Origin of the sequence: Kribbella sp. NPDC050241 (assembly GCF_044459685.1) — a bacterium.
Taxonomy (GTDB): Bacteria; Actinomycetota; Actinomycetes; order Propionibacteriales; family Kribbellaceae; genus Kribbella.
This window is the reverse complement of the sequence record NZ_JBITJE010000021.1, coordinates 1-55,632: the sequence shown is the minus strand read 5'-3', so window position 1 is coordinate 55,632 and position 55,632 is coordinate 1. Positions and strand designations below refer to the sequence as shown.

Genomic DNA, 55,632 nt, shown 5'->3' with positions numbered 1-55,632 from the left:
GCGGTACGACGACGCCGTTCTCGCCCTGGATCGGCTCCAGGATGACAGCCGCCGTCTCGTCGTCGACCGCTGCCGCCAACGCGTCGGCATCGCCGTACGGGACGAACTCCACGTCTCCGGGCAGCGGCGCGAACGCCTCGCGGTACGCCGGTTTCCACGTCACCGCGAGCGCGCCCATCGACCGTCCGTGGAACGCGCCGACGGTGGAGACGATCTTGGTCCGGCCGGTCCGCCGGGTGATCTTGAACGCCGCCTCGTTCGCCTCGGTGCCCGAGTTGGTGAAGAACACCTTGCCCGGAGCATCGAACAGACCGAGCAACTTCTCGGCCAGCGCGATCTGCGGCGCGGAGGCGAAGAAGTTCGAGACATGGCCGAGGGTCGCGAGCTGCGACGTCACCGCGGACACCACGAACGGGTGCGCGTGGCCGAGGCAGTTCACCGCGAGCCCACCGAGCAGGTCGAGGTACTTGTTGCCGTCGGCGTCCCACAGGTAGGCGCCTTCGCCCCGCACCAGCACGCGCTTCGGCGCGCCGAACGTGTTCATCAGCGCGCCCGTGTAGCGCTCGGTGAGCGCCGCCTGGGTGCCGTCGACAGTGAGCAGTTCGGTCATGACGGAATCACCTGGGTCCCACTTCCGGCGTCGGTGAAGATTTCCAGTAGCAGCGAGTGCGGCACCCGCCCGTCGATCACGGTCGCCCGGGAGACGCCCGACTCGACCGCGCGCAGGCAGGCCTCCATCTTGGGCACCATCCCGGAGGCGAGCCTGGGCAGCAGCTCGGCCAGTTCGGTGGTGTCGATCTGGGTGATGATCTCGTCGCTGTCCGGCCAGTTCCGGTACAACCCGGCCACGTCGGTCAGCACGACGAGCTTCTCGGCTCCGAGCGCGGAGGCCAGCGCGGCCGCCGCGGTGTCGGCGTTGACGTTGTGCGCCTGGCCGTCCTCGTCGGGCGCGATCGTCGACACCACCGGGATCCGGCCGGCGTCGATCAGGTCGATCACCGCCTCCGGCCGGACGTGGACCACGTCGCCGACCAGTCCGATGTCGACCGACTCGCCGTCGACCAGCGCGCTACGACGTTCCGCGGTGAACAGGCCGGCGTCCTCACCGGACATGCCGACCGCGAACGGGCCGTGCGCGTTGAGCAGCCCGACCAGCTCCCGGCCGACCTTGCCGACCAGGACCATGCCGACAACGTCCATCGCCTCGGGCGTGGTGACCCGCAGCCCGCCGCGGAACTCGCTGTCGATGCCGAGCCGGCTGAGCATGTCGCTGATCTGCGGCCCGCCGCCGTGGACGACGACGACCCGGACCCCGGCGTACCGGAGGAAGACGATGTCCTCCGCGAAGGCCCGCTTCAACTTGTCGTCGACCATCGCGTTGCCGCCGTACTTCACGACCACCGTCTTGCCGTGGAACTGCTTCAGCCAGGGCAACGCCTCGGTCAGCACCGCAGCCTTCTCCACCGCATCCGCGTGACTGGTGCTCATGAGGAGTACGCCGAGTTCTCTTCGACGTACGCGTGGGACAGGTCGGTGGTGAGCACCGTGGCAGAGGCTGGGCCGGCGTGCAGGTCGATCACTACGTCGATCTCCAAGCCGCTCAGGTCCGCTTCGGAACGGTCGACGCCCTTGCCGCCGGCAACGCAGATCGGCGCGCCGTTCAGCGTGATGTCGAGCAACGAAGGGTCGAACGCGGTCGGTGCGTTGCCGACCGCCATCGCGATCCGGCCCCAGTTCGGGTCGGAGGCGAAGAAGGCGGTCTTGCAGAGATTGTCCTCGGCAACGAGCTTGGCGGCGGCCAGCGCCTCGGCCTCGGTGGCGGCGTTCCGCACGGTGATGCTGACGTGCTTGGTGACGCCCTCCGCGTCGGCCTGCAACTGCTTCACCAGGTCGGCGGCGAGCGTTGTCAGCGCGGCCTCGAAGGCCTCCGGCGTGACGGTGACTCCGGACGCGCCCGAGCTCAGCAGCAACACCGTGTCGTTGGTCGACGTTCCCCCGTCGACGTCGAGCCGGTTGAAGGTCTTGCCGACCGCGTTCCGCAGCGCGTGGTCGAGGTGCGGCTGATCGAGTACGGCGTCGGTCGTGATCACGCTGAGCATGGTCGCCATGTTCGGCGCGCACATGCCGGCGCCCTTCGCGAACCCGCCGATGCTCCAACCGTCCGAGTGTTTCAGCACGGCCTGCTTCGGCACGTTGTCGGTCGTCATGACCGCCGTCGCCGCCGCCAGACTGTGCTCCGGCCCATCGCCAAGGGCGGCCACAGCCATGTCGATACCTGGGATGAGCGACGACATCGGCAGCCGCTCGCCGATCAGGCCGGTCGAGCAGACCCCGATCTCGGCCGCTCCGACCCCGAGCACCTCGGCCAGCTTCTCCGCCGTCCGGTGGGTGTCCTGGAAGCCCTCCGGTCCGGTGCAGGCGTTGGCGCCCCCGGAGTTCAGCACGACGGCTTTCAACTTACCGGCGGTGAGCACCTGCTGGGACCAGAGCACCGGCGCCGCCTTCACCTTGTTGGTGGTGAAGACACCGGCGGCGACGTCGTACGGTCCGTCGTTGACCACGACGGTGAGGTCGGGCGTGCCGGCCGGTTTGATCCCCGCGATCACCCCGGCCGCACGGAAGCCGGCCGGCGCGGTGACCCCGGCGCTCCGATCGACTTGGGTGGACGGGGTGACAGCAAGCGTCACGGTGCAACTCCGATGAGAGGAAGGGCCAGGGTCTCGTCGAGTCCGGTGGCCAGGTTCATGCACTGCACGGCGCCGCCGGCAGTGCCCTTGGTGAGGTTGTCCATCGCGGCCACGATCACGGCGCGGCCGGTGCGCTGGTCGAGCGTGACCTGCAGCTGCACGGTGTTGGCACCGAGAGTGGCCTGCGTCTGCGGCCATTGCCCCTCGGGGAGCAGGTGCACGAAGGGCTCGTTGCGGTAGGCATCCTCGTAGGCCTGCCGCAGCGTCGCGAGATCGGTGCCGTCGGCAACCGGCGCGCTGCAGGTGGCGAGGATGCCCCGCGACATCGGCACGAGCACGGGGGTGAACGAGACACTCACCGGCTGCTCGGCGTACGGCGTGAGGTTCTGCTCGATCTCCGGGGTGTGCCGGTGGACGCCGCCGACGCCGTACGCGGAGGCGGAGCCCATCACCTCGGCGCCGAGCAGATGCGGCTTCGGCGCCTTGCCCGCGCCGGAGGTCCCGCTGACCGCGACCACCACCAGCTGGCCGGGATCGACGAGGCCCTGCTGTACGGCGGGGAGCAGCGCGAGGGTGGAGACGGTGGGGTAACACCCCGGTACGGCGACCCGGTTCGACCCGCGGAGCTTGTCCCGTTGACCGGGGAGCTCCGGCAGTCCGTACGGCCACGAGCCGGCGTGCTCACCGCCGTAGAACTCGACCCACGCCTCGGCCTCGGTCAGCCGGAAGTCCGCGCCGCAGTCGATCACGGTGACGTCCTCGCCGAGTTGCTCGGCGATTCCGGCGGACTGTCCGTGCGGCAGGGCCAGGAACGCCACGTCGTGACCGGCCAGCGTCTCCGCCGTGGTCTCGACCAGGGTGCGCCCGGCCAGAGGCACGAGCTGGGGGTGGTGCGCGCCGAGCGCCGTACCGGCGTTTCCTCCGGCGGTGAGGGCTCCGATCTCCACCTCGGGGTGCCCGCTCAGCAACCGGAGCAGCTCACCTCCTGCATACCCACTGGCACCGGCGACCGCCACCTTCACGCTCATGTGAATGAGTATGCCATGCCTTGGAAAAATATCCAACCGATCCCGGTGCGCCGCCCTGTCCATCCTGGCCTGTGACACACGCCATGTCACGGCCGGGTGGGTCCCGCGTGTCCGGAAGGGGGACGACGACCTGAGGGAGGACGGGATGGCCCGGATCGAGCTGGAGCATCGCAAGACGTGGTTCGTGCGGATGGTCGAGTGGAGCAGCCGGAGGATGTACCGCAAGGTGCCGGATCCGGCGAAGGTGGCGCTGCACAACCGGCGGGTGCTGGTGTCGACGATGCTGCTGGAGGGGTCGGCCGCGCGATGGAAGAAGCTGGACCCGACACTCAAGGCGCTCGCGGTGATGATGCCGTCGGCGCAGATCGGCTGCAGCTGGTGCATGGACTTCGGCTACTGGGAGTTCCACCACCAGGGTGTCGACCCCGCGAAGCTGCGCGATGTGCCAGGGTGGCGGGACAGCGACGTCTACACGGATCTGGAGCGCGCGGTGATGGAGTACGCCGAGGCGATGACGGTGACCCCGCCAACGGTCACCGACGAGCAGGTCGAGCGCCTGCGCCAAGACCTGACCGACGAGCAACTGGTCGAGCTCACGGCACTGGTCTCACTGGAGAACTTCCGGTCCCGCAGCAACGCCGCACTCGGCCTGACCAGCCAGGGCTTCAAGGAGTTCTGCGAGCTGAGGCCGGCCACGTGACTGATGATCAGCCGGGTCGCGCCGACGAAGAACTCGCTCGCGAGTTCGACGAACACCGGGCGGTCCTGGTGGGAGCGGCGTACCGGGTCGTGGGCAGTGTCACCGACGCGGAGGACGTGGTCCAGGAGGCCTGGCTGCGGTGGGCCGCGATCGACCACGGCGACATCCGCGACCCGCGGGCGTACCTGATCCGCATCACCACGCGGCTTGCGCTGAACCGGCTGCGGGAGCAGAAGGCCCGGCGGGAGCAGTACGTCGGGCCTTGGCTGCCCGAGCCGATGTCGCCGGAGCTCGCGGCACCCGACGCGGATCCGGCAGCGGTCGTGGAGCTCGCGGACTCGGTCAGCATGGCGATGCTGGTCGTCCTCGAGACACTCTCGCCGCTCGAGCGTGCCACGTTCGTACTGCGCGAGGTGTTCGATCTCCCGTACGACGAGATCGCGGACACGCTCGGCCGGTCGGAGACCGCGGTCCGGCAACTCGCCCACCGGGCCCGGGAACACGTGCAAGCGCGGCGGCCGCGGCATCACGTCGACAAGGCGCGGCACAGCGAGCTGACGGTGCAGTTCATGGCGGCCGCCGGGACCGGCGATTTCGAGCAGGTCGTGTCGCTGCTGGCGCCCGATGCGGTCCTGATCAGCGACGGCGGCGGCAAGAAGAAGGCGGCCCTCCGGCCGATCCACGGCGCGGCGAAGATCGTTCGCTGGCTGTTCGCGGTGATCGCGGAGAACCCCACCTTCGAGATCCGGATGGGGACGCTGAACGGCGAGACCGCGGCCATCGCCTACGACGGCGACGAGCCGGACACCGTCGCCTTCTTCGAGATGACCGACGGCCTGATCACCGAGATGTACCTGGTCCGCAACCCCGACAAACTCACCGCGGTCCCACCCCGCCACACCCTCGATGCGCAGTCGTAGAGTATCTGCAACTGAGTCGCATCTGGAGGTGGAGTGAAGTACGTGGAGGTCGAGCCGGACGAGGCTCTGGACCCGGCGCTGCGGGCGGATCTGCTGGACACCTGGATCACGGCCACGGACGCCGGTGGCGCGGTCGGCTTCACTGCGCCGGCGCCGGTCGAACAGGTGGCGGAGACGCTGGACGACGCGCTCGGCCGGGTCGCGGCCGGCCTGGACGTGCTCGGCGTCCTGCACAACGGGGAGCGGTACGTCGGGATGGGGCTGCTGGTGACGCGGGGCAGCGCCCTCCAACCGCACTGGCGCACGATGCTGCGCGTGATGGTCCATCCCCAGCACCAGGGCAACGGTGCCGGCCGCCTGTTGATGGAAGGGCTGCGCGGCTCGGCCGTCGATCTCGGTCTGGAGCAGCTCCAGCTGACGATCCGCGACGGCCTGGGCCTGGAGAAGTTCTACGAGCCGCTCGGCTACCACGTCGTCGGCCGGCATCCGCGCGCGATCCTGGTCGCTCCCGGCGAGTACCGCGACGAGATCATGTTCGTCCAGGACCTCTGATCCAGGTGTCCAACCACCGAGTCGTGGCGATCGGTCACGAATCGGCCGATGACTGAACCACAATCCACGACTCGGCGTACCCACCAAGGGCTAGCGGCGGGAGCGGACGAGGGCGAGGAGGGTGGCGCCCAGGGCGGTGAGGAGGGTGCCCAGGGTGACGAGGATGGCCGGCGGGCCGCCGGTGGCGGGGAGCTGGGTGTTGTTGAGGGGTTGAGGGTCGGCCGTGGGTGGCGCTCCCAGGGTGACCTTGACCGGGGCGGTGACTGCGGCACCGGTTGCGTCGGTGCGCTGGTACGACACCTTCGCGGTTCCCGTGAAGCCGGCTGCGGGCGTGAGGCTGATGGTGCCGTCCGGAGCGACGGTCCAGGTGCCGGATGCGTCGGTGACCCGCTTCGTGCAGGTGGCCGAGCCGGTGCGCAGGCAGACCGTGCTGGAGTTGAACGCGCCGTCGTCGTTGAGCAGTGGGTTGACCGCGACCGGGTTGCCCGGCGTACCGGTGGCCATGTCCGCAGTTGCCTTCGCGAGGATCGGCGCTGCCACGGTGACGTCGACCAGAGCCGTGTTCGACGTACCGTTCGCGTCGGTGACCCAGTAGGCGACGGATCGCGTCGTACCGATGAAGCCCTTCGCCGGGGTGAACGTGATCGTGCCGTCCGCGGCCACCACGAAACCACCCTCGTCCGGAACGGTCACCGCCTTCTTGTCCTTACCGTCCGCCGGATCACGCAGTACGACGGAGGCCGGCGCGAGGGGCGCGGACGGGTCACCGGGCTTGTCGTTGCCGAGCACCTGGATGACGACGGCCTGGCCGAAGCCGGTCCGGGCGCTGTCGTCGACGGTGACCGGACGCACCGGCACCACTGTCACCGTGATCGTCGCGCGCGCCGAGTTCCGGTTGCTGTCCTTCACCTCGTACGCCGCCGGCCGCGCCGTACCCGTGAACGTCGCCACCGGACTGAAGGTCACCTTGCCCTTGGCAACCGACCACTCACCTTGCCCGGCGACCGTCACATCGTCGGCCAACGCGCCGGCCGGACCGACCAACAACAACGTCGCCGGATCCAAGGTCGCATCCGGTCCCGGCTTGTCGTTCGCCAGCGGGTCGACCGTCACCGCCACATGCTGCTTGGTCCGCGCCGCATCAGGCGTCGCCACCGGCCGAGCCTGGACCGCGATCGTCAGGGCGGCCACGCTGATCGTGCCGTTGCTGTCGGCCACCTGATACCCGACCGGCGTCGTCGTACCGGCGAAGCCATCCACCGGCGCGAACCGGACCCCACCCGAGGGCTGGACAGTGAACAGACCTTGCCCCGGCACCTCCAGCAAGGTCACGGCATCGCCGGTCGCCGGATCGAGCAACCGCACGTCGGCGACCGCGAGCGGTGCCGAAGCGTCGCCTGGCTTGTCGTTGTCCAGCACCGCGACGGTCACGGCAGTCTCGAAGGGAGTCGACGCCTTGTCGTCCGCCGCGACGGGCACCACCGGCGTCACCGTCACGGCGACGGTCGCGGTCGCCGAGTTCCGGCTCGTGTCAGCGACCCGGTAGACGATCGAGACGACACCGCGGTACGCCGGCGCCGGATCAACCGTGAGCTTCCCGGTCACCGCATGCACTGCGAACGCGGCCTGTCCGGCGATCGTCGCCGTCCGCCCCCAGCGTCCCGTGCTCGCGTCGTACACCTGGACGGAGGTCTTCTCCAGCTGAGCAGCCGTACCCGGCTTGTCGTTGCTCAGCGGATCGACGGTCATCTTCACGTTCTGCTTCGTGGCTGCCGTGTCCGCGACCGCCTCCGGCCCCATGCCGACCGTGAGGAACAGCAGCCCCTCGGCGGTCGACCCGTTGTCGTCGGTGATGCGGTACGTCGCCGGGGTCGTCACCCCCTGGTAGTCCTTGACCGGAGTGAACGTGATCGACCCATCATCCGCAGCGGTGTAGCTGCCCTCGCTAGGCTGGGTGATGGTCTTGCGATACCCACCGGCCGGGTCCTTCAGCACCAGGCTCGTCCGAACCAGCGGCGCGGACGGGTCGCCCGCCTTGTCGTTGGCCAGCACGTCGACCGTGATCGCGTGGTTGTACGGCGTGATGCCCGAATCGTCCACGGTGACAGGCCAGATCGGGGTGACTGTCATCGTCAGCGTCGACGCGGAGAAGTTCCCGTTCGAGTCAGCGACCCGGTAGTTGATCGCCAGCGCCTTGCCGCGGAAGGCCGGCAGCGGGTCGAACACCACAGCCCCACTCTGCTGCACGGTGTACGTGCCCTGATTGGCGACCGCGACCTTCTTGAGGTACCCCGCCGTCCGAGCAGCCGGGTCCAGCAGGCCGACCGACGCCGGATCGAGCTTGGCGTCACTGCCCGGGCTGTCGTTGGACAGTAGGTTCACGGTCAGGGTGACGTCCTGCAGCGTGGATGCGGTGTCGGCGACGGCGACCGGTGGCAGACCGGCGGTGATCCACAGCTTCGCGGTCGCCGGGGTTCCGTTGCTATCGGCCACTTGATAGGTCAGCGGCGTGCCCGGTCCGCGGAACGTCGCGCCCGGATCGAAGGTCACCACTCCCCCGGCCGCCGTGTAGACACCCTCGTTCGGGATCGCGACCTTCGCCTTCAACGAGCCATCCGCCGGATCGGTGAGCAGAAGAGTCCCCGGAACCAGCGGCGCGGTCGCGTCACCCGGCTCGTCGTTCGCCAGCACGTTGACCGTGACGGTCTTATCGTACGGCGTTGTCGCCGCATCGTCGGCCGCGATCGGAGTGACGGGAGTGATCGTCACCGTGATGGTCGACTTGGTGGCCTGACCGAACCAGTCCGTGACGCGATAGGTCAGCGTGGTCGCCGTACCGGTGAAGCCTGGCAGCGGATCCACGGTGACGGTGCCGTCGGGATTGACCTGGTAGCCGGCCTGACCAGGGATCTTCACCAGCTTCTTGAGTGAGCCGTCGGCCGGATCGAGGAGGGCCAGACTCAGCGGGTCGAGGCCAGTGCCCTGTCCGGCGGTGTCGTTCGCGAGCAGGTCGAGGCTCAGCCGAATGTTCTGCTTGCCGGTTGCGGTGTCGGGCTTCGCGGTCGGTGCGGCCGGCTTCGCGATCGTGACGGTGAGCGTCGCGGTGGCCAGCGTGCCGTTCACGTCCGAGACGCGGTAGGTGATCGGCCTCGCGACTCCGGTGTACGTGGGCAGCGGGTCGACCTCGATCCTCCCATCCGGCTCGACCGTGAACGTCGCCTCGCCGGCGACGACCACCGTCGTCTTCGGCTGATGGGTCTTCGGGTCGAGCAGCCGGACACTGCTCGGGACCAACGGGACCGCTGGGTTGCCCGCGGTGTCATTCGCCAGCACAGCGACCGAGGTAGTGGTGTCGTACGCCGTACTCGCGGTGTCGTCGGAGGCATCGGGCTGGACCTTGGTCACCCGGACCGCGAGGATCGTCGTTCCGAGCGCGCCGTTGCCATCGGCAACCTGGTAGGTCACCGGCGTCGCCGCGCCGCTGAACGTCCGGACCGGCTCGAACAGGATCCGGCCGTCCGGTTTCGTAGTGTATTTACCCTGGCCCGGGACGACGACCGACGTCCTCGGCTCGGAGCGCGTCGGCGCGATCAACCGCACGCTGCCCGGCACCAGCGCCGACCCGGTCGGGCCAGGCTTGTCGTTGTCCAGGACGGGAACGAGTACCGACGCGCCCTGCAGGATCGTGACCGCGTCCGGATTCGCGACCGGCGGACCGGGTGCGTCGACCGAGACCGTCAGCGACGCCCGCGCCGCGGTGCCGTTCTTGTCCAGCACCTGGTACGTCAACGCCGTACCAACCCCGTGGAAGGCGCGCACCGGACGGAACGTGACCTTGCCGTCGGCCACCAAGTACGTCGCCTGCCGCGCGATGGTCACCTGGTCGACGAGCTTGTGGCTGACCGGGTCGACGAGTCGCAGGCTGGCGGGATCGAGCGGTGCATCCGGAGAGCCGGGCAGGTCGTTGTCGAGCACCGGTACGACGGCATCCGCGTCGAACGGCGTGGACACGGAGTCGCCGTTGGCCGTGGGATTGACTGGGGTGACCGTGACGACGAGCGTGGACTCGGCGGTCTGCTTGGTGGTGTCGGTGACGCGGTAGCCGATCGACGTACCGACACCGGTGAACTGCGGCTTCGGCACGAAGTCCACGGCGCCGCTGGGCTTGACGGCGTACTCACCCTCTCCGGGGATGACCACCGTCGTCTTGAACGTCGCGTCGGCCGGGTCACGGAGTACGACGGAGCCGGCGACGAGGGTGACGCCAGGGGCGGCGTGGTCGTTGGCGAGGGGCTTCAGCGCGATGCTGACGTTCTGCGGGGTGGTCGCGGTGTCGGGCGTGGCGACCGGACCGGCGGGCAGCGCGACGGTGACGGTCAGCGTCGCGGTCGCCGTACTGCCGTTGCTGTCGGCAACCCGGTAGGTGACCGGCTTGGCCTTGCCCACGAAGCCCGGGACCGGGTCGACGTCGATCGTGCCGTCGGACCTGGCGACGTACTTGGCCTGGCCGACGACGTTCACCATCTCGACGCACTTGTTGCCGTCGACGAGGCAGAGGGAGCCCGGCTTGAGCGGTGCGTCCGGGTCGCCGGGCTTGTCGTTGCCGAGCACATCGACGATCCGTCCGGTGTTGAACTCGGTCGCCGCGGTGTCGTCGAGCAGGATCGGCGGAGGCGGTGGCGCGATGGTGATCGGGTGGTCCTCGACCTCACCGGCGTCGGCGGCACCGGTCGGTTTCTCCACCTGCGGGTCGTTGTAACCGATGCGCACCCGCGCGTACGACGCTCCGGCCTTGGGACGGGCGAGCTTGGTCCAGTTGAGGGTGGCCGCGCTCTGACCGGAGGCGAAGGTGGTACATGCTCGCTCTGCGGGTTGGAAGGAGCCGTTGCGGTCGAGGTCGATCCACGCGCAGACCCGGCCCGACTTGGACGCGCCGCTGAGGGCGACGGTCGCGGAGTAGGCCGTCGCGTTCGTGCGGAGCGGCTTGAACGTGACGCCGTCGTCAGCCTGATCCGGCGCCCGAGGACCGGTGGTGCCGTTGGCAACGGTCGCGTTGTCCTCGGTTGCGTCCTTGCCGAGGTGTACGTCGCTGAGCACCGACCAGGCAGCGCTGTACGACTCGGGGGCGTCGCCGAAGTCCTCGCCGGTGGACGCGAGCACGGAGAACGCATCGCCGGAAGCCGGGGTGTTGAACGCCGGGAGCTTCGGGTGCTTGGTGAAGATCGCGGTCACGTCGAAGCTGAGCTTGGTGGCGACGCCGTTGATCCGGACGGAACCGCAGGCGGCGCTTGCGGTGGCGTCGGGGCCGCCGGCGCCGGTCTTGGTGTTGCTGCAGTTCGGTCCGGCGTCATGGTTCGCGGCGGTGATCGTGTCGCTGGTGACGGCGAGATTGTTGCCCTGGCCGACCTTCGTGAGGCTGAGGCCGGCGGTGGTGAGCTTGAGCACCGAGTGCAGCTCGGATTGTGCGGCGGGTTTGTCGCTCACGGTCTGCGTGACCGCGCCGCCGATCCCGGCCAGATGGAGCACCAGGTTGCGTACCGGCTGCGAGAACGCGATCGTCACCGTGCCGCGGTCGCCACAACCTCCGGTGGACGCGCAGGTCCCGGTCTTCACCACGAGATCCTCAGCCGGGGTCGTGCGCGCTATCGGCGGCGCGTACGTGGTCGGCCCGGTCCCCCGCACGCCCGCCGTCGTCGCATCCACCAACTCCGTCTGGCCAGTCACGGTGATTGTCTGCTTGAGTCCCGACCCAGGCATCACCGCGGTCGCCGAGTCCCCCTGCACGAAAGGCGCCGAAGGCACCTCATAGGCGGTTGCGTCCACGCACGGCAGGGCGAGCAGGCCCAACACCAACAGAATGGATGCGCCCGGTCGCGTCGCCCGCATGTGCAGCCCTCCCGAGCAATCACGTTTCCGCATGCTTCGGCCGCGGGGCGGGCGGGCCAGCGTAGAGGTAACGGCCTACGCTGGCCCAATGTTACGGGCTAATCACTCTCCGAGGTCGTAGATCCGGACCTTGCCGATGCTGTGTCGCAACGTGGCCAGCCGGTCGAGCTCGGTGGACACGGTCCCGTCGCGGGCGTCGACGTACAGCCAGCGGACGTCGTACTCGTCGCGGAGCCGACGGAGGCGGTCCGGTGTCGGCGTGGCGAGGGCCTCGGTGGTGAGCGTGACTCGCTCGGGCCAGGGCGACAGCTGTTCGGTGTACCGGCGGCCGCCGACGCCCTGCTCGGCCATCGCCTGGTTCGTGTACGCCCAGCCCTCCATCACGGTCCGGCGACCAGCGATCCCACTGACCAGATAACCGCGGGCATCACACCCAGGCGTCTGCGGTCCGGCCGGACGACACCAGGTGTTCGTGGCAACGACATCGGTCGGCGCGGAGTTCTTCTCGAGCCACAACGCCGCCGACGCCTCGTCCCGATACACCCACCAGTGAGGCGCCCGGTGCGTCTGCGACTTCTCGCTGTCCCCATGCGCCGCGCTCTGCAGGAACGAACTGATCGGCGAGATCGCCAGCAACATCAGTACGACGAGCAGCCCACCACCCGCCTGCCGGAAGAACAGTCGCCACACCAGCAGCAGCACGACCGTCAACGCGAGTACGACGAGCAGCACGCGCGTGCTCAGCCACAGTTGACGGCCCGGCGAGGCGGCCGGCACACCCCTCGCCCACACCAGCAGACCAGCACAGACCACCGACACGATGAACGCCGTGACCGCCACCGGGATCGGCCGTTGGGCCGCACGCACACTGACGGCCGCGAACCAGCCGGCTGCCGCGAGGCTGAACGGCGCGCTCGTGTAGATGAAGTAGGACTCGCTCACGGACGGGTGGTCGATCAGGAGGTACCCCGCCCAGCCGGCGATCATCGCTCCCAGTAGGAACCACGCGACCGGATCCCGCCGGCCGGCGACGCCGAAACCGGCCCATGCCATCGCCTGAAGAGTGAGCAGTACGGCGAGCAGCAAGGTCAGCGTCCCGATCACCGCACCATGCGCCAGCGCGGGCAGGATCAGACCGCCCTCCCCGGGTGGCGTCGTATCACCGGTCGCGGCCGTGTAGACGGGTAGCGACTTCAGAACCGCAAGGAACTGCAGACTCGAACCTTTGGTGCTCCCCGCAACCGTCAGCAACGTCCCGGCAGCGACCGCCACGAGCACGACACCGGCGACGATGATCCGCCGCGGCACTCGCCGGGTCGTCACGAGCAGGAACACCGCGGCCAGCCCGACGCCCGCGACCAGGAGCGGCAACACCGTAGGCTTCGACCCACCGCCGACGATCGCGACGCCGATCACGACCACCCACAACCAGCCCCCGGCGTTCCTGAACAACAGCTCGATCAGCAACACCGCCGCGGTCACACAGGCGACCAGTCCGAACGTCTGCGAGGGACTCAGGAAGCTGACCGGCGGCGCCAGATTCACACTCGTGTCGAAGAACAAGTACAACTGCGGCGCGGCCAGGGCGATGGCCGCGAGCAGGCCGGTCCACCAGGTGCGACTCACGGTCCGCGCCAGCGTCGCGCACACGAGCAGTACGACGACCAGCCACGGCAGCAGCCACAACCGGAACAGCACGATCATCGGCGTCAGCCGGGTAATGTCCACGGCCCCGGCCATGTCGGCGTCCGCGAACCAGTGGTACTCCAGCCGCTCCCCCACCACCTGCGGCAACTCCGGCGGGACCGACCGGGTCAACTCGTTCACCAGTGACAGGTGGTAGAGCAGGTCCGGGTAGTACGCCGACCCGTCCGGCGGCATCGCGTGGTACGCCAGCACGCCGACGGTGGTAGCGCCGACCATGACCGTCGCCGACACGGCCAGTGCCCAGGTCCACGCGACCGGCAGTGGTTTCGGGTCGGCGATACGCCAGCACTCGCGCAGGCGTCGTACCGAGGCGAAGGCGATCAGTACCAGCAAGGGCCAGATGATGAGCCAGCGCTGCCAGCCGAGTGCGGTGAACAGAGCCCAGCCGATCAGCTGCCAGGTCGCACCGACGACGGAGCCGAGGCCGAGGTCCTCCGCCCAGTTGCCTGTACTACGCCAGGCCGCGCGCAGGAGGAGAGTGCCCGGGAGCGCGACCGCCAGCGCGAAGTAGACGGCGTACTTGACGATGGGGCCTGGACCGACGTCGACCGAGAGCAGCCCGATGACCGCGACCAGGAACGGCAGCAGCCAGGGGAGGGACCGCTTCATCGGTGGTGTACCGGTTCCTGATGTCCTTGGTCTTCGAGGCTGTCGTAGCCGACGAGGAACTGCGGCCGGCGCTGGCTGGACTGGAACAGACGGGCGACGTACTCGCCGAGCAGGCCGAGGCAGAGCAGTTGGACCGCGCCGATCACGCTCACCGCGAGCACGGTCGACGTCCACCCGGGGATGCCGCGGCCGGTGAGCTTGATGACGAGCGAGCCGACGACGAACATCACCGACAGCAGGCCACCGAGCAGCCCGAGCCAGGTCGCCAGCCGCAGCGGAGCCGCGGAGAACGCGGTCACGCTGTCGAACGCGAGCCGGAGCATCTTGGTCAGGTTGTACTTCGTCGTCCCGGCGGCCCGCTCGGCGCGGACATAGCGCACCTCGGCGCTCGGGAAGCCGAGCCACGGGATGACCAGGCGGAACACGCGGCCGTCCTCGGGCAGCGCGTTCACCGCGTCGACCACCCGCCGCGACACCAGCCGGAAGTCGGCCGCATCGAACGGGATGTCCTTGCCGACCAGCCGGCACATCAGCCGGTAGTAGAGCCGCGCCGTCGTCCGCTTCGGCCACGAGTCACTCGACCGGTCCGAGCGAACGCCGTACACGACGTCGACGTCCTGCTCGCGCGCCGCGGCGAGGAACTCGGGGATCACCTCCGGCGGGTCCTGCAGGTCGGCGTCGATCGTGACGACGTACCGACCGCGGGCGCGCCGGAAGCCGGCCGATTGCGCGGCCTGATGACCGCTGTTGCGGAGCAGCCGTACGACGCGCAGTTGCGGCCAGTCCTTGGCTGCCTCGAGGAGGAGCGCGGCGGTCCGGTCCCGGCTGCCGTCGTCGACGACCAGCAGCTCGTAGCTGATCCCGAGTCCGTCCAGCAGCGGGTGCATCCGCTCGAAGAAAATCGGCAGCACTTCTTCCTCGTCGTACATCGGTACGACGACGGAGAGCTCAGGGTCCCGCATGGTCTGCAGACCTTCCAGTTCGAACGGCCGAAGGGATGACCTTACTCATGACGCGATCAGGGCGGCGGCGAGATGGCGACCCCGCCGGCCCGCCGCGGATCGCCGACCGCGACCAGCCCGTCGGCCGGATCCCAGAACGCGGCCGCGACACCGCCGAAGTACATCGAGTGCGGCGGCATCGGCCGGGTCGGCAGCGAGGTCGTGCCGGACACCGGGAGGTCGTCCTCGTAGTCGACCACCACGTCCTGCCGGACCCGCACGTGCAGCCGCGGATGCTCGACCGCGTCGGCCAGCGGCAGGCCGCCGTGCGTGTAGAGCGCGTACACCTGCGCCAGCGCGGTCGGGATCCGGTCCGATCCGGGTGAGCTGATCGCGAGCACCGCACCGTCGCTGTCGCGGCGGGCCACGCTCGGCGCCATGTTGGAGGTCAGCCGTGTCCCGGGCGCCAGGCTGTGCGGTCCGCCATGCAGCAGCTCCTGCTCACCGAGCGCGTTGTTCAGCCAGATACCGGTGCCCGGGGTCAGTACGCCCGATCCGTAGCCGGACGAGACCGTGATCGCGCAGGCATCGCCTTCGTCGTCGACCACCGAGACGGTCGCCGTACTGGGTGAGCTCAGTGCACGCAGGTCACCAGCCGCGGCGAGGTCCAGCAGCTTCTTGCTCTCCAGCTGCCGCAGGTCCTCCCCGTCGAGCTCTGCGAGCCGTTGCCCGAGTACGGCGTGCTGCACCTCGACGAGCCGCTCGAGCTCGGACTGGTTCCAGCTGCCGTCCGCGGGTACGCCGTCCAGCAGCGCGAGCATCGCGGCGACTGCGACTCCCCCGACGGCCGGCGGCGGGTTGGTCGCCAGCCGCCACCCGTTCTGCCGGACCATCAGCGCTGGACGTACGACGGCCTCGTACGCCGCCAGGTCCTCGGCGGTCAGGATGCCGTCGTTCTCGGCCATGTCGTGGATCAGCAGCTGGGCGAGCTCACCGGTGTACATGGTCTCGGCGCCGTCGCGGGCGATCAGTTCGAGCGCTTCGGCCAGCTCGGGGATCACCAACGTGGTGCCGGCCTTGATCACCGAACCGTCTTCCTCGTGCACGACCCGATGGCTCGGGTGGTGCCAGCCGAAGATGATCTCGTGGGTGAAGCCGAGGTAGTAGCCCGAGGTCCGGCTCAGCGGGAACCCGTCGCGGGCGACATCGATCGCGGGCTGGACGACCTCACGCCAGGGCGCCTTGCCGGAGCGCCGATGGGCCAGGTCGAGTGCCTTCATCCCGCCGGGGGTTGCGACCGACCCGTGGCCGACGGTGGTCGTCGTCCCGCCGCCGTAGTCGGTGGTGACGTCCCAGACGCCCTGGCCGAACCGCTCGGCGGGCAGACCGCGGCCGGGCATCTCCACCCAGCCGTCGATGGTGACGGCATCGCCGCCGGCGACCTGCAGGGTGACGAAGCCGCCCGAGGCCGGCGAGACCACGCCGATCTCGTTCACCATCGTCACCAGGGTGGCCGCGATCGCGGCATCCACCGCGTTGCCACCTTCGGCTGCGACCCGGACCCCTGCCTCGGCCGCCGCCAGGTTGGGCGCGGCGACCGCCACCCGCGGGTGCCCCCGCCCGGCCATATGACTAGCCGACCCGCTGGACGGCGCCGAAGCGATCGACGACGACCTGGACCGCGGCCTGCCGCGCGTCGGCCACCTCGTTCTCCTTCAGCGTCCGGTCCGCCGCCCGGAAGCGCAGCGCGAACGCGAGCGACTTCTTGCCCTCGCCGATCTGCTCGCCGGTGTACAGGTCGAACAGCCGGACCGACTCCAGCAACTCGCCGGCGCCCTCGACCAGCGCCGCCTCGACCTCCGCCGCGGCCACGTCGGCCGGGACGATCAGCGCCACGTCCTCCTTGGCCACCGGGTACGACGAGAACGGATGCGCCGCGATCGACGACGGGCCGGCCGTGATCAGGGCCTCGAGGTCGAGCTCGACCGCACTCGACCGCGCGGGCAGCCCGAATGCCTGGCACACCTTCGGATGCAGCTCACCGGCATGACCGACGACCTTGCCATCGACGGAGAACTCCGCGCACCGGCCCGGGTGCCACGGTGCCTGCTCGCCGTTGCGCACCTTCGGCTCGACACCGACGGCCGCTGCGATGGTCCGGGCGAGCTGCACGGCGTCGGCCCAGCCCACCGGCTGACCCTTCCCCCACCAACCCGTCGGCGTCCGCGAACCGGTCAGCACGACACCGACGTGCAGCGGCTGGTCCGGGAGCGCGTCGTTCAGGGTCTGGATCTCGGCGTCGCTCGGGCGATGCTCGACCGGCAGCAGCGGCGCCGGCTTCGACTCGCGCTTCGGCAGGAACACCAGACCGGTCTGGAAGACGGCCAGGTCGGTGGCGCCACGGCCGACGTTGCGCTCGGCGGTCCGCAGCAGCGTCGCCAGCAGCATGGTCTGCATCGACGGCTCTTCGTCGGATATCGGGTTGACCAGCTTGACCGTCGTACGACGTGGGTCGTCGGCGGGCAGACCCATCGCGTCGAAGTCCGCCGCACCGGTGAACGGGTAGGACACGACCTCGGTGAGGCCGGCACCGACCAGCGCGGTGGCGACCCGGCGGCGACGGCGCTGCGCCACAGTCAGGCCCTGACCGCCCGGAGCGGGCGGCAGGATCGACGGGACGTTGTCGTAGCCGAACAGGCGGATGACTTCCTCGGCGAAGTCGTTCGGATCATGCAGATCCGGGCGCCACGACGGCGGCGTCACACTCAACAAGTCGTCCCCGGCCTTCTCGATCGCCGGGGCGTGCACTCCCGCCGCAAGCGGAGCCGGCACGGCATCTGCAGGGGCCGGCTCGACAGTGCAGCCGACCGAGCGCAGGTGGCGCAGGGTTTCCTCGATGGTGATCGGGGCTCCGGCCACCCGGGCCGAGTGGTCGGCGCGGATGGTGGTCGGCTCCGGGAGTGCGTGCGTGTCGACGACGGTCTCGTCGGCCTCGATCGTGCCGCCGGCCAGGTCGGCGAGCAGATCGGCGACGCGCTGGGCGGCGTACCGCGGCAGCAGCGGATCGACCTCGCGCTCGAACCGGCGGGACGCCTCGGACGACAGCTTGTGCCGTCGCGACGCGCGGGCGATCACGATCGGGTGGAAGTGCGCGGCCTCGATCACCACATCGGTGGTGGCGTCGGAGATCTCGGTGGACGCACCACCCATCACCCCGGCGACGCCGATCGGGCCGGAGTCGTCGGTGATCAGCAGGTCCTCGGCGTCCAGCTCACGGGTCTGGTCGTCCAGCGTCATCAGCTTCTCGCCGGCGGTCGCCCGGCGTACGACGATCTCGCCGCTCAGCCGGGCCTTGTCGTAGCCGTGGATCGGCTGACCGAGCTCGAGCATCACGTAGTTGGTGATGTCGACGCCGATCGAGATCGGCCGCATCCCGGACGCGAGCAGCCGCTTCTGCATCCAGCGCGGCGACAGCGCCGTCGGGTCGATACCGGTCACCGTGCGAGCGACGAACACGCTGCACGCCTCGGCGTCGTCCACCCGCACCGGGTAGCCGCCCTGTCCCGAGCCGGTCAGCGTGAGACCGGCCGGATCCTTGAGCTCCACGCCGTACGCCGTGGCCGCCTCGCGCGCGACGCCACGGATGGACAGGCAGTAGCCCCGGTCCGGCGTGACCGCGATGTCGAGTACGTCGTCGCGCAGGGCCAGCAACTCGATCGCGTCGTCACCCGGCACGGCCTCACCCGGCTCCAGGACGACGATGCCGTGCGTGCCGTCGTCACCGAGACCGAGCTCCGAGCTGGAGCAGATCATGCCGCTGGAGACATGGCCGTACGTCTTCCGCGCGGAGATCGCGAACCCGCCCGGCAGCACCGCACCCGGCAGTACGACGACCACCAGGTCGCCGACCTCGAAGTTGTTCGCACCGCAGACGACCCACTGTGGCTCGTCCTTGCCGATGTCGAGCGAGCACCAGCGGATCGTCTTGCCGTTCTTCTGCGGCTCGTCCTCGTACGTCAGCACCTTGCCGACGACCAGTGGCCCGGTCAGGTCCGACTCCTCGACGGTCTCGACCTCGAGGCCGGCCCGGATCAGCTTCTCCCCGACCTCCCGGCCGGTGACCTCGGCCGGGAGGTCGACGTACTCACGAAGCCATGACAGTGGGACCCGCATCAGATCTCCATCCCGAACTGGCGGCTGAACCGCACGTCGCCCTCGACCATGTCCCGCATGTCCTCGACCCCGTTGCGGAACATCAGCGTCCGCTCCAGGCCCATCCCGAACGCGAAACCGGAGTACCGGTCGGTGTCGATGCCGCAGGCCTGCAGGACGCGCGGGTTCACCACGCCGCAGCCGCCCCACTCGATCCAGCCCTCGCTGCCACAGGTGCGGCACGGGCGGTCCGGGTTGCCGACGGACGCGCCGCGGCAGACGAAGCACTTCAGGTCCACCTCGGCCGACGGCTCGGTGAACGGGAAGAAGTTCGGCCGCAGCCGGGCCTCCAGTCCCTCGCCGAACATCGAGACGACGAAGTGGTCGAGCGTGCCCTTCAGGTGCGCGAGCGTGATGCCCTCGTCCACCACCAGGCCCTCGACCTGGTAGAAGACCGGCGTGTGCGTCGCGTCCAGCTCGTCGGTGCGGAACACGCGGCCCGGGCAGATCACGTAGATCGGCGGCTTGCGGGTCAGCATCGACCGAGCCTGCACCGGGGACGTGTGGGTCCGCAGCACCTTGCCCGATCCGGCCGGCTCGACGAAGAAGGTGTCCTGCATCTGCCGGGCCGGGTGGTCGGGCTGGAAGTTCAGTGCGTCGAAGTTCAGCCACTCGGCCTCGACCTCGGGGCCTTCGGCGACGTCCCAGCCGAGCGACGTGAACACGTCGGCGACCTGCTCCGAGATCAGCGACAACGGGTGCCGGGCGCCGAGCTCCGGGGTGTGCCAGGGCAGCGTCGCGTCGACCCGCTCGGTGGCGAGCATCCGCTCCTCGTGCTCGGCCTCCAGTACGGCGAGCCGGCCGGCGAAGGCCTCGTTGATCGCCTTCCGGGCCGCACCGATCCGCTGCCCGGCCTCCTTGCGGGCCTGCGGCGGCAGCGCGCCGATCTCCCGGTTGGCGAGCGCGATCGGCGACTTCTCTCCGAGATGCGTGCCCTTCGCGTCCTGCAGGGCGGCCAGATCGGCCGCCTCGGTAAAGGCCTTCAGCGCCTCGTCGCGAGTCCGCTCCACCTCTTCGGCGTGCAACGGCGTCACTTCGACCGGGTCGTAATCAGTGTTGGGACCGGACATGGCTCGCTCTCGATTCGGAACTTCTGCGGATTGCAGTCTAGGAACCTTGACCCGCCAAGCGTGAATCGGCTGTCCATCCAGCGGCGACCCGCCCCGGCGCTGGAGCGCCGGGGCGGGGTATCGGGATCAGGACGGTGTGTCCGCGGTCGCTGCCGGCACCGGCTCCTCAGGCGCGTTGTCACTCCGGCGCTTGGGCAGAGCAAGCAACGCGACGACGGCACCGGCCAGGGCGCCGATCCAGCCGACAGTCATCGAGATCGACATGGCCTTGGTGAAGGCGGTGCGTGCGGCGTCCAGGAAGTCCGGGCCGAGCGCGATCGTGTCCGCGATCGACGTTCGGGCCTGCTCCGGGACCGAGTCCGGGAGGGACGACGAGTAGGCGGCCGCCAGGACACTGCCCAGTACGGCGACCGACAGCGCGGCACCGGTCTGCTGGACCGTGTCGTTCATGGCCGAACCGACGCCGCGGTGATCCGCCGGGACCGCCGACATCAGCAGCGTGTACGCCGCGGGTCCTGCCAGGCCACCGCCGACACCCATGACCAGCAGCCCGACGATCAGCAGACCGTAACCGGTCGAGTCGGACACCTGGGTGAGGATGCCGAAGCTCCCGGCGATGACCGCCAGACCGATCACGATCAGCGTCCGGTCCGCCAGCTTCTTGCCCAGGGTCGCCCCGAGACCGTTGAACACCGTGGCCGCAACGGCGTACGGGATCAGCGCGAGGCCGGCCTTCAGTGGGGAGTAGCCGAGGACGAATTGCAGGTACTGCGTCAGCGCGAGCAGCAGTCCGCCGGCGGTGAAGGACAACAGCACGATCGAGAAGCTCGTGCCACTGAAGTTGCGGTCCCGGAAGAGCGCGAGCGGCACCATCGGGTGCTCACTTCGCTTCTCCCACAGCGCGAACCCGGCCAGACCGATCACACCGACCGCCAGCCCACCCAGCACCTTCGCCGAGCCGATCCCGTCGGCCGGGATCGAGATGATCGCCCAGACGACGGCGGCCATGCCGATGATCGACAGCACCGCACCGGCCGGGTCGACGTCCCGGGCCGGTCCGCGCGACTCGGGGATCAGAGCGACGGTGCCGATGATCGCCAGGATCGCGATCGGCACGTTCAGCAGGAAGATCGAGCCCCACCAGAAGTGGTTCAGCAGCACGCCGCCGACCGTCGGACCGGCGACCACACCGACCATCGCGACCATCGACCAGCCGGCCATCGCCTTGCGCTGCTCCTGCGGCGGGAACACCGTGAACAGCAGCGACAGCGTGCTCGGCATCAACAGCGCCCCGCCGACACCCATCAGCCCGCGGCAGGCGATCAGCTGCCACGGCGTCTCGGCCAGCGTGGCCAGGACCGACGCCGCGCCGAACAGTGCGAGGCCGAGCAGCAGCATCTTCCGCCGGCCGAACCGGTCGGACAGGCTGCCCGCGGTCAGCAGCAGGCCGGCGAACGCCAGGATGTAGGCGTCGATCACCCATTGGATGTCCGCCGGTGTCGCCTCGAGATCCCGCATCAGCGAGGGGATCGCCAGGTTGAGCACGGTGTTGTCGACGACGAGCACCAGCAGGCACAAGCAGAGGATCATCAGGATCCACCAACGTCGCGGATGACCGGTCGCGGTGGACTCGAACGGTGTACTAGTCACTCGCACACTGTACGACAAGCTCGTACGGTGTGCGAGTCCTGCGTAGGATGGCCACATGAAGGAGCCGATCTGGACCCGGGAACGCAAGGCACCGCCGCGCGAGACGCTCAGCCGGGAGCAGATCGTGAAGACCGCCATGGCGATCCTGGACTCCGAAGGCGTGACCGGGCTGAGCATGCGCAAGCTGGCCGCGAGGCTCGATGCCGGCGCGACCAGCCTGTACTGGCACGTGCCGACCAAGGACGACCTGGTCGACCTGCTCATCGACGAGGTGTGGGGCGAGATCGACGTCCCCGAGCCGGAGCTGGCCGGGTGGCGGAGCGGGGCGCTGCTGTTCGGGCACAGCCTGCGGTCCGCGGTGCTGCGGCACCCGTGGCTGCCCGAGGTGATGTACACCCGGCCGAGCCTCGGCCCGAACGCGATGTCGCTCGGGTCCCGCGGCCTGGTGCTGTTCGAGGCGGGCGGCTTCGCCGACCACGAGATCGACCTGGCGATGAGCAGCGTGATGTCGTACGTCCTCGGCACGGTCAACGCCGAGGTCGCCACCCGAGAGATGGTCCGCAAGTCCGGCAGGTCCGAGGAGACCTGGGTCAGCGAGATGCTGGAACAGGCCCAGACGGTGGCCAGTGAGTATCCGGAGATGCAGAAGTCGGTCCGCCGGCGGACCTCGCTCGGTCTCGACTCCAGCCTCACCGAGAACTTCGTCTTCGGCCTCGACGCTCTCCTCGACGGCCTCGCGACCCGCGTTACGAAGTAGCGGTACGCCGCTGGGCGCGGGCCGAGGCGTAGAGGCAGACGGCCGCGGCGGTGGCGAGGTTGAGCGACTCGGCCCGGCCGTAGATCGGGACCTTCACCGAGCGGTCGACGATCGCGTCGAACCCGTCGGGTAGTCCGTGCGCCTCGTTGCCGAACAGCCAGACGGTGGGCTTGGCGAGCGTGCCGTCGTCGATACAGCTGTCCAGGTCGCTGGCGCCGTACCCGTCGGCTGCCAGCACTTGCAGGCCGTGATCGCGCCAGGCTTTGACGGCTTCGTGGATGTCGACGTCGGTGGTGATCGGCACGTGGAAGATGCTGCCGACGCTGGCCCGGACCGCCTTCGGGTTGTGCGGGTCGACGGACTCCGACGACAGTACGACGGCATCCGCTCCGGCTGCGTCCGCCGTACGGATCAAGGTGCCGACGTTGCCGGGGTCACGGACCTGGACGCCGGCCGCGACCAGCTTCGTGGTGGGTCCCAGCTCCAACTGGACGTTCACCAGCGAGCAGACGGCGACCACGCCTTGCGAGGTGACCGTCTCGCTGAGGGCTTCGATGGCGGCCCGGTTGACCTCGAACCACGCGACGCCCGCGGCGCCGGCCAGGTCGCGCAGATCGCGATGCCGGGTGGCGACGTCCGGTTCGGCGTACACCTCGAGGACGAGTTCGCGGTGCTCGAGCGCCTCGCGGACTGCCTGCGGGCCCTCCACCAGGAACCGGCCGGACTTGCGCCGGAACGCACGTGTGGCGAGCCGCCGGGCCTGCTTGATCCGCACGGACTGTGCGGTCAGCAGACCAGGGCTCGCCACTCGAGTGCTACTTGAGAAGGGTGGTGGATCAGGCCGCGGCGTCGCTCTTCGGCGCGTTCACGTCGGCCGGCAGGGCGGCCTTGGCCACCTGCACCAGCGCGGAGAACGCGGCCGGGTCGTTGACGGCCAGGTCGGCGAGGATCTTGCGGTCCACCTCGACCTCGGCCAGCCGCAGGCCCTGGATGAACCGGTTGTAGGTCAGGTCCTCGGCCCGGACCGCGGCGTTGATCCGCTGGATCCACAGCTTGCGGAAGTCGCCCTTGCGCGCCTTGCGGTCACGGTAGGCGTAGACGAGCGAGTGGGTGACCTGCTCCTTGGCCTTGCGGTACAGCCGCGAGCGCTGGCCGCGGTAACCGCTGGCCTGCTCGAGTACGACCCGGCGCTTCTTGTGGGCGTTGACTGCCCGCTTCACGCGTGCCATGAGGTGTTACTCCTTGTATTTCTGCGCCGGAGACGGACTGGGCCCACTCGGCGGGGATGTTCGGGGGGAAGGGCGGTGCTCAGATGCCGAGGAGCTTCTTGGCCTTCTTCGCGTACGACGGTGCGACCTCGACGGTGCCGCTCAGACGGCGCTTGCGCTTGGACGACTTCGCCTCGGCGAGGTGGCGGATACCGGTCTGCTCGCGGCGGATCTTGCCTGAGCCCGTGACCCGGACACGCTTCTTCATCCCCGAGTGGGTCTTCATCTTCGGCATGGCTGTTCTGCTCCTGATTTTCTTTCGTTGACTCGATCTTCGGTGGACGGTGCTCCGGCAGTCCCGACGGGCGGCCGGAGCGTCTCGTCACTCCGGGTCGAGGTTGTCTGCCGGACCCTTCGGCTTCTTCGTGGAACCGGCGGCGCGCTCGGCCTCGTGGGCCTGAACCTGCTCGGCACGCTCGGCGCGCTCCGCTTCGTGCTCGGCGTCACGCTCGGCCTGCTTCTTCGCCTTGTCGGCTTCCACGTCCACGCGCGCCTCGGACTTCTTCTTGTGCGGTCCGAGCACCATGATCATGTTCCGGCCGTCCTGGCGCGGCGAGGACTCGACGAAGCCGAGCTCGCTCACGTCCTCGGCCAGCCGCTGCAGCAGCCGGAAGCCGAGCTCGGGACGGGACTGCTCACGTCCGCGGAACATGATGGTGATCTTGACCTTGTCCCCGGCACGCAGGAACCGGACGACGTGACCCTTCTTGGTCTCGTAGTCGTGCGGGTCGATCTTCGGCCGCAGCTTCATCTCTTTGATGACCGTGTTGGTCTGGTTCCGGCGGGACTCGCGCGCCTTCTGCGCGGTCTCGTACTTGTACTTGCCGAAATCCATCAGCTTGCAGACCGGAGGCCGGGCGGTCGCAGCGACCTCGACCAGGTCGAGGTCTGCCTCCTGTGCCAGCCGAAGTGCGTCCTCGATCCGGACGATGCCTACCTGCTCACCGTTCGGTCCGACCAGTCGCACCTCGGGAACGCGGATGCGCTCGTTGACGCGCAGTTCAATGGTGATGGGTCCTCCTGGGTTGTGCTCGTTTGTGTGCCACCTCGTGATCGCGCCGGGAGCCCGGGAACGACAAAGGGCCCTCGTGCGATCACACGAAGGCCCAATTCCCAGATCGACGACGCCCCAACCCCTCCGGGTGGTACGCCGTACGATTGCTTCGATTCTCCGGATGTCCTCCAGAATCTCTCAGCGTGACCGGGACCCGCCGACTGTTCATCGACTGGGTGGGAGGTGGCCCTCCGCTTAGACTTGAACCTCTGGATCGCCCCGAGTATTCCGCTCAGGGGTCACCATCGGACCAGGTCGGTCGCCGTGTAAGAGTAGCAGCATGACCGACTCAGGTGCCACTTCGCAGTCCGGCCCCACGCCCGACCCGCTGTCGACGGTATCGCGCGACATCGCCGACGTACCCAGCGTGGAGATCATCTCGACCGCTGCCCTCCACCTGATGAGCGCCGCCGCCGTCAACCTCGGCCTCGCCGAAGACCTCCCCGACCACAAGGACCTCGACGAGGCCCGTTCCCTCATCGACGCCCTGGCCGGCCTCCTCGACGCCTCGGCCCCCAGCCTCGGCCACCACCACGCCGCCCCCCTCCGCGACGGCCTCCGCTCCCTGCAACTCGCCTTCAAAGAAGCCAGCTCGATCCCCGACGCCCCCGGCCAAGGCCCCGGCGAGAAGTACACCGGCGAGGTCCGCCCCACCGCCGCCCGGCGCTGACCGCCGGGGCCCGAACCCCAGGGCCATCACAATCCCCACCGCCGCGACCACCCCCGCGGCACACCGCTCTGAACCGCGCATTGTGATGGCCCCCAGATCCGCGAGGCGGCATCCGCTCAGACACGCGTGCCGATGCTCAATGTCAGGCGTTCTGCTCGTCGCGCCAGGCGATCCAGCGGCGGGTGGTGTCGAGGTCGTAGTCGGGCCCGCTGGTGGAGACCGTGAACAGGCTGACGCCGAGCTCACGGAGGGGCGGGCCGACCTGCCACGGGTCGCCGCCGACATGGACGGACCGCTCGATCGTCGATGGGTCGCGGCCGATCTCGGCGCAGTACCGGTCGAGCAGACCGAGCTTTCGCACCAGGTCCTCGCCCTCGGCGAAGGTGTTCCAGATGTCGGCGTGCCGGGCCACAACGCGAAGCATCTTCTGCTCGCCACCACCGGCGATCAGGATCGGCATCCGGCCGATCGGCGGCGGGTTGAGCGCGGCGAGACGCTTCTCGATCCGCGGCAGGGCCTCGGCGAGTCCGGCCACCCGGCGCCCGGGGGACGGGAACTCGTACCCGTACTCGAGGAACTCGCGTTCCTTGAAGCCGGCACCGATCCCGACCACGACCCGCCCACCACTGATGTGGTCGACGGTCCTGGCCATGTCCGCCAGCAGGTCGGGATTGCGGTAGGCGTTGCAGCTGACCAGAACCCCGAGGCCGATCCGGGAGGTCTGCTCGGCCCACGCGGCGAGAATTGTCCAGCCTTCGAAGTGCTTGCCCTCGGCCACCTTGCCCAGCGGGAAGAAGTGGTCCCAGGTGAACAGGATGTCCGCGCCCAGGTCCTCGACCTCGGCGGCGGCCCGGCGGATCGCGCCGTACTCGGCGCGCTGCGGTGCCACCTGGGCACCGATACGGACTGGTCTCATGGAAGTACTCCCTCAGATGCGCTACGTCCCGCCGACTTTCTACACGAGATCCGTACGCCGGAGCCGCCGCCGTACGGATCTCGTGCACAACGTGACCAATTGAGCCTTGCGAGCCCGGGCGACCAGGGTCAGCCCTTGACGGCGCCTTCTTCGACGCCCTTGAAGAAGAAGCGTTGGAGGGTTGCGAAGACGATCACGATCGGGATGAAGGCGATCATCGTGCCCGCGGCGATGAGGCGGGGGTTGTTGCTGAAGGTGCCGGACAGGTACTGCAGTCCGACGGTCAGGGTGTACTTGTCCGGGTCGGTGAGCACGATCAGCGGCCAGAGGAAGTCGTCCCACGCACCGATGAACGCGAAGATCGCCACCACGCTGATGGTTCCGCGCACCGACGGCAGCCCGATGTAGACGAACCGCTGCCACGCGTTCGCGCCGTCCACGATCGCGGCGTGATCGACCTCGATCGGCAGCGACCGGAACGCGTTGTACATCAGCAGCACGTTCAGCGCGCCGATCATGCCGGGCAGCGCGACGCCGAACAGCGTGTTCGCCAGCCCGAACTCCCGCACCGTCACGTACTGCGAGATGATCGTGACCTCACCCGGCAGTACGAGCGTGGCCAGGAACAGCCCGAGCACCAGCTTGCGGCCGCGGAACTGCAGCCGGGACAACGCGAAGCCGGCCAGCGACGCACCGAGGACGTTGCCGCCGACCACGAGTACGGCGACGACCAGCGAGTTCCGGGCGTAGTCCCAGACCGGGATCGTGTCGGTCACGGCCTTGTAGTGGTCGAACGTCGGCTGGGCCGGCAGCAGCTTCGGGATCCGGGTGTAGATGTCCTCCCCGGATCCCTTCAGCGACGTGGACAGCTGCCACAGGAACGGCCCGATCGTGATCAGCAGCACGAACACGAGCAGCAGGTACCGGACCACCTTCTCCCGTGGCGAGACGGTGTTGAACCCGAAGGACCCGCGACGGCGGCCGGCCGGAGGACCCGAAGACTCCTTGACCACAGGCCGCACCGGATCAGTCACTGTGGTCATGCGTCCGCTCCTCGACGGTTCAGGCGGGCCAGCACCAGCATCGGTACGACGGTGACGAAGAACAGCACGATCGACAGCGCCGACGCGTACCCGAGGTTGCCCTCGAAGCCTTGGCTGTACTGCTGGATCAGCATCACGACCGAGTTGTCCCGGCCACCCGGACCGCCCTTGCCACCACTGAGGATGAACAACTCCGAGAACACCCGCAGCGCCGACACCGAGATGAGGATCGAGATCAGGATCATCGTCCCGCGCACCCCCGGCACCGTCACATAGAAGAACCGGCGGACCGGCCCCGCTCCGTCGACCGCGGCCGCCTCGTGCAGCTCGCGCCCGACGTTCCCGAGGGCTGCCAGGTAGATGATCATGTAGTACCCGAGCCCCTTCCAGATCGTCAGGCTGATTGCGCTGAGCAACAACAGCCACTGGTCGGACAGGAACGGCAACGGACCGGAGATGACCCCGAGCTTCTCGGCCAGTCCGTTGACCAGACCACGATCGTCCAGGATCCACTGCCAGATCAGCGCCACCACCACGGCCGAGGCCACCACCGGCGTGTAGAAAGCAGTCCGGAAGAACGTGATCCCGGGCAGCTTCTTCTCCACCAGTACGGCGAGCAGCAGCGGGAAGACGGTCAGGAACGGCAGGCACACCACCATGTAGATGACGCTGTTCAGCAACGCCCAACGCAGTTGCTCGTCGTGCAACAGGGTCTCGAAGTTCTTCAGCCCGACGAAGGTGCCGCCGCCGATCGGCCTGGCGTTGGTGAACGACAGGATGACGGTGTTGATCGACGGCCACAGGTTGAACACCAGCAACCACGCGAGTGCTGGAATCACCAGCACCCACGGGGTGAACCAACGGTTGTACCGCATTACTGCGTCAGAAGCTGGTTGGCCTTCGCCACCGCCGCGTCGAGGGCCGCCTGCGACGACATCTTGCCGGCGATCGCGAGCGAGATCTGCTGACCGATGAAGTCGTTGGTCGCGCCGCTGATCACCGGCGGCTGCAGCACCTTCGCCTTGGCCAGCGACTCGAACGCGAGCACCTTGGCGTCGCTCTCCGGCGTACCGTCACTCTTCGAGAAGTACGGGTCGGACGCGGACGCCTTGGTCGACGGGAAGATGTTCACGATCTTGGCGAACGCGGCCTGGTTCTCGGCGTTGGTGACGAAGCGGGCCAGCGCGATCGCGGCCGCCTGGTTCTTGGTCTTGGCCGACACCGACAGGCCCTGCACGTACAGCGGCGGAGTGTCCAGCGCGGGCGATGGGACGACCTTGCCCTTCAGCGACGGGTTGTCCTTCTGGAAGTCCTGGATCGCGTTGCCGCCGCCGGTGGTCCAGGCGACCTTGCCCTGGGTGAAGAGCTTGGAGTTGCCGAGGTACTCCTGGGTCAGGATGTCGCGGGGCAGGTAGCCGGCCTTATAGGCGTCGCGGTACTTGTCCAGCAGCGCGGCGGCCTCCGGGGTGTTGAAGACGAACTTCGTGCCGTCGTCGGACAGGATCTTCACGCCGGCGTTGGTGAAGTCACCGATGCCGGGCAGCCGGCTCATCAGGTACTCCTTGCCGCCGGTCTTGTCGTGCATCACCTTGGCGGCCGCGAGCAGTTCGTCGAAGGTCTTCGGCGGGTTCTTCACATCGAGCCCGGCCGCGGCGAACTTGGTCGCGTTCCAGTAGTCGATGTCGGTGTTCAGGTACCACGGGTAGCCGAACGTGCCGTCCATGCCCTGGTACTGGTACGCCTGGACGCCGCCCTCGACGTACTCGTCCTTGATCTTCGGGTCGGCGGCCGCGACGTCGAGCAGCATGTTCTGCTTGGCCAGCGAGAGCGCGAAGTCCGGCGGGAGGTTGGTGACGTCCGGCAACTGACCGGCCGACGCCTGGCTCAGCACCTTCTTGTCGTAGCCGTCGCCCGGCTGGTCCAGCCAGGTCACCTTGGTGCCCGGGTACTTCGCCTCGAACGCCTTGATCACACCTTCGACGTACGACGTGAACTTCGGCTTCAGGGCCCAGGTCTGGAAACTCACTTCGCCGGTCACCTGGGCATTGGCGTCGACGGTCGGTTTGGCGCCGCTACTGCCGGAGTCGCCGGACGAGCCGAGGCCACAACCGGCCAGAGTGAGAGCCGCGGCGGCAAGAGCTGCCACCGGAGCCAGACGACCTCTACGCATGGATTCTCCTGGGTTTGATAAACCGGTATAGCTCCTGCACTATCCGGGATCGTAGAATCCGCTGTCAAGGGTGAGGGAGGTACCACGTGGCCAGACCGACGATCGCCGACATCGCGATCCGCGCGGGTGTGTCCAAGGGGGCGGTGTCGTTCGCGCTGAACGGGCGGCCGGGGGTCAGCGACGCGACCCGGGAGCGGATCCTGAAGATCGCCGAACAGATGAGCTGGCGGCCGCACAGCGCGGCGCGGGCGCTCGGCGCGTCCCGGGTCGACTCGGTCGGGATGGTGATCGCCCGGCCGGCCCGCACGCTCGGCGTGGAGCCGTTCTTCGCGCACCTGCTGTCCGGCGTGCAGTCCGGCCTGTCCGCGGAGTCGATCTCGCTGCAGTTGCTGATCGTCGAGGACACCGCGACCGAGATCGAGGTGTACCGCCGGTGGTCCTCGGAGCACCGGGTCGACGGCGTGATCCTGGTCGACCTGAAGGTCAAGGACCCGCGGATCGACGAGCTGAAGGCGCTCGAGCTGCCGGCCGTGGTGATCGGCGGACGCGGCGGCAAGGGCGCGCTCGCCTCGGTCTGGGCCGACGACCGGGACGCGATGCTGTCGATCGTGGAGTACCTGGCCGCCCTCGGTCATCGCCGGATCGCCCACGTCGCCGGTACGCCGCTCTTCCAGCACACCGTGCGCCGGATCAAGGCCGTCCGGGACGCGGCGCCCCGGCTCGGCCTGGTCGATGCGCCGTCGCTGACCACGGACTTCAGTGACGCCGAAGGCGCGGCGACGACCCGCAAGCTGCTGTCCCAGGCGAGCCGGCCGACCGCGATCGTCTACGACAGCGACGTGATGGCGGTGGCCGGCCTCGGGGTGGCGATGGAGATGGGCGTCTCGGTGCCCGGCGACCTGTCCATCGTGGCCTTCGACGATTCGATCCTGACCCAGTTGATGCATCCCGCCCTGACCGCGCTGTCCCGCGACACCTTCGAGTTCGGCCGGCAGGCGGCCGAGGTACTGCTCGAGGTCATCGCGGATCCCACCCGGATCATCAACCGCCGCACCGCCGACCCGGTCCTCACCGTCCGCGAGTCCACCGCTCCCCCGGCGTAAACTTGGCGCAACAGCCTAAACCGATTTAGCATCCTCGGCATGCTCTCGGATCCCGTCACGCCCCGGTTCGGCGCGAACCACGTTCCGTCGGCCGGGTGGTTCTACAGCTGGCTCGACTACGACGGCGACGCGGTACGGCGGGACTTCGCGGATCTGGCCGGGATCGGGCTGGACCATGTCCGGGTGTTCCCGGTCTGGCCGTGGATCCAGCCGAACCGGGCGATCATCCGTGAGCAGGCGATCGAGGATCTCCTGGACACGATCGACGCCGCCGCCGAGCACGGGCTGACCGCGGCGGTCGACCTGATCCAGGGCCACCTGTCCAGCTTCGACTTCCTCCCGTCATGGGTCCTGACCTGGCACAGGACCAGCCTGTTCTCCGATCCCGCGGTCCGCGACGGCCTGACGACGTACGTCGACACCGTCGCCCGCGCGGTCGCGACCCGGCCGAACGTCTTCGCGATCACGCTCGGGAACGAGGTCAACAATCTCTGGCCGGACAGCGCGACCACAGCGGAGACCTCGACCGGCTGGGCGCAGGACCTGCTGACCACGCTGAAGAAGGCGGCACCCGACGTACTCGCGCTGCACTCGGTCTTCGACGACGCCTGGTACAAGGCCGACCACCCGTTCCACCCCGTTGATGTCGTGGAGCTGGGTGACCTGAGCACTGTCCACTCGTGGGTTTTCAACGGGGTCTCACGAGTGGACGGTCCCCTCGGGCCGGCCACACTCAGCCACGCGGACTACCTGGTCGAGTTGGCCGCGGCGACCTCGCTCGATCCGCGACGACCCGTGTGGCTGCAGGAGATCGGCGTACCCGGGCCGGACATCCCCGTGGACCTTCAGGCCGAGTTCACCCGGCGGACGGTCGAACTGGTCATCCAGAACCCGGCGCTGTGGGGCGTGACCTGGTGGTCCTCACACGACATCGACCGCAGGCTGCTCGACTTCCCGGACCGCGAGTACGACCTGGGTCTGTTCAGCGTCGACCACCAGCGGAAGCCGGCCGCACAGGCCCTGGCGGACCTGATCGCCGAGGTACGGGCGAACGGCGTACGGGCGCAACCGGCGACGAACACGCTCACCGCACCGGCCAACCTGCGCACGGAGCCGCACCGTCGTCCGGAAGTTGCCCCCGGCAGCGAGTTCCACCGGCAGTGGGTCGCCGCGCGCGCCGACGGTCCGATCCGGATCGCCCTGCCTTAGGACTCGCGGTTGATCAGGACCTCGATCCCGTCCAGGATCCGGGTCAGCCCGAACTCCAGGTCGTCGTCGAGGCCGTCCTCGTACTCCTGATTGGTGTAGAGCGCGGTCAGCATCGGGTAGCCACCCTCCATCAGCCGCGGGACCAGGAACTCGCCGACCTGCTCGGCCTGGACGGGCGTGTCCACGGCAGCCCCGAGCTGCCGGGCCAGAACGCCGTAGTTGCGGGCGAATCCGTCCAGGAGCATCAAGCAGCCGAGCATGTCGTGCTGACTGAGTCCAGTGCCGTCGAGGGCTTGGAGCATCGCCTCCATCCAGCGCATGACGTTCGGCGTCACGGGCGCGCCGCGGATCGGGATGTCGAGCAGCCAGGGGCGTTCGGCGTACAGCTCGACCTGCGCGGTGACCCACGCGGTCGCGGCCTCCCGCCAGCCGGACGGCAGCTGGGGCGGCGGGCCGACAGCCTTGTCCTGGACCAGCACGATCAGCTCGTCCTTCGACCGCACGTAGCGGTACATCGCGTTCGTACTGACGCCGAGCCGGGCCGCGATCCGCTGTAGCGACACCGCCTCGAACCCGTGACTGTCGCCGAACTCGATCCCGGTCGCCACGATCTGCTCGACCGACAACGCCGGCTTCGGCCCGCGCCGCTGCACCGGCTGCACGCCCCAGGACAGGGCGAGCCCCGGCGGCAACTCCCCGCGGTCCTCGGTCATGCCCTCCATCTTCGCGCATCACGGCCCCGGCCCAGAGGGGTGCTAGCACCACCCCTGAAACGGGTCCTGAGCACCGGGCGGACAAAACTGTTCAACCCATACGCTGTTTGACGTCCAGACAACCCCGTCAGGACAACCCTCGAAAGGAATCCTCCGATGAACACCATGCTCGAACCGCTGCTGCTGCCGGACCAGGTCGACCTGAGCGACAACGACCGCCGTACGGCCGTCGCCAAGCTCGACCGAGCCGTCCGGAAGGGCACCTTGACCCCGCCGCAGGCCGGCGACCGGCAGGACCTGTTGCTCGAGGCCCGCACTCGCGGCGACCTCCACCAGGTCTTCGACGGCATCGCCGACGCGCTCCCGCCCCGCGGTCTCACCGTCGCGCTGCGAGCGGTCAGCGCCGTCTGGCTGCTCACCTGCGTCGTACAGTTCGTGATCTGGGTCGTACTGGCGGCCTTCGGTCACTTCGACTGGCCGTGGTGGCTGTGGTCGGACATCGGCCTTGGCCTGGTCGTCGCCGTCGCGTGGTGGACCAACGAGTCCTACTACCGCAAGACCGATGTGCTGGTCACCCGATGAGCGCCCCGGTCCAGCTCACCGATGTCCGCAAGGTGTACGGCACCGGTCCCGGCGCGGTCACCGCGCTGGGCGGTGTCACCTACGGCTTCGAGGCCGGCACCTTCACCGCGGTGATGGGCCCGTCCGGCTCCGGCAAGAGCACGCTGCTGCACTGCGCCGCCGGCCTCGACGCTCCGACGTCCGGCGATGTACATCTGACCGGACGATCCTTGCGCGGCCTGGACGAGACCGCCCTTACCGAGCTGCGGCGCGAGCACGTGGCCTTCGTCTTCCAGTCCTTCAACCTGATGCCGGCCCTCACCGTCCGGCAGAACGTCGTACTGCCGCTCATGCTGGCCGGGAAGTCGCCGGACGAGGCATGGGTGTCCGAGGTGATCCGGCGGGTCGGACTCGGTGACCGCACCCGGCACCGGCCGAGCGAGCTGTCCGGTGGTCAGCAGCAGCGAGTCGCGATCGCCAGAGCACTGGCCGGACGCGCCGCGATCACATTCGCGGACGAGCCGACCGGCGCGCTGGACACGGTCACCGCACTCGACGTCCTCGCACTGCTCCGCGACCAGGCCCGCACACTCGGGCAGACCGTCGTGATGGTCACCCACGACCCGGTCGCGGCGTCGTACGCCGACCGTGTCGTCTTCCTGGTCGACGGTCGGATCGTCTCGGAGACGTCCACCCCACCGCAGAGGCCGTCGCCGCGGAGCTCGCCCAGCTCAGCGCCAGCCGCTACTCACCGTCGGAGACCTGAATCATGATCCGCCTCGCCATCACCACCCTGCGGTACCGGACCGCTGCCTTCCTCGCCATCCTCGTCGCCGTCTTGCTCGGCGGTGCCCTGCTCAGCGCGGCCGGCGGCCTGCTCGAGACCGGCCTCCGGCTCAACGCACCGCCCCAGCGCCTCGCCGCCGCGCCCGTCGTCGTCACCGGCGACCCGGCGTACCACCCGCCCAACGGTTCCGGCTCGGCCGCGTTCCCCGAGCGCCACCGCGTCGACGCCGACCTGGCGGACAAGCTCGCCGGTACGCCGGGAGTCGCGCAGGCGATCGCGGATCGCTCGTTCCCGGCCGTGATCACTCCCGGCGCGGATGCACTCACCGGACATGGTTGGGCGTCCGCGGCCCTGACGCCGTACCAACTGACCGCGGGTCAGGCGCCGCACACGGGTCAGGTCGTGCTCGATCAACGCCTGGCCGGCACGTCCAAGCCCGGCGACCGGATCAGCGTGACCGTCAACGGCCGGCCACAGACCTTCACCCTGGCCGGAATCGCGGCCGCTCAACGTCAGGTCGACGTACCGTCGGTGTTCTTCGCCGATGCGGACGCGGCCCAACTGGCCCCTGGAGTCGACGCGATCGGTGTGTTCCCTGCGGATGGGACCTCGGCGCGTGATCTGGCCAAGCGCCTCGAACTCCCCGACGGCGTACGAGCGTATGCCGGAGACGACCGGGGCGTCGCGGAGTACAGCGGGATCGCGACCAGTCTTCCGCTGATCATCATGTCCGGCGTCTTCGGTGGGATGGTGGCCGTGGTGATGGCACTCGTGATCTCGGCCACGATCGGGCTGTCGGTCCGGCAACGCCGGCGCGAACTCGCACTGCTGCGGGCCAGCGGCGCAACGCCGCGGCAGGTCGGCAAGATGGTGATCGCCGAGACGATGGTGGTCGGGGTGATCGGTCTGGTCCTCGGACTGCTCTGCGGCCGGTTCGCCGGTGACTGGATCTTCGGGATGCTGGCCGATGGCGGGATCGTGCCGTCGCAACTGCGGTTCGACCAAGGCCCGCTGCCGTTCGCGGGTGCGGCTCTGCTGACCTTCGCCGTACTGCGGATCACGGTCGGCTTCGCCGCCGGACGCGCAGCTCGGATCCGGCCGATCCAGGCGCTGGCAGAGGCCGCCGTACCGGAGGTCGCACTGGGACGCGTCCGGTTGATCATCGGCGCGGTGTTCGCGGGAGCGACGGTGTCGATCGCGATGTCCACGCTCTTCATGAGTCCCACCAACGCTGCGGCGATCGGCGGGCCGGCGGGTCTGACCGGATCCATCGCGGTCGCGATCCTTGCACCACTGGTGATCCAGCGGGCACTCGTGCCACGGCTCACCGCGCTGATCGAGAAGCGCGGGACCAGCGGAGTTCTCGCGGTGATCAACCTGCGGGTCCGGGCCGTCCAGTTCGCCGCGATCCTGATCCCGATCACGATCGCCACGACCATTGCTCTCGGCAACATCTACGCGCAGACCACCCAGCAGAAGGCGGCCGTCGAGGCGTACACGGACAACCTGGCCGCGGATGTCGTCGTGACCAGCACGTCCGGTGGGATCCCCGCCTCGCTGACCGACAGTGCGCGGTCCCTGCCCGGTGTCACCGCGGTGTCCGAACTGGTCCGCAGCAAGGGCTGGATCGAGGAGCCGTACGACACCTCGCACACCAGTGATGCCTGGCCGCTGCTCGGCCTGAGCGGACCGGTCTACAAGGGAGAGGTCACGAAGGGTTCGCTCGACGACCTGACCGGCGACACCGTGGCGCTGCCGCCCGGTACGGCGAAGAAGCTGAAGGTCGACGTGGGATCGGAGATCGGGGTGCGCCTGGGCGACGACGCTCTGGTGAAGCTCAAGGTGGTCGCCCTCGCTAAGGGCCCGTCCGGCTACGAGTCGATCCTGCTGCCCGCCGCACTGCTGGCCTCGCACACCACGACCGGACTCCCCAGCCAGCTGCTCCTCAAGACTCACGACCAGGAGGCCACGATGAAGTCGATGGTCCTGTCGGAGTGGCCGGGATCGAGCGTCGGCGGCCGGGATCTGCTGGCCTCCGGGTACGACGCCGGCCTCGGGGTCGACGCCTGGATCGGGTACCTGCTGGCCGGGATCGCCGTCGCCTACACGGCGATCGCGTCGATCAACACGATCGCGGTCGCGGTCCTGGACCGCCGGCGGGAGTTCGGGCTGCAACGGCTGACCGGCTCGACCCGGCGGCAGGTGGGCCGGATGCTGACCCTCGAGGGTCTCGTGATCGCGGCACTCGGTCTCGTCCTCGGGCTCATCGCGGCGGCGTTCACCGTGCTACCGATCGCGGTCGCGACCCGCGGCTGGCCGATCCCGTCCGGTCCGGCCTGGATCCTGCTCGCCTGGGTGGCCGTGGTCCTCCTACTGGTGCTGCCGACCACCGCGATCACCGGCCGGATCGCGCTCAGGTCGAAGCCTATGGATGCGCTCAGCTCAGCCGTTGGCTGATTCGATCCATGCGAAGCCGCCGTCTTCCAGGCGTACCACCTGGAGGCCGGCGGCCAAGCGCCGTACGTCGTCGGTCTCGATCACTCCGGTCGCGGGACCGGCGATGTCGAGGACGATCGCGGCGGCCCCTTCCTGGATCGCCGCGGTCGCGACCAGTTGGGCCTGCGCGGGCATCGGCCGGGCGTCCGGGCTCCAGCGGGTCAGGCTCTCGGTGCCTGTGAAGGCGAGCAGTGCGTTGCGACCGTCCTGTCCCTGCAGCAGCGCAACCGCCATGTCCGAGGTCTTGTCGTGTGCCAGCCCGTTCTCGTCGTACTCGACCTCTCCGAGCATCGCCACCACGGGCACCAGCAGCCGTGCCCTGGTCAGCGCCGCCAGGGTCGCACCATGGTCACGCTCCGCGAGCGCACGAGCCAGCGCGGGGTCGGCCGACCCGTCGTCGTTGTCGAACCCGGTGAAGGCCAGTCGGCGTTTCGGAGGCTGCACCCCGTCATTGTCCCCGCCGGACCTCCACCACTCATCAACCGGGCCGGACCAGGGCCCGCGACGCCCATTTGAGCGTGCCGAGGGCGGTGGCACCGCAGTTGGTGAGTGCTGGGGGTCCGGAGCGGGGTTTCAGGGTGGTGTCAGGGCTCTTCCCCTCTTGGTTCCGCGCCGGACTGTGCGAGCCTGGGTATGTGCCTGACTTCAACGATCTGACGCTGCTGCCGTTCTGTGTGGGCCTGACCCTGCTCGGCCTGATCGGCTCGTGGACCGCCTGGCGGCGCCGCGGGGCGGCGGCCGGGACGCGTGGAGTGGCCTGGTCCCTGTTGCCGGTGTCGCTCTACCTGACCGGCCTGCTGGAGCTCGTCTGGGACGTGGTCCGGTCGACCGTCAGCTGGGTCACGCACCTGATCTTCTCCCCCACGGTGTGGTCCGGGGTCGCGCTGTTCGGCGTCTCGGTCGTGCTGTACGTCGTCTCCGGCGTGGCCAAGGGCCGGCGTGGCGACACAGTCAAGGCACCCAAGGCCGAGAAGAAGCCCGCCTCGCCCGCGGGTGAGCTGACCGCCACGGGTCCCGCACCCGCGTCGGCCGCTCCCGCCAAAGCTGCCAAGCCGGCCAAGGGGTCGAAGGCGAAGCAGCAGGAATCGTCGGAGTTCGACGAGATCGAGGACATCCTGAAGCGCCATGGAATCAACTGACCACCCCGTTGACCACGGGACCCCCCTGACCATCGACGCTCTGCTGGACAACGTCCAGGCCGCACCACCCCGGCTCGGCCGGACCCGGCTGATCGGCATCGACGGACCGGCCGGCTCCGGCAAGACCGGCCTCGCCGCGAAGATCCAGGCCCGGGCCGAGGCCCGCGGGCTGCGCACCGGCATCATCCACATGGACGACCTGTACGACGGCTGGACCGGAGCCGTCCGCGGGTTCGGCCTGCTCCGCGACCACGTACTGCAGCGGATCGCCGACGGCCGCGAGGGCCGGTACCGCCGCTACGACTGGGACCTCGGTGCGTACGCCGAACTCCACGTCGTACCGGTCACGGTCGAACTGCTCGTGGTCGAGGGCGTCACCTCGTGCGACCGCGACGCCGACCGCTGGCAGTCGCTGCGGTTGTGGGTCGAGACCTCGAACGAGGTCCGGCTGGACCGTGGCATCGCCCGTGACGGCGAGGCCCTGCGCGACCACTGGCTGGACTGGATGCGCTGGGAGCGCGATCATTTCGCCGACCAGGAGACCCGTTCCCGCGCGCACGTCATCGTCGACGGCGACCCGGCTGTCCCGCACGACCCGGCGCTGGAGATCATCCCGAAGTCGGTGGCACTCCCGCCGCACGACTCGGCGGCCTCCTGACCACGATCAGCCGGGCGCTGGGATGGTGGGTCCACTCACCCACGGGTGCTCGCTCGAGGTACTGCATCCGTAGCTCCGCCATGTAGTCGTCGCCGTGCGCCAGCGCGAGTGCGCGCAGCGGCCCGGCGCGGTGAACCGCATCGAAGTACGTCGCCGCGTCCGGGTGGGTCATCGGGTGGGAGACCATCTCGTCGCGCTCGATCTCCGCGCCGGCGAGCGCCGGGACGAGTTCGTCTTCCCAGGGACGTCCGGCGTTGTCTCCGACGACCGAGTCCAGGAGGGCGAACGGCCCGGTTTCCTCAGCGACATCGGGCCAGTAGACGACGCACAGGCGGCCGCCCGGGCGAAGTGCGTCGTACCACGAGGCGATAGCGGATCGCGGATCCGGCAGTTGCTGCAGGCCGAAGACCGAAACGACGGCTGCACAGAAGCCCAACCAGCGCGGATCGAGAGTCGCGGCGTCACCCTGGACGAGCTCGACGTCGGCGTCCGGCAGCCGGGCCGCGCGTTCGCGCGCCAGCCGCACCATCCCCGCCGACAGGTCGATGCCGACGATCCTCCGCCCGGGAAAGCGTGGGGCGAGCAGGTCGAGCTCGGGGAACGTGCCGCAGCACGGCACGAGGATCGGGCCGTCGGGTACGTCGCCCACCGCGTCGACCGCCGTCCTCACCCAAGGCGCGAAGCGCGGAACGAAGTACACCTCGTAGCCGGCGGCTGCCTCGTCCCAGCCCCGGGCGATCCTCGCGAGGCGGTCGGTCACGGCCCCTCCAGGCCGTCCCAGGACCAGCGCGGAATGCTCATGCCTTCGGCCACTTCGTCGGTGGAGTGGTGATACATCGTGTTCCAGGTCGCCCACGCGAAGTAGTCGTGCAGCACCCCGCGCAGGCGATCGTCCCCGGCGAGACCGGCATCGCGCAGCGCCTCGTCGAAGCAGTCGACCGCCCGGCGGTTCATCTCGTCGTGCTCGCCGTTCCCGCTGTGGATCCGGACCACCGACGTCTCGTCGCCGTAGATCCCGGAGTACGACGCCGGCCCGCCCAGCGCCTCGCTCCAGTACGCCGCCAGCCGCTCGGTGTGATCCGGGCGGAACCCGTGACTGAACGCGTGGCTCACGACCTCGTCCGCCATCACTCGCTCATGCCAAGCGTGCGCCAGCCGGAGAATTCCCTCTGTCCCACCCGCAGCCTCGAAGACCGTCGTCATGCCGATGAGTCTTGCACTGCCCGCCGACAGTCGTCGAGACGATCACGGATATGAGTCCGTTCGGGTTCCGACCCGGCCAGCTCGAGCGCTTGCCTGTACGCAATCATTGCCTCAGGCAACCGGTTGAGCCGGTGCAGGAGGTCGGCGCGGGCCAGCGCGTAGGGGTGGTACTTCTGCAAGCGTGGCGCGTCGGACAGCTCGTCGAGGAGGGCCAGACCTGCCTCGGCGCCGTCGCGCATCGCGACCGCGGCGGCGCGGTTGAGCGCGACCACCGGAGACGGGTCGATCGCGATCAGGACGTCGTACAGGGCGACGATCTGCGGCCAGTCCGTGCCGGCGAAGTCACCCGCCTCGTCGTGCAGGGCGGCGATTGCGGCCTGGACGGCGTACGGTCCGGCCGGGCCGCCGGTGAGCGCGGCAACCACCAACTCCCTGCCCTCGGCGATCATCTCGCGATCCCACCGGCTGCGGTCCTGGTCTTCGAGCAGGACGAGTTCGCCGGCGGGGTCGCTGCGCGCGTCCCGGCGGGCGTGGACCAGCAGCATGAGGGCGAGCAGGCCGGTGACCTCGCGCTCGGCCGGAAGCAGACGGTGCAGGATCCGGGCCAGCCGGATCGCCTCCTCGGCCAGGTCGAGCCGTTGCAGGAACGGGCCGGAGCTGGCGGCGTACCCCTCGGTGAAGACCGAGTAGATCACCTGCAGCACTCCGGGCAGCCGCTCCGGCAGTTCGTCCGGGCCTGGCACCCGGAACGGGATGCGGGCCTCGCGGATCTTCGTCTTCGCCCGGACGATCCGCTTCGCCATCGTCGCGGTCGGCACGAGGAACGCCCGCGCGACCTCCGGCGTACTCAGCCCGGCGAGGCAGCGCAGCGTCAGCGCACCGCGGTCCTCGGCAGCCAGGGCCGGATGCGCACAGGTGAAGAACAGCTCGAGCCGCTCATCCGGTAGCCCGCCATCCGCAGACGGGACCGGGTCGGCGCGGTCCGCCTCGACCTGCAGTACGGCGAGCTTGGCGGCGTACACCTGGTCGCGTCGCAACCGGTCGACCGCCTTGCGCCGCGCGGTGGTCATCAGCCAGCCGCCGGGGTTCGGCGGGACTCCGTCGACCGGCCACCGCACCAGCGCCGCTTCGATCGCCTCGGAGGTGACCTCCTCGGCCAGGTCGAGGTCGCCGAAGCGCCGGGCGAGCGCCGCCAGCAACCGGCCGCGCTCCTCCCGGAACACCTCCTCGACCTGGTCCATCCTCAGAACTCCGCGACCGGCCGCACCACGACAGATCCGCCGCCCCGCGACCCCGGACACTTCGCGGCCCAGTCCAGCGCCACGTCCAGATCCGGTACGTCGATCACGTAGAACCCACCGAGCACCTCACGGGTCTCGGCGTACGGCCCGTCGGTGACGGTGCGCTGGCCGTCGTTGGCGACCTGGACCCGGGTCGCGGTGACCAGATCGGCCAGCGACTCGGCGGCAACGACGACTCCGGCGTCCTGGATCTGTTTGTCGAACCGCATCCAGTCCTCGGGCTCGCAGCCGACCACTCCGCCGCTCACGTCGAGCTCACCGGCGTTGATCAAGAGCAGATACTTCACAGTGGAACCTCCTGTCAGCCTATGTACAGCATCTCTACGAACGGGCGCGCGACCTATGGACAGGACGCCCCGAGAATTTGTCAGGATGGGTCCATGACCACACAGGTATGTCCGTCCGGTGAGCAGTGGACGCTTCGATCCGGCGGGTACGCCGGCACCGTGGTGAGCGTGGGCGGTGGTCTCCGCGGGCTCACGTACGACGGCCGCCAGGTGGTGCTCGGGTACGGCGAGGACGAACCGGCGCACGCCGGGATCGGCCAGCACCTGTTCCCGTGGCCGAACCGGATCACGGACGGGAAGTACACCTTCCAGGGTGCCGATGAGCAGCTCTACCTGACCGAGCCGGCCCGGCAGAACGCGATCCACGGGCTCACCCGCTGGGCCAACTGGGAGCGCGTCGACGACGGCACCGATGAGGCGGTCGTGGAGGCCGGTCACCGGCTGCACGGCCAGCCCGGGTACCCGCACCAGCTCGATCTCCGCCTCGCCTACCGCCTGGCCGATGGACTCACCGTGACCGCCACCGCGACCAACATCGGCGCGAGCGACGCGCCGTACGGGTATGGAACGCATCCGTATCTGAGCGTCGGCCGGGCGATCGACGAATGCGTGCTCGAGTTCGCCGCGAACGACTGGCTCGAGGTGTCGCCGGAGCAGCTGACACCGATCGGGCTGTCACCGGTGCAGGGATCGCCGTACGACTTCCACACCGGGCGGGTGATCGGCGCGCTCGACATCGACAACGCCTTCACCGGGCTCGGCGGCGGCTCGTGGTCGGTGACGCTCACCGATCCGGGCACCGGCAACAAGTCCGTCCTGACCAGCGACACCCCGTGGCTGCAGCTCTACACCGGCGACGCGATCGGGCGTACGGCGCTCGCCGTCGAACCGATGACCTGCCCGCCGAACGCCTTCATCACCGGGCACGACCTGGTCGTGCTGAAGCCCGGTGAGTCGCACACGACTACGCTCCGGATATCGGTCTAGGCCCGGCGCCGTGCTGCCGGGCCACTGCCGCCAGCTCTTTGGCGGCCCGGCTCGCCCGTGGCCCCTCGGCCGCCTGCACCGCGAGGATGCCGATCCGGTTGCTGTCGGCATCGAACAGCTGGAGCCACGCGTCGCCCGGCCGGAACCGGAGCGCCGTCACCTCGGACCAGCGCAGCGTGTAGGACTTGAACACGTTGCGGATGTGCAGCCTGTCCGGGTACGCCGTCACCCGCAGCGTCGTCATCCGGTAGAGGATCCACAGCACCGCACCGAAGAACGCCAGCAACGTCAGCCGCTGGAACCAGCTGAACGACTCCCGGGCGTCACCCGGCAGCCGGACCCAGATCACACCGAACACCGCGATCAGAGACAGCCCCATCACGCCGGCCATGAGCGCCACGATCCGCGGATGGAACGTGAACAGCCGATCGGCGGCGGCCATGTCAGATCCCGGGTCAGATCCGGCAGGCGTGGATGTCCGTGGTGAGGATGGCACGCGCGCCCACCTCCCACAGCTGGTCCATCAGCCGCTGGGCGTCGGCCCGCTGGACCATCACGCGGACGGCGACCCAGCCCTGCCGGTGCAGCGGCGAGACCGTCGGCGACTCCAGACCCGGTGCGACCGCGGTGGCCGCGTCGACCGCCTCGGCCGGGATGTCGTAGTCCATCATCACGTAGTTGCGGGCGATCAGGACGCCCTGCAGGCGGCGTACCAGCTGCTGTATGCCGTTCGGCGGGGTCTCCACGCCGTGCCGCTTGATCAGCACCGCCTCGGACTTGAGGATCGGGTCGCCGAAGACCTCGAGTCCGGCCTGGCGGAGCGTCGTACCCGTCTCGACGACGTCGGCGATCACGTCCGCGACGCCCAACTGGACGGCCGACTCGACCGCGCCGTCGAGGCGGACCACGGCGGCGTCGACGCCGTTCTCGGCCAGGTGGTCCTGCAGCACCCCGGCGTACGAGGTGGCGATCCGCTTACCGGCCAGGTCCTTCACCGAGTCGGCCGCACCGGGCGGACCGGCGAACCGGAAGGTGGAGCTGCCGAAGCCGAGCTCCATGATCACCTCGGCGTCGGCGTGCGAGTCGAGCACCAGGTCACGGCCGGAGATGCCGACGTCCAGCGTGCCCTCGCCGACGTACACGGCGATGTCGCGGGGGCGCAGGTAGTAGAACTCGACCTCGTTGGCCGCGTCGGTGAGGGAGAGCTCCTTGGTGGTCCGGCGCTGCCTGTAGCCGGCCTCGGTGAGGATCTCGGTGGCGGCTTCGCTCAGCGAGCCCTTGTTGGGTACTGCGACGCGCAGCATGGGACTGCCCTTTCTGAAGTGAACCGGTGACTGTCGGAGGGGTTCCTACAGATGTCGGTACACGTCGTCGAGGTCCAGGCCGAGCGCGTGCATCATCACCTGGGTGTGGTAGAGCAGCTGGGACAGCTCCTCCGCGGCCCGCTCCTTGCCCTCGTGCTCGGCGGCCATCCAGGACTCGGCGGCCTCCTCGACCAGCTTCTTGCCGATCGAATGCACGCCGGCATCCAGCGCCGCCACGGTCCCGGATCCCTCCGGCCGCGTCCGCGCCTTCTCACCCAGCTCGGCAAACAGCTCCTCGAAACTCTTCATCGCGCGCCCAGCCTAGAGGGCCGCTCCCACTCCCCGCCCCTCAGGTCCGCCTACCGGACCCGCCCTGTGAGTTACTGGGCCATGGACGAGCGAGTGCAGATCTCAGTGATGCTGGCGGTCTCGGACGCACCGGCCGCCGCGGAGTGGTACGCCCAGGCCCTCGGAGCCGAGCAGCTGTGGAACCTCGGCAGCGTGATCGGCCTCACGGTCGGCGGCGCGGCCTTCTTCCTCGGCGAGCCGGGCAACAACGGATGGGACACACCTGAGGGCACCGGTGCGCCGACGGTACGGATCGAGGTCTTCGTCGACGACCCGGACACCTTCATCAACCGTGCCGTCGAGGCCGGAGCCGACGGAAGCCGGGACCCGGTCCGCAACCACCAGATGCCCTGGGGACCGCACCGCCAGGGGACGTTCGTCGATCCGTTCGGGCACTTGTGGTTCGTGGGCGACAGGTCTCCGCTACAACGCAACTGAGGCGGCCTCGAGGGTCCGTGGGGGTGAATGCGCGTCCACGTAGTACGCGTGCCGCTCGGACAGGAGTTGTTTGATCATCGCGTAGTCGACGCTGTCTTCTGACGTGCGCTGGTGGTACGGCGGTGGGTAGAAGGCGTCGCCGATGAGTACGACCCCGGAGTCGACGGCCACCAGGGAGTCCGGGGCGTGGTTGCCTCCGACATGACGCAGTACGACGCCCGTCGGAAGGGTGAGGGTGTCGTCGAAGGTCTGGTCGGGGACGACGATGCGGAAGTCGGTCCAGTCGGGGACGGCGAGGGCGCGGGCCCGGAAGCTGGGGGCGAGTTTCGGGTTGGCCTTGACCTGGTCATGCAAGTACCGGTGGCTCCATGGGCGTTCGGCTTCCGCGGTCAGGATCGGCACCGCGGACGAGTGGGCGACCACTGTCACGTCCGGCCAGGCGCATGCGCCCCACGTGTGGTCCCAGTGGTGGTGCGTGTAGATCAACCACCGTGGCGCGGGCAGACCGGCGGCTGCGATCGCTGCCTGGATCTCACGGGCATGTTCCGGGCTGTTGCCGGCGTCGATCAGGACGCTGCCCCGGTCGTCGGCGATCACCGCGACCGACGGGCGGATCGCGTCCGGGTCGGGATCGTGCGGGTACAGCCAGACCCGGCCGTTCAGGTGTTCGAGCACCTGGCCGACGATAGCCGCATGCAAACTCCCCGGAGACTCCGCGACCTCGGCGTGGTCGTCGGCACGCTGCCGACCGGCCCGCGCAATGCGATCACCGACGTACCCGGCGTCCGCGTCGGCCAGACCACGATCGCCACCGATGACCTGAACACCGGCGTCACCGCGATCGTGCCGGACGGGTACGCCGACGGGTTGCCCGCGGCTGTGGCGGTGGGCAACGGGTACGGCAAGCTCGTCGGGAGCACCCAGGTGGATGAGCTGGGCCGAATCGAGACGCCGATCCTGCTCACCGGAACGCTGAGTGTGTTCCGGGTCGCCGACGCGCTCGTCACCTGGCTGATCGAGCGCGACCCGAAGGCGACCAGCCTCAACCCGGTCGTCGGCGAGACCAACGACGCCTTCCTCTCCGACATCCGTCGCCGCCCGATCACCCCCGAGCACGTCCACGCCGCCCTGGACTCGGCCTCCACCGACCTCCCTGCCGAAGGCTGCGTGGGAGCCGGCACCGGCACCACAGCCCTCGGCTTCAAAGCCGGCATCGGTACGTCGTCCCGCACCATGGAGCAGGGTTCGGTAGGGGCGATCGTCCAGTCGAACTTCTCCGGACTGCTGACGGTGCTGGGCAGACCGGTTCCGGCTGTGCCGGTGGATGCCGACGGCAACTCGTGCATGATCGTCGTCGCCACCGACCTCCCACTGGACGCCCGCCAACTGGGCCGGCTGGCCCGCCGCGCGGTCTTCGCTCTCGCCCGCGTCGGCTCCGACTACGCCCCCGGCAGCGGCGACTACGCGATCGCCTTCACCACCAACCCCACCACCGGCTACCAGGACAAGGATCTCCGCGCCCCGTTCCAAGCCGTCACCGAGTCGGTCGAGGAAGCCCTCCTCAACTCCCTCACCATGGCCCGCACCACCAAAGGCCACCGCGGCAACACCGCCCAAGCCGTCCCCCACGACCGCATCCGCGCGGCGGCCGGATAGGAGCTCGCCGCCCGCCGGACCTCGGACACACCATGCGGGGACCTCGGACAGGTCATTTCGGCTCTCGTGACTGATGTGTGGGCGACACGTGTGACGCGCCGCGGCCCTGGCTTTGGGCTGTGTCTTGTCGGGGTCAACTCAGCGGCAGGTGGTCGTCGAGTCGTGGATGCAGGCGCGGTTCAGCGTCGGTGGCGAACCGTGATCCACGAACCGATCCCCGACACCGCGCTCGCCACGGCAGCGCAGAAGCCACGACAGGGAGCGAGCCCCGGGCGGGGTCCGGCGTACAGCTCGACAGGAGGTGTCGGTCCAGGGACCAGGTCGGCTGGGGTATTCACGCCTGAGACCGGCCGGATCGCGTCGACACGTCCTGTCGAACTGCACGACCGCATCCCCTCAACCCCCACCCACGCCGACGATCACCCGGCCATCGAGCAGGAAGCCGGATAACCCCTCGACCTGCTGGTTGTTCGCTCGAATTCCTGCCGGACAACCAGCAATTCCAGGGGTTGTCCGTTCATATCGCAGGGTGCCGTGCGCCGGCCGCACCGGGCTCGCCCTCGGACGGCTTTGCGGTGGGGCCGCGGACAGGAACCGGGAACTGCGGACAAGGTATTTCCTGCCCGCGGTCCCCCGATGGTGTCCGCGGTCCCCAGATAGTGTCCGCGGCCCGACATCGGGCGGCGACCGGGCGGCCACGGGTCGTGGGTCAGGTGTGTACGACGATGGCCGGCGTCGGGTGGTTCATGGGGGCTCGGTGGCTGAGGGTGGCTCCGATCAGCGAGCCGAAGGCGAGTAGCGCGGCGACGGTGCGGATCAGGTGGGCCACTTGCCAGTGGTCGCGGACGGTTGCCCAGTCGGCCGGTGGATTCTGCACCGACCACGACGCCTGGTCCGCGTTGATCGGCAGGTTGATCGCCAACGTCGTCGCGAACACGAGCATCAGCAACGCGACCGCCACCAGCACCACTCGTCGATCGTTGCCCCGGGCCCGGATCGCCAGCACCACCGTGGTCACGATCGCCGGAATCAACGTCACCGAAGCGAGTGTGTCCAGGGAGTCCAGTTCCACCAGCCGTACCTGCGTGTAGACCGAGCCGTTGAAACCCCGCAGCGAGTTCTCCAGCACCAGCACACCCAGCAGGAAGCCGGCGAAGAGCCCGCTGAACAGCAGACTCGCGCCACGGATCAACCGGGACATCAGTACGCCACACCGATCGGCTGATCGAGGGTTGTCGGGTCGTCGAGGACGGCGAGCATCAGGTGGGCGACATCGGCTCGGGAGATGAAGTAGCCGCGGGTGACCGAGCCGCCGACGACGGTGCGGTAGGTGCCGGTCAGAGGTTTGTTGTTCAGCTTGGGCGGGCGGACGAGCGTCCAGTCCGTGCCGCTGCTCATGATGTCGGCCTCCATCACGCGGAGGTCGGCGTACACGTCGGCCGCGAAGGCGTTGATCATCGGATGGACGACGCGCCGGTTCAGGAAGCTCTCGTCCGGCGGCATCGGCCCGAGTGGCGCCGCGCTCACCGCGACGAAACGGCGTACCTGGGCGGCTGCCATCGCGGCGAGCATCGACCGCGTGCTGCTCGACGCGACCGCTCCGGACTTGCGTCCACGAGGGCCGACTCCGGAGATGACCGCCTCGCTCCCGTCCACCGCGTCCCGCAACGGACCGGCCTCGTCCAGGCCCGGCACGCGGACCACCTCCAGCGACGAGTGTTCCAATTCGAACGGCGACGACTGCCGAACCACCGCCGTCACCTTGTGCCCCGCGTCGAGCGCCTGACGTACGACGTGACCGCCGATCCCACCCGTCGCCCCGAACACTGTGATCCTCATCCGACTCCTCCTGCGCTACCGTGATGTTCTCTGCAACTCATATAGTACGGAAATCATAATATATGGAACAGACATCATCAGGTGACGCGCGCCACGATCCACGCGACCGTCGCCGCGCCGGGAACGAGATCAAGGCCGCGCTGCGCGACCTCCGCATCCAGCTCGCCCTGCTGAACCACCAGGTCGGCGGCAAGCTGGCGCTGAAGGACGTCGACCTCGACTGCCTCGACGTACTGGCTCGCAGCGGCCCGCTGACGCCGAGCGCGCTGGCACGGCAGGCGGGTCTGCACCCGGCGACGCTGACCGGGATCCTGGACCGGCTCGAACGCGGCGGCTGGATCACTCGCGACCGGGCCCGCGGCGATCGCCGCAGCATCACCATCCGGGTCCTGCCCGATCGGGGCGTCGAGGTCTTCCGGCTCTACCAGCCGATGATCAGCGCGATGGACGACCTGCTCGACGACTACTCCTCCGACGAGCTCGACGTGATCGCCGGTTTCCTGCGCCGCAGTACCGAGGCCGGCCGGACCTCCACCGAGAAGCTGGCCGGTCAGGACTCGTAGACGTCGAGCAAGGTGTGGGCGAGGGCCGCCAGCTCGGCCCGCAGCTCCGGCGGCTCGAGCACCTCTACCGCGTTCCCGAACCGGCAGAACGCGGCGGCAGCGTTGGGGATCGACTCGATCGGCACAGTGACGGTCACGCTGCCGTCCTCGGCCGGCTCGGCGGCCGCAACCGCCTTCACCAGCAGGGGAAACGACACGTCGTGCATCTTCGCGGCGAGCCGGGCGGAGACCCGGACGACAGCCTGCCCGGTGAACCGAACCTGATCGAACTGGTCTAGGTGCTCCTGCCAGAATCCCGCCAGGTCGAACCCCTCCGACCGTTCGAACTCCTCCTCGGTCGGCGTCAGCTCGAGGATGCTCGACACCCGATACGTCCGCATCCCGTTGGCCGTCGCGGACACGACGTACCAGCTGCCGTTCTTCAGCACGAGGCCGTACGGCTCCAGCACGCGCTCGACCTCGCGCGGCGCCTCCCAACGCCGGTAGAGCACCCTGATCCGCCGGTCGTGCAACACGGCATCGGCCACCTGCGCGAGGTACGGCGATGTCTCGGCGTCCTGGTACCACGCGGGCAGATCCAGGTGGAAGCGGTTCTTCAGCCGCCCGGCCCGGTCCCGCTGGTCGGGCGCCAGCGCGGCCAGCAGCTTCAGTTCGGCGGCGCTCGTCTGCTCGGTCAGCCCGAGGGCCGCGGCCGCGCCGGGCAGGCCGACCAGGAAGAGCGCGGCGGCCTCCTGCTCGTTCAGTCCGGTCAGCCGGGTCCGGTACCCCTGGACCAGGCGATAGCCACCCGCCCGCCCTTGATCGGCATACACGGGTACGCCGGCCGCCGCGAGCGCGTCGACGTCGCGGTAGATGGTCCGGAGCGAGACCTCCAGCTCGTCGGCGAGCTCACGCGCGGTCAGCTGCCTGCGGGTCTGCAGCAACAGCAGGATCGACAGCAGCCGGCTCGAACGCATGCCCTGAGGTTATCCTTTTAGGCTGCCATGGTTTGTCAGGTTTCACGGCCACGCTGGCTGCATGACGACTTGGACCAAGGTGACCGGCGACTTCGACTTCCTGAACGGGTACTTCGACGTCCGGCACCGCACCCTGAAACAGGCCTTCGCCGGTTGCGACGAATGGCAGGAGTACGACGGGACGACCACGGCGCACACGTACTTCGACGGCGCCATCAGCATCGACGAGATGCGCTTCCCGGCCAAGGGGTCGTACGGGCTCTCGGTCCGGCTGTTCGACCCGGTCGCGAAGGAATGGAGCATCTGGTGGGTCGACAGCCGGACGATGCGGCTGTATCCGCCGGTGCGCGGCGGCTGGTCGGAGGACGGGTCGAGCTGCCGGCTGGTCGGTGACGACGAGCTGGATGGCAAGCCGATCCTGTGTAGCTACGAGTGGTCGGACATCACCGAGACCACCGCGCACTGGGAGCAGGCCTACTCCAACGACGGCGGGAAGACCTGGGAAACCAACTGGATCATGGACTTCACCCGACGCGACACTCCCCCGCCGCCGCTCGACGTACCCAAGCTGACCGGCGACTTCGACTTCCTGGTCGGCCGGTGGGACATGCACAACCGACGCCGCAAGCCGGCGCTCGGGGAGCCGGCCGAGTGGTACGAGATGCAGTCGGAGATGGAAGTCACGACGTACTTCGACGGTGCTGTGAGCTTCGACGAGGGTTGGTTCCCGACCGAGGGCTTCCGCGGCGCGACACTACGGATCTACAACCCGTCGGCAAAGACCTGGGCGATCCACTGGATCAACAGCCTCCGGGGCCAACTGGAGACACCGGTCATCGGAGCGTTCGGCCCCGACGGCACCGGCATCTTCGAAGGCCCGGACGTGTGGGACGGCCAGCCCATCGACGTCCGCTTCACCTGGACCCCCGGGGTCGACAAGGCCGCCTGGGAACAGTCCTTCTCGACCGACGCCGGCCAAACCTGGATCCCCAACTGGAAGATGAACCACACCAGAATCCAGTAGAGGTTTCTTCCCCACACGTACTACGCAGCACGCGTGGGGAAGAACCAACTACAGCTCGCGGATGGCGAGGAGGGTGGAGAGGGCTGCTTGGGTGGCTTCGTAGCCTTTGTCTTCTCGACTGTCGGGGAGGCCGGCGCGGTCCAGTGCCTGTGGGTCGTTGTCGCAGGTCAGTACGCCGAAGCCGACCGGGATGCCCGTGGTCACGCCGACCTGCATCAACCCCTCGGTCGCGGCCTGGCAGACATACTCGAAGTGCGGGGTGTCACCGCGGATCACCACGCCCAGAGCGATCACGGCGTCGTACCCGTTCTTTGCCGCATGCAGGGACGCGACCGGCAGCTCGAACGACCCCGGCACCCGCACCACGGTGTAGTCGGTCACGCCGGCATCGTCGAGCGCACGGACCGCGCCGGCGACCAGGGCGTCAGTGACCTTCGGGTGCCATTGGGCGGCGACGACCGCCACCCGGGCGCCCTCCACCCGGGGGATCTCGATCGAGGGTGCTCCACTGCCCGACATCAGCCGGCTCCGTTCTCTTCGGTCAGCAGCCCGCCGGGCAGGTGGTGGCCCATCCGGTCGCGTTTGGTGCGCAGGTACCGCAGATTGTGCTCGGTCGGGTCGATGGAGATGCCGCGGCGCTCGACCACGTCGATGCCGTAGCCCTGCACGCCCGCCAGCTTGTCCGGGTTGTTGGTCAGCAACCGGACTTCCTTGACGCCGAGATCCGCGAGGATCTGCGCGCCGGTGCCGTAGTCGCGTGCGTCCGCGGGCAGCCCGAGGTCCAGGTTCGCGTCGACCGTGTCCCGGCCCGCGTCCTGCAACTCGTAAGCCTGCAGCTTGTGCAGCAGCCCGATCCCACGCCCCTCATGCCCGCGCTGGTACACCACGACGCCACCCTCGGCCGCGACCTGCCGCATCGCCTCGTCCAGCTGCGGACCGCAGTCACACCGCAGCGAGCCGAACACATCACCCGTTAGGCACTCCGAGTGCAGCCGCACCAGAGTCGGCCCGTCGCCGATCTCACCGCGCACCAACGCCAGCTGCTCAGACCCGTCCACCGTGTTCCGGTAGCCATGGGCAACAAAATCCCCGTACCTGGTCGGCAGCGTAGTCGTCGCCACCCGCTGGATCTGGGTCTCGTTCAGCCGCCTGTACCGGATCAGGTCGTCGATCGACACCAGCACGAGCCCGTGCTCGTCGGCGAACGTGCGCAGCTGCGGGCCGCGCTTCATCGTGCCGTCGTCGTTCACCAGCTCCGAGATCACCGCCGCCGGGGTCAGCCCGGCCAACCGGGCCAGGTCGATCGAGGCCTCTGTGTGCCCCGGCCGGACCAGTACGCCGCCATCACGGCCACGCAGCGGGAACACGTGTCCCGGCTGGACCAGGTCGTACGGCTCGGACGCGGAGTCGGTCAGCACCCGGATCGTCCGGGCCCGGTCCGCGGCCGAGATCCCGGTGCTGATGCCGTCGCGGGCATCGACCGAGATCGTGTACGCCGTCCGCATCCGCTCACGGTTGTGCGGGGTCATCAGTGGGATGCCGAGCCGGTCGAGCTCCTCGCCCTCCATCGGCACGCAGACCACGCCGGAGCTGTACCGGATCAGGAACGCCAGCAGCTCCGGCGTCGCCTTCGACGCGGCGAAGATCAGATCGCCTTCGTTCTCACGGTCCTCGTCGTCGACGACGATCACCGGACGGCCGGCGCGGACCTCCTCGATCGCATGCTCGATCGTGTCGAGCTTCAGCACGGTGCCCATGTCAGCCCACCACCACAGGTTCTGGAGTCACAGCGCGCTCCTTGTTCTGGATCTTCCACCAGGACGCGAATCCGACGATGCAGAAAAGCCCGTAGACGACGTACATGGTGGCCGACGGGTAGAACTTCGACTGCACGAGCAGCGGTACGCCGACCACGTCGACGGCGATCCAGATCAGCCAGAACTCGACGAAGCCACGCGCCATCCCGTACGTCGCCAGGATCGAACCGGTCAGGATCCACGCGTCCCACTGCGGTCCCCACGAGCCCAGCTCGCGCAGGACGACGTACGCGATCGCGTAGAGGACGACGCCGATGCCGAGCAGCTCCATCCGCTCCCGGGCGGTGGCCCAGCGCGGCTGGACTCCCGTCGCGGCGCCTTGGTGACGGGTCTGGTACCAGCGGTACCAGCCGTAGAGGCTGACCAGGGCGAAGAACACCTGGCGGCCGGCCTGGCCCCACAGGTCCTTGTCCTGCGGCGTGTCGAACACGCCGCCGACGAAGACCGTGAACAGCAGAACGTTGCCGACGATGCCGACCGGCCAGGCCGAGACCATCCGGCGCATGCCGTACAGGGCGCTGGCCAGGCCGAACCCGTTGCCGACGATCTCCCGGATCAGTACCGGGGAGCCGGCGATCGTCACCTGCTCGTGCAGCAGCCAGTCGAGCGGGTTCACTTGGTGCCTCCAGCAAGTAGTCGTTCCACGTACTTCGCGATCACGTCGACTTCGAGGTTGACCGTGTCGCCAACCTTGTTCCGGCCCAGCACGGTCAGCTCGAGCGTGGTCGGGATCAGGCTGATGCCGAACGTGCCGGTCTCGTCGTCCACATCGGTGACGGTCAGCGAGACGCCGTCGACCGCGATCGAGCCCTTCTCGGCGACGTACTTGAGAATCTCCGGCGCGGCCGCGACCCGGACTTCCTCCCAGTGCTCGGCCGGCGTACGGCTCGCGATCGTGCCGACCCCATCGACGTGGCCCTGCACGATGTGGCCGCCGAGCCGGTCGTGCGCGGACACCGCCCGCTCCAGGTTGACCTGCGAACCCTTGGCAGCCTGGCCGAGGCTGGTGCGCTGCAGGGTCTCGCGCATCACGTCGGCGGTGAAGGTGCCCTCGCCGGTCGCGACCACGGTCAGGCAACAGCCGTTGACCGCGATCGAGTCGCCGTGGCCGGCGTCCCCGGTCACCTTGGGGCCGCGGATGGTGAGCCGGGCGGCGTCACCTTCGAGCAGGTCGAGCGCCTCGACGGTGCCGAGTTCCTCGACGATTCCGGTGAACATTCAGTGCGTCCTTTGCGGTTCGAGCGGCGTCAGGATCAACCGGACGTCGTCGCCGAGGCGAGTGACGTCCGCTAGCTTGAACCGCCGCAGGTGGTGGATCGATTCCGCGCCGAGGTCGCCGATCGCGGCGAACCCCGAGCCGAGCACGGCCGGGGCGACGTACGCGACGAGCTGGTCGACGAGTTGCGCGCGCAGGAAGGCGGCGGCCAGGGTCGGCCCGCCCTCGAGCCAGAGGTGCCGGATCTGCCGATCGTCGAGCTGGCGGAGTACCTCGGCCGGATCATGCGTCGGCAGCAGCAGGGTCTCGGCGCGGTCGTTGCGAACTCGTGCGGTCGTCGGGATCTCGCGGTCGCCGACGACGACGCGCAGCGGCTGCCGCCCGGCCGGTACGTCGTTCTCGTCGCGAACGGTCAGCTCCGGGTCGTCGTCGAGCACGGTCTGGGTGCCGACAGCAATCGCGTCGCACTCGGCCCGCTTGCGGTGTACGTCGGCCCGGGCCAGCGGACCGGTGATCCACCGGCTGGTCCCGTCCGGTGCGGCCGACCGCCCGTCCAGGGTTGTCGCGAACTTCCAGGTGACGAACGGCCGTCCGGTCCGGACGCTGTGCAGCCAGACCTGGTTGACTGCCTCAGCCTCGGCTTGCAGTACGCCTTGCTGGACGGTGATGTTCTTGCGCCGGAGCTTCTCGGCGCCTCCGGACGCCTGCCTGTTCGGGTCCGCGACGGCGTACACGACGCGGGTGATCCCGGCCGCGATCAGGGCGTCCGCACACGGCCCGGTCCGGCCGGTGTGATTGCAGGGCTCCAGCGTCACGTACGCCGTACCGCCGCGGGCCGCCGATCCGGCCATCCGGAGGGCTTCGACCTCGGCGTGCGGGCCACCGGCAACGGCATGGAAGCCCTCACCGACCGGATGGCCGTCGGGGCCGGTGATGACACAGCCGACCACCGGGTTGGGATGGGTGGTGCCGATGCCGCGTGCGGCCAGCTCGATCGCACGCCGCATCCAGGCAACATCGATCGGCGAAGCGTTGTTCACTCACGGTCCCTCGTCGTCACGGACGCACTCCGGGGCCATGACAACCGGCGCGGCAATCCCCGCCGTCCGGCCGGTCCTCAGAGGATCGAGGCCACGCGTTCACGCAGGCTCATCACCCACATGCCGCGCCGTCCGAACGCCGGAGCTCTCCCGCCGATCGCGTGCGCCTCCCATCCGGACTTTCACCGTCGGTCCCGGAATTCCACCAGGTCAACCGACCGCCAAACCGCAGCGGCCGGGTCGCGGACTGTCACCGCCGGCTCGGAATTACACCGACCCCGGAGCACGCGAGTGGGTTCACTCGTGCTTCAAGTATGCCCTCCCCACCAACCCGCACCACGACCCAGGTCACATCCCGGTCATTCCCACCCACCGACCGGTCCTTCCCACCACCGATCCTGGGCGGATTCGGGGCGTTCGTGTCCGGCGGGGCGGTCCCCCGGACCCTGTACCTTCTTGCCGGTGGAGGCGTTTGCTGGGCGGTATCGGCTGATCGACCTGATCGGGACCGGCGGGATGGGGTCGGTCTGGCGAGCGTGGGATCTGAGGCGGTCGGCGTACGTCGCCGCCAAAGTCCTCGGGCAGCACGACGCGGCCTCCCTCCTGCGCTTCGTCCGGGAACAGTCCGTGCGGATCCAGCACCCCCACGTGGTCGCGCCGCACGGATGGGCAGCTGACGACGACAAGGTCGTGTTCGCGATGGATCTGGTCCGCGGCGGCTCTGTCGCCACCCTCCTCGGCGACCACGGTCCGCTCCCAGCGTCGTACGTCGCCGTACTGCTCGACCAACTCCTGCACGGCCTGTCCGCAGTCCATGCAGCAGGCGTCGTCCATCGCGACCTGAAGCCGGCGAACCTCCTGCTCGACGTGACCGGAACCGGCCGCCCCCACCTGCGCCTGTCCGACTTCGGCGTCGCCGGCCTGATCGGCGAACCACGCATGAGCCGCACCAGCACAATCCTCGGCACCCCCGGATACCTCGCCCCCGAACAACTAGCCGGCGCCGACCCCGACCCCCGCCAAGACCTCTACACCATCGGAGCCGTAGCCCTAGATGTACTCGGTCACTAGGTTGGTGACAGTCGGCTGGTTGGCGGGAGGCCGCCGAGTGCGGTGTGTCGGCGTTGATTGTTGTAGAAGTCGAGCC

Annotated in this window: 55 protein-coding genes and 1 riboswitch (1 of these 56 only partly in view); of the genes, 18 read left to right on the top strand and 37 right to left on the bottom strand. The window is 69.1% G+C overall.

Translation table 11 applies throughout. The features are described from left to right. The 4 genes in view from ACIBG5_RS42855 to argC are tightly spaced (each overlapping or abutting the next) and all read right to left on the bottom strand, a layout consistent with a single transcriptional unit that may run on beyond the window. Window positions 1–610, bottom strand: partial view of an acetylornithine transaminase gene (locus ACIBG5_RS42855; protein ID WP_360444123.1) — the 5' portion only. It extends 593 nt beyond the left edge of the window; the window shows 610 of its 1,203 coding nt (coding positions 1–610); the start codon lies at window positions 608–610; the stop codon falls past the left edge of the window. Beyond that, complete coding sequence (argB, locus tag ACIBG5_RS42850; RefSeq protein ID WP_396397853.1) at window positions 607–1,488, bottom strand: acetylglutamate kinase; 882 nt, start codon at window positions 1,486–1,488, stop codon at window positions 607–609. Before argB ends, ACIBG5_RS42855 begins: the two co-directional genes overlap by 4 nt. After that, on the bottom strand, window positions 1,485–2,687 hold the full coding sequence (gene argJ, locus ACIBG5_RS42845; protein WP_396397852.1) for a bifunctional glutamate N-acetyltransferase/amino-acid acetyltransferase ArgJ: 1,203 nt from the start codon (window positions 2,685–2,687) through the stop codon (window positions 1,485–1,487). Before argJ ends, argB begins: the two co-directional genes overlap by 4 nt. Further along, window positions 2,684–3,715: an N-acetyl-gamma-glutamyl-phosphate reductase gene (argC, locus tag ACIBG5_RS42840; RefSeq protein ID WP_396397851.1), complete on the bottom strand. Its 1,032-nt coding sequence runs from the start codon at window positions 3,713–3,715 to the stop codon at window positions 2,684–2,686. The genes argJ and argC overlap by 4 nt, the downstream gene beginning before the upstream one ends. Window positions 3,716–3,860: 145 nt before the next feature. Between argC and ACIBG5_RS42835 the strand changes: the two genes are divergently transcribed. From ACIBG5_RS42835 to ACIBG5_RS42825, 3 genes are read left to right on the top strand one after another with little or no spacing between them, the layout of a single operon-like run. After that, complete coding sequence (locus ACIBG5_RS42835; RefSeq protein WP_360444135.1) at window positions 3,861–4,415, top strand: carboxymuconolactone decarboxylase family protein; 555 nt, start codon at window positions 3,861–3,863, stop codon at window positions 4,413–4,415. Beyond that, window positions 4,412–5,335 (top strand): RNA polymerase sigma-70 factor, encoded by a 924-nt coding sequence (locus ACIBG5_RS42830; RefSeq protein ID WP_396397850.1) that lies wholly within the window; start codon window positions 4,412–4,414, stop codon window positions 5,333–5,335. Before ACIBG5_RS42835 ends, ACIBG5_RS42830 begins: the two co-directional genes overlap by 4 nt. Window positions 5,336–5,368: 33 nt before the next feature. After that, window positions 5,369–5,887, top strand: coding sequence for a GNAT family N-acetyltransferase (locus tag ACIBG5_RS42825; protein WP_396397849.1), 519 nt, complete (start codon window positions 5,369–5,371; stop codon window positions 5,885–5,887). A gap of 90 nt (window positions 5,888–5,977) precedes the next feature. On the opposite strand, the gene ACIBG5_RS42820 is transcribed toward ACIBG5_RS42825, so the two are convergent. The 7 genes from ACIBG5_RS42820 to ACIBG5_RS42790 form a co-directional block, all read right to left on the bottom strand. Further along, on the bottom strand, window positions 5,978–11,611 hold the full coding sequence (locus tag ACIBG5_RS42820) for an Ig-like domain-containing protein (protein WP_396397848.1): 5,634 nt from the start codon (window positions 11,609–11,611) through the stop codon (window positions 5,978–5,980). A 264-nt stretch (window positions 11,612–11,875) separates the two neighbouring features. Next, on the bottom strand, window positions 11,876–14,089 hold the full coding sequence (locus ACIBG5_RS42815; protein ID WP_396397847.1) for a hypothetical protein: 2,214 nt from the start codon (window positions 14,087–14,089) through the stop codon (window positions 11,876–11,878). Next, complete coding sequence (locus tag ACIBG5_RS42810; protein WP_396397846.1) at window positions 14,086–15,051, bottom strand: glycosyltransferase family 2 protein; 966 nt, start codon at window positions 15,049–15,051, stop codon at window positions 14,086–14,088. The genes ACIBG5_RS42815 and ACIBG5_RS42810 overlap by 4 nt, the downstream gene beginning before the upstream one ends. Window positions 15,052–15,107: 56 nt before the next feature. Further along, window positions 15,108–16,658 (bottom strand): gamma-glutamyltransferase, encoded by a 1,551-nt coding sequence (locus tag ACIBG5_RS42805; protein WP_396397845.1) that lies wholly within the window; start codon window positions 16,656–16,658, stop codon window positions 15,108–15,110. Between the two features lie 4 nt (window positions 16,659–16,662). Next, window positions 16,663–19,203: a phenylalanine--tRNA ligase subunit beta gene (locus tag ACIBG5_RS42800; RefSeq protein ID WP_396397844.1), complete on the bottom strand. Its 2,541-nt coding sequence runs from the start codon at window positions 19,201–19,203 to the stop codon at window positions 16,663–16,665. Further along, window positions 19,203–20,312 (bottom strand): phenylalanine--tRNA ligase subunit alpha, encoded by a 1,110-nt coding sequence (gene pheS, locus ACIBG5_RS42795; RefSeq protein ID WP_396397843.1) that lies wholly within the window; start codon window positions 20,310–20,312, stop codon window positions 19,203–19,205. Before pheS ends, ACIBG5_RS42800 begins: the two co-directional genes overlap by 1 nt. Before the next feature lie 126 nt (window positions 20,313–20,438). Then, window positions 20,439–21,962: an MFS transporter gene (locus tag ACIBG5_RS42790; protein WP_396397842.1), complete on the bottom strand. Its 1,524-nt coding sequence runs from the start codon at window positions 21,960–21,962 to the stop codon at window positions 20,439–20,441. 55 nt (window positions 21,963–22,017) lie between these two features. On the opposite strand from ACIBG5_RS42790, the gene ACIBG5_RS42785 reads away from it, so the two are divergent. After that, window positions 22,018–22,719 carry a TetR/AcrR family transcriptional regulator gene (locus ACIBG5_RS42785; protein WP_396397841.1) on the top strand — a complete coding sequence of 234 codons (702 nt, stop codon included), beginning with the start codon at window positions 22,018–22,020 and terminating at the stop codon, window positions 22,717–22,719. On the opposite strand, the gene ACIBG5_RS42780 is transcribed toward ACIBG5_RS42785, so the two are convergent. The 4 genes from ACIBG5_RS42780 to infC all read right to left on the bottom strand — a co-directional run bounded on the left by ACIBG5_RS42780 (window position 22,709) and on the right by infC (window position 25,041). Then, a complete protein-coding gene (locus ACIBG5_RS42780; RefSeq protein WP_396397840.1) occupies window positions 22,709–23,527 on the bottom strand; it encodes a TrmH family RNA methyltransferase in 819 nt (272 codons plus the stop codon). The two genes, ACIBG5_RS42785 and ACIBG5_RS42780, sit on opposite strands and share 11 nt — an antisense overlap. 28 nt (window positions 23,528–23,555) lie before the next feature. Continuing rightward, window positions 23,556–23,948 (bottom strand): 50S ribosomal protein L20, encoded by a 393-nt coding sequence (gene rplT / locus ACIBG5_RS42775; RefSeq protein ID WP_131367113.1) that lies wholly within the window; start codon window positions 23,946–23,948, stop codon window positions 23,556–23,558. Between the two features lie 79 nt (window positions 23,949–24,027). Then, complete coding sequence (rpmI, locus tag ACIBG5_RS42770) at window positions 24,028–24,222, bottom strand: 50S ribosomal protein L35 (protein ID WP_131367115.1); 195 nt, start codon at window positions 24,220–24,222, stop codon at window positions 24,028–24,030. An 87-nt stretch (window positions 24,223–24,309) separates the two neighbouring features. Continuing rightward, entirely contained in the window at window positions 24,310–25,041 is a 732-nt protein-coding gene (gene infC / locus ACIBG5_RS42765) for a translation initiation factor IF-3 (RefSeq protein WP_396397861.1), read from the bottom strand. 280 nt (window positions 25,042–25,321) lie between these two features. Here infC and ACIBG5_RS42760 point away from each other — a divergent pair, with 280 nt between their 5' ends. After that, on the top strand, window positions 25,322–25,711 hold the full coding sequence (locus ACIBG5_RS42760; RefSeq protein WP_396397839.1) for a DUF1844 domain-containing protein: 390 nt from the start codon (window positions 25,322–25,324) through the stop codon (window positions 25,709–25,711). 142 nt (window positions 25,712–25,853) lie between these two features. Here the strand turns inward: ACIBG5_RS42760 and ACIBG5_RS42755 are convergent, their stop codons facing one another. The 4 genes from ACIBG5_RS42755 to ACIBG5_RS42740 form a co-directional block, all read right to left on the bottom strand. After that, a complete protein-coding gene (locus ACIBG5_RS42755) occupies window positions 25,854–26,627 on the bottom strand; it encodes an LLM class F420-dependent oxidoreductase (protein ID WP_396397838.1) in 774 nt (257 codons plus the stop codon). Window positions 26,628–26,755: 128 nt separating this feature from the next. Further along, window positions 26,756–27,670 carry a carbohydrate ABC transporter permease gene (locus ACIBG5_RS42750; protein WP_393396587.1) on the bottom strand — a complete coding sequence of 305 codons (915 nt, stop codon included), beginning with the start codon at window positions 27,668–27,670 and terminating at the stop codon, window positions 26,756–26,758. Continuing rightward, window positions 27,667–28,545, bottom strand: coding sequence for a carbohydrate ABC transporter permease (locus tag ACIBG5_RS42745; RefSeq protein ID WP_396397837.1), 879 nt, complete (start codon window positions 28,543–28,545; stop codon window positions 27,667–27,669). Before ACIBG5_RS42745 ends, ACIBG5_RS42750 begins: the two co-directional genes overlap by 4 nt. Continuing rightward, window positions 28,545–29,840: an ABC transporter substrate-binding protein gene (locus ACIBG5_RS42740; RefSeq protein WP_396397836.1), complete on the bottom strand. Its 1,296-nt coding sequence runs from the start codon at window positions 29,838–29,840 to the stop codon at window positions 28,545–28,547. The genes ACIBG5_RS42745 and ACIBG5_RS42740 overlap by 1 nt, the downstream gene beginning before the upstream one ends. A gap of 86 nt (window positions 29,841–29,926) precedes the next feature. Between ACIBG5_RS42740 and ACIBG5_RS42735 the strand changes: the two genes are divergently transcribed. Beyond that, on the top strand, window positions 29,927–30,943 hold the full coding sequence (locus ACIBG5_RS42735; protein WP_396397835.1) for a LacI family DNA-binding transcriptional regulator: 1,017 nt from the start codon (window positions 29,927–29,929) through the stop codon (window positions 30,941–30,943). A gap of 39 nt (window positions 30,944–30,982) precedes the next feature. Next, window positions 30,983–32,152 (top strand): glycosyl hydrolase, encoded by a 1,170-nt coding sequence (locus ACIBG5_RS42730; RefSeq protein WP_396397834.1) that lies wholly within the window; start codon window positions 30,983–30,985, stop codon window positions 32,150–32,152. On the opposite strand, the gene ACIBG5_RS42725 is transcribed toward ACIBG5_RS42730, so the two are convergent. Next, window positions 32,149–32,865: a TetR/AcrR family transcriptional regulator gene (locus tag ACIBG5_RS42725; RefSeq protein WP_396397833.1), complete on the bottom strand. Its 717-nt coding sequence runs from the start codon at window positions 32,863–32,865 to the stop codon at window positions 32,149–32,151. The two genes, ACIBG5_RS42730 and ACIBG5_RS42725, sit on opposite strands and share 4 nt — an antisense overlap. Before the next feature lie 156 nt (window positions 32,866–33,021). Between ACIBG5_RS42725 and ACIBG5_RS42720 the strand changes: the two genes are divergently transcribed. The 3 genes from ACIBG5_RS42720 to ACIBG5_RS42710 are packed head-to-tail and all read left to right on the top strand — an operon-like array spanning window position 33,022 to window position 36,670. Further along, the gene (locus ACIBG5_RS42720) at window positions 33,022–33,447 is read left to right on the top strand and encodes a DUF1707 domain-containing protein (protein ID WP_396397832.1); all 426 of its coding nucleotides are present in this window, start codon (window positions 33,022–33,024) and stop codon (window positions 33,445–33,447) included. Continuing rightward, complete coding sequence (locus ACIBG5_RS42715; protein ID WP_396397831.1) at window positions 33,444–34,199, top strand: ABC transporter ATP-binding protein; 756 nt, start codon at window positions 33,444–33,446, stop codon at window positions 34,197–34,199. The genes ACIBG5_RS42720 and ACIBG5_RS42715 overlap by 4 nt, the downstream gene beginning before the upstream one ends. Next, on the top strand, window positions 34,196–36,670 hold the full coding sequence (locus tag ACIBG5_RS42710; RefSeq protein ID WP_396397830.1) for an FtsX-like permease family protein: 2,475 nt from the start codon (window positions 34,196–34,198) through the stop codon (window positions 36,668–36,670). Before ACIBG5_RS42715 ends, ACIBG5_RS42710 begins: the two co-directional genes overlap by 4 nt. Here ACIBG5_RS42710 and ACIBG5_RS42705 read toward each other — a convergent pair. After that, window positions 36,656–37,153 carry an SseB family protein gene (locus ACIBG5_RS42705; RefSeq protein WP_360444201.1) on the bottom strand — a complete coding sequence of 166 codons (498 nt, stop codon included), beginning with the start codon at window positions 37,151–37,153 and terminating at the stop codon, window positions 36,656–36,658. The genes ACIBG5_RS42710 and ACIBG5_RS42705 overlap by 15 nt on opposite strands. A gap of 191 nt (window positions 37,154–37,344) precedes the next feature. Here ACIBG5_RS42705 and ACIBG5_RS42700 point away from each other — a divergent pair, with 191 nt between their 5' ends. Together ACIBG5_RS42700 and ACIBG5_RS42695 are read left to right on the top strand one after the other, a co-directional pair. Continuing rightward, entirely contained in the window at window positions 37,345–37,848 is a 504-nt protein-coding gene (locus ACIBG5_RS42700) for a hypothetical protein (RefSeq protein ID WP_360444204.1), read from the top strand. Further along, window positions 37,835–38,506, top strand: a complete 672-nt coding sequence (locus ACIBG5_RS42695; protein WP_396397829.1) for a uridine kinase — start codon at window positions 37,835–37,837, stop codon at window positions 38,504–38,506. Before ACIBG5_RS42700 ends, ACIBG5_RS42695 begins: the two co-directional genes overlap by 14 nt. On the opposite strand, the gene ACIBG5_RS42690 is transcribed toward ACIBG5_RS42695, so the two are convergent. The 4 genes from ACIBG5_RS42690 to ACIBG5_RS42675 are packed head-to-tail and all read right to left on the bottom strand — an operon-like array spanning window position 38,457 to window position 41,297. Then, a complete protein-coding gene (locus tag ACIBG5_RS42690; RefSeq protein WP_396397828.1) occupies window positions 38,457–39,266 on the bottom strand; it encodes a class I SAM-dependent methyltransferase in 810 nt (269 codons plus the stop codon). The genes ACIBG5_RS42695 and ACIBG5_RS42690 overlap by 50 nt on opposite strands. Beyond that, window positions 39,263–39,709 (bottom strand): group II truncated hemoglobin, encoded by a 447-nt coding sequence (locus ACIBG5_RS42685; protein WP_396397827.1) that lies wholly within the window; start codon window positions 39,707–39,709, stop codon window positions 39,263–39,265. Before ACIBG5_RS42685 ends, ACIBG5_RS42690 begins: the two co-directional genes overlap by 4 nt. Beyond that, entirely contained in the window at window positions 39,706–40,950 is a 1,245-nt protein-coding gene (locus tag ACIBG5_RS42680) for an RNA polymerase sigma factor (protein WP_396397826.1), read from the bottom strand. The genes ACIBG5_RS42685 and ACIBG5_RS42680 overlap by 4 nt, the downstream gene beginning before the upstream one ends. Before the next feature lie 2 nt (window positions 40,951–40,952). Then, window positions 40,953–41,297, bottom strand: a complete 345-nt coding sequence (locus tag ACIBG5_RS42675; protein WP_396397825.1) for a YciI family protein — start codon at window positions 41,295–41,297, stop codon at window positions 40,953–40,955. 93 nt (window positions 41,298–41,390) lie between these two features. Here ACIBG5_RS42675 and ACIBG5_RS42670 point away from each other — a divergent pair, with 93 nt between their 5' ends. Continuing rightward, window positions 41,391–42,284 carry an aldose 1-epimerase family protein gene (locus ACIBG5_RS42670; protein ID WP_396397824.1) on the top strand — a complete coding sequence of 298 codons (894 nt, stop codon included), beginning with the start codon at window positions 41,391–41,393 and terminating at the stop codon, window positions 42,282–42,284. Here ACIBG5_RS42670 and ACIBG5_RS42665 read toward each other — a convergent pair. Genes ACIBG5_RS42665 through ACIBG5_RS42655 form a run of 3 tightly spaced genes read right to left on the bottom strand, consistent with a single transcriptional unit; the run spans window position 42,262 to window position 43,897 of the window. Then, a complete protein-coding gene (locus ACIBG5_RS42665; protein ID WP_396397823.1) occupies window positions 42,262–42,726 on the bottom strand; it encodes a PH domain-containing protein in 465 nt (154 codons plus the stop codon). The genes ACIBG5_RS42670 and ACIBG5_RS42665 overlap by 23 nt on opposite strands. Window positions 42,727–42,739: 13 nt before the next feature. Further along, window positions 42,740–43,588: an ATP phosphoribosyltransferase gene (gene hisG, locus ACIBG5_RS42660; protein WP_396397822.1), complete on the bottom strand. Its 849-nt coding sequence runs from the start codon at window positions 43,586–43,588 to the stop codon at window positions 42,740–42,742. Between the two features lie 45 nt (window positions 43,589–43,633). Further along, entirely contained in the window at window positions 43,634–43,897 is a 264-nt protein-coding gene (locus ACIBG5_RS42655) for a phosphoribosyl-ATP diphosphatase (RefSeq protein WP_131516128.1), read from the bottom strand. 93 nt (window positions 43,898–43,990) lie between these two features. Here ACIBG5_RS42655 and ACIBG5_RS42650 point away from each other — a divergent pair, with 93 nt between their 5' ends. Continuing rightward, window positions 43,991–44,374: a VOC family protein gene (locus tag ACIBG5_RS42650; RefSeq protein WP_396397821.1), complete on the top strand. Its 384-nt coding sequence runs from the start codon at window positions 43,991–43,993 to the stop codon at window positions 44,372–44,374. On the opposite strand, the gene ACIBG5_RS42645 is transcribed toward ACIBG5_RS42650, so the two are convergent. After that, window positions 44,360–45,049: an MBL fold metallo-hydrolase gene (locus ACIBG5_RS42645; RefSeq protein WP_396397820.1), complete on the bottom strand. Its 690-nt coding sequence runs from the start codon at window positions 45,047–45,049 to the stop codon at window positions 44,360–44,362. The two genes, ACIBG5_RS42650 and ACIBG5_RS42645, sit on opposite strands and share 15 nt — an antisense overlap. A gap of 18 nt (window positions 45,050–45,067) precedes the next feature. On the opposite strand from ACIBG5_RS42645, the gene ACIBG5_RS42640 reads away from it, so the two are divergent. Then, window positions 45,068–46,030, top strand: coding sequence for a P1 family peptidase (locus ACIBG5_RS42640; protein WP_396397819.1), 963 nt, complete (start codon window positions 45,068–45,070; stop codon window positions 46,028–46,030). 709 nt (window positions 46,031–46,739) lie between these two features. Here the strand turns inward: ACIBG5_RS42640 and ACIBG5_RS42635 are convergent. Continuing rightward, the gene (locus ACIBG5_RS42635; protein WP_396397818.1) at window positions 46,740–47,231 is read right to left on the bottom strand and encodes an anthrone oxygenase family protein; all 492 of its coding nucleotides are present in this window, start codon (window positions 47,229–47,231) and stop codon (window positions 46,740–46,742) included. Beyond that, window positions 47,231–47,869: an NAD(P)-dependent oxidoreductase gene (locus tag ACIBG5_RS42630; protein ID WP_396397817.1), complete on the bottom strand. Its 639-nt coding sequence runs from the start codon at window positions 47,867–47,869 to the stop codon at window positions 47,231–47,233. Before ACIBG5_RS42630 ends, ACIBG5_RS42635 begins: the two co-directional genes overlap by 1 nt. A 62-nt stretch (window positions 47,870–47,931) precedes the next feature. On the opposite strand from ACIBG5_RS42630, the gene ACIBG5_RS42625 reads away from it, so the two are divergent. After that, entirely contained in the window at window positions 47,932–48,432 is a 501-nt protein-coding gene (locus ACIBG5_RS42625) for a MarR family transcriptional regulator (RefSeq protein ID WP_396397816.1), read from the top strand. On the opposite strand, the gene ACIBG5_RS42620 is transcribed toward ACIBG5_RS42625, so the two are convergent. Continuing rightward, window positions 48,420–49,388 carry a helix-turn-helix transcriptional regulator gene (locus ACIBG5_RS42620; RefSeq protein ID WP_396397815.1) on the bottom strand — a complete coding sequence of 323 codons (969 nt, stop codon included), beginning with the start codon at window positions 49,386–49,388 and terminating at the stop codon, window positions 48,420–48,422. The genes ACIBG5_RS42625 and ACIBG5_RS42620 overlap by 13 nt on opposite strands. Before the next feature lie 61 nt (window positions 49,389–49,449). Between ACIBG5_RS42620 and ACIBG5_RS42615 the strand changes: the two genes are divergently transcribed. After that, entirely contained in the window at window positions 49,450–50,412 is a 963-nt protein-coding gene (locus ACIBG5_RS42615; RefSeq protein ID WP_396397814.1) for a hypothetical protein, read from the top strand. Window positions 50,413–50,460: 48 nt separating this feature from the next. Here the strand turns inward: ACIBG5_RS42615 and ribH are convergent, their stop codons facing one another. The 5 genes from ribH to ribD are packed head-to-tail and all read right to left on the bottom strand — an operon-like array spanning window position 50,461 to window position 54,485. Continuing rightward, window positions 50,461–50,931, bottom strand: a complete 471-nt coding sequence (gene ribH, locus ACIBG5_RS42610) for a 6,7-dimethyl-8-ribityllumazine synthase (protein ID WP_396397813.1) — start codon at window positions 50,929–50,931, stop codon at window positions 50,461–50,463. Further along, window positions 50,931–52,169 (bottom strand): bifunctional 3,4-dihydroxy-2-butanone-4-phosphate synthase/GTP cyclohydrolase II, encoded by a 1,239-nt coding sequence (locus tag ACIBG5_RS42605; protein WP_396397812.1) that lies wholly within the window; start codon window positions 52,167–52,169, stop codon window positions 50,931–50,933. The genes ribH and ACIBG5_RS42605 overlap by 1 nt, the downstream gene beginning before the upstream one ends. Window position 52,170: 1 nt before the next feature. Then, window positions 52,171–52,845 (bottom strand): nicotinamide riboside transporter PnuC, encoded by a 675-nt coding sequence (pnuC, locus tag ACIBG5_RS42600; protein WP_396397811.1) that lies wholly within the window; start codon window positions 52,843–52,845, stop codon window positions 52,171–52,173. Then, entirely contained in the window at window positions 52,842–53,447 is a 606-nt protein-coding gene (locus tag ACIBG5_RS42595; RefSeq protein ID WP_396397810.1) for a riboflavin synthase, read from the bottom strand. Before ACIBG5_RS42595 ends, pnuC begins: the two co-directional genes overlap by 4 nt. Continuing rightward, window positions 53,448–54,485 carry a bifunctional diaminohydroxyphosphoribosylaminopyrimidine deaminase/5-amino-6-(5-phosphoribosylamino)uracil reductase RibD gene (ribD, locus tag ACIBG5_RS42590; RefSeq protein ID WP_396397809.1) on the bottom strand — a complete coding sequence of 346 codons (1,038 nt, stop codon included), beginning with the start codon at window positions 54,483–54,485 and terminating at the stop codon, window positions 53,448–53,450. Window positions 54,486–54,642: 157 nt separating this feature from the next. Beyond that, a riboswitch (FMN riboswitch) is annotated at window positions 54,643–54,776 on the bottom strand. Window positions 54,777–54,947: 171 nt separating this feature from the next. Here ribD and ACIBG5_RS42585 point away from each other — a divergent pair. Then, window positions 54,948–55,556 carry a serine/threonine-protein kinase gene (locus tag ACIBG5_RS42585; RefSeq protein ID WP_396397808.1) on the top strand — a complete coding sequence of 203 codons (609 nt, stop codon included), beginning with the start codon at window positions 54,948–54,950 and terminating at the stop codon, window positions 55,554–55,556. Window positions 55,557–55,632: the final 76 nt, after the last annotated feature.

Excerpts from the sequence above, each read along its gene's own strand:
- argB (WP_396397853.1), bottom strand. The coding sequence starts at position 1,488 with ATGAGCACCAGTCACGCGGATGCGGTGGAGAAGGCTGCGGTGCTGACC.
- argC (WP_396397851.1), bottom strand. The coding sequence starts at position 3,715 with ATGAGCGTGAAGGTGGCGGTCGCCGGTGCCAGTGGGTATGCAGGAGGT.
- ACIBG5_RS42835 (WP_360444135.1), top strand. The coding sequence starts at position 3,861 with ATGGCCCGGATCGAGCTGGAGCATCGCAAGACGTGGTTCGTGCGGATG.
- ACIBG5_RS42815 (WP_396397847.1), bottom strand. The coding sequence starts at position 14,089 with ATGAAGCGGTCCCTCCCCTGGCTGCTGCCGTTCCTGGTCGCGGTCATC.
- ACIBG5_RS42810 (WP_396397846.1), bottom strand. The coding sequence starts at position 15,051 with ATGCGGGACCCTGAGCTCTCCGTCGTCGTACCGATGTACGACGAGGAA.
- ACIBG5_RS42805 (WP_396397845.1), bottom strand. The coding sequence starts at position 16,658 with ATGGCCGGGCGGGGGCACCCGCGGGTGGCGGTCGCCGCGCCCAACCTG.
- ACIBG5_RS42800 (WP_396397844.1), bottom strand. The coding sequence starts at position 19,203 with ATGCGGGTCCCACTGTCATGGCTTCGTGAGTACGTCGACCTCCCGGCC.
- pheS (WP_396397843.1), bottom strand. The coding sequence starts at position 20,312 with ATGTCCGGTCCCAACACTGATTACGACCCGGTCGAAGTGACGCCGTTG.
- ACIBG5_RS42785 (WP_396397841.1), top strand. The coding sequence starts at position 22,018 with ATGAAGGAGCCGATCTGGACCCGGGAACGCAAGGCACCGCCGCGCGAG.
- rplT (WP_131367113.1), bottom strand. The coding sequence starts at position 23,948 with ATGGCACGCGTGAAGCGGGCAGTCAACGCCCACAAGAAGCGCCGGGTC.
- rpmI (WP_131367115.1), bottom strand. The coding sequence starts at position 24,222 with ATGCCGAAGATGAAGACCCACTCGGGGATGAAGAAGCGTGTCCGGGTC.
- ACIBG5_RS42760 (WP_396397839.1), top strand. The coding sequence starts at position 25,322 with ATGACCGACTCAGGTGCCACTTCGCAGTCCGGCCCCACGCCCGACCCG.
- ACIBG5_RS42755 (WP_396397838.1), bottom strand. The coding sequence starts at position 26,627 with ATGAGACCAGTCCGTATCGGTGCCCAGGTGGCACCGCAGCGCGCCGAG.
- ACIBG5_RS42750 (WP_393396587.1), bottom strand. The coding sequence starts at position 27,670 with ATGACCACAGTGACTGATCCGGTGCGGCCTGTGGTCAAGGAGTCTTCG.
- ACIBG5_RS42745 (WP_396397837.1), bottom strand. The coding sequence starts at position 28,545 with ATGCGGTACAACCGTTGGTTCACCCCGTGGGTGCTGGTGATTCCAGCA.
- ACIBG5_RS42740 (WP_396397836.1), bottom strand. The coding sequence starts at position 29,840 with ATGCGTAGAGGTCGTCTGGCTCCGGTGGCAGCTCTTGCCGCCGCGGCT.
- ACIBG5_RS42730 (WP_396397834.1), top strand. The coding sequence starts at position 30,983 with ATGCTCTCGGATCCCGTCACGCCCCGGTTCGGCGCGAACCACGTTCCG.
- ACIBG5_RS42725 (WP_396397833.1), bottom strand. The coding sequence starts at position 32,865 with ATGACCGAGGACCGCGGGGAGTTGCCGCCGGGGCTCGCCCTGTCCTGG.
- ACIBG5_RS42720 (WP_396397832.1), top strand. The coding sequence starts at position 33,022 with ATGAACACCATGCTCGAACCGCTGCTGCTGCCGGACCAGGTCGACCTG.
- ACIBG5_RS42715 (WP_396397831.1), top strand. The coding sequence starts at position 33,444 with ATGAGCGCCCCGGTCCAGCTCACCGATGTCCGCAAGGTGTACGGCACC.
- ACIBG5_RS42710 (WP_396397830.1), top strand. The coding sequence starts at position 34,196 with ATGATCCGCCTCGCCATCACCACCCTGCGGTACCGGACCGCTGCCTTC.
- ACIBG5_RS42695 (WP_396397829.1), top strand. The coding sequence starts at position 37,835 with ATGGAATCAACTGACCACCCCGTTGACCACGGGACCCCCCTGACCATC.
- ACIBG5_RS42685 (WP_396397827.1), bottom strand. The coding sequence starts at position 39,709 with ATGACGACGGTCTTCGAGGCTGCGGGTGGGACAGAGGGAATTCTCCGG.
- ACIBG5_RS42680 (WP_396397826.1), bottom strand. The coding sequence starts at position 40,950 with ATGGACCAGGTCGAGGAGGTGTTCCGGGAGGAGCGCGGCCGGTTGCTG.
- ACIBG5_RS42670 (WP_396397824.1), top strand. The coding sequence starts at position 41,391 with ATGACCACACAGGTATGTCCGTCCGGTGAGCAGTGGACGCTTCGATCC.
- ACIBG5_RS42665 (WP_396397823.1), bottom strand. The coding sequence starts at position 42,726 with ATGGCCGCCGCCGATCGGCTGTTCACGTTCCATCCGCGGATCGTGGCG.
- hisG (WP_396397822.1), bottom strand. The coding sequence starts at position 43,588 with ATGCTGCGCGTCGCAGTACCCAACAAGGGCTCGCTGAGCGAAGCCGCC.
- ACIBG5_RS42655 (WP_131516128.1), bottom strand. The coding sequence starts at position 43,897 with ATGAAGAGTTTCGAGGAGCTGTTTGCCGAGCTGGGTGAGAAGGCGCGG.
- ACIBG5_RS42640 (WP_396397819.1), top strand. The coding sequence starts at position 45,068 with ATGCAAACTCCCCGGAGACTCCGCGACCTCGGCGTGGTCGTCGGCACG.
- ACIBG5_RS42635 (WP_396397818.1), bottom strand. The coding sequence starts at position 47,231 with ATGTCCCGGTTGATCCGTGGCGCGAGTCTGCTGTTCAGCGGGCTCTTC.
- ACIBG5_RS42630 (WP_396397817.1), bottom strand. The coding sequence starts at position 47,869 with ATGAGGATCACAGTGTTCGGGGCGACGGGTGGGATCGGCGGTCACGTC.
- ACIBG5_RS42625 (WP_396397816.1), top strand. The coding sequence starts at position 47,932 with ATGGAACAGACATCATCAGGTGACGCGCGCCACGATCCACGCGACCGT.
- ACIBG5_RS42620 (WP_396397815.1), bottom strand. The coding sequence starts at position 49,388 with ATGCGTTCGAGCCGGCTGCTGTCGATCCTGCTGTTGCTGCAGACCCGC.
- ACIBG5_RS42615 (WP_396397814.1), top strand. The coding sequence starts at position 49,450 with ATGACGACTTGGACCAAGGTGACCGGCGACTTCGACTTCCTGAACGGG.
- ribH (WP_396397813.1), bottom strand. The coding sequence starts at position 50,931 with ATGTCGGGCAGTGGAGCACCCTCGATCGAGATCCCCCGGGTGGAGGGC.
- ACIBG5_RS42605 (WP_396397812.1), bottom strand. The coding sequence starts at position 52,169 with ATGGGCACCGTGCTGAAGCTCGACACGATCGAGCATGCGATCGAGGAG.
- ACIBG5_RS42595 (WP_396397810.1), bottom strand. The coding sequence starts at position 53,447 with ATGTTCACCGGAATCGTCGAGGAACTCGGCACCGTCGAGGCGCTCGAC.